This window comes from Paraburkholderia tropica (genome assembly GCF_914484835.1).
Classification (GTDB): Bacteria; Pseudomonadota; Gammaproteobacteria; order Burkholderiales; family Burkholderiaceae; genus Paraburkholderia; species Paraburkholderia tropica_A.
Window position 1 is genome coordinate 1 of record NZ_CAJZAR010000105.1, and the last position, 57,257, is coordinate 57,257.

Genomic DNA, 57,257 nt, shown 5'->3' on the forward strand with positions numbered 1-57,257 from the left:
CGGCGAAGCCGCGCTGCGCCTTGAAGCGCTGGCGCGTCCGTGCGCGCCGCTCGCGCGAGGCTGGCGCCTCGACGGCGGCGATCTCGATCTCCTGCCGCTCGCGCGCTGGCTTGCCGCGCAGCACGATGCGACGACCATCGCGAGCGCCTGGCACGCCACGCTCGGCCATGCGCTCGGCGCGTGGATCGCGCAGGCGGCGCGCGCGCAGGATCTGAACGTGGTCGCGCTCGGCGGCGGTTGCTGCGCGAACCGCGTGCTGATGCGCGCGCTCGCCGACGCGCTGCGCGCATCGAAGCTCACTGTACTCACCGCGCGTACGCTGCCCAGCGGCGACGACGCAATCAGCTACGGCCAGGCGTGGGCCGTCATTCAGCAACTCTCGTCGCCCGCATCCGTCACGCGGGCGACATCATAAGGAATCCGCATCATGTGTCTTGCGATGCCCGTCGAGGTCATCGAACTCCTGCCGGAACAGCGCGCGCGAGCGAGCGTCGATGGCGTCACGCGTGAGATCTCGCTCGCGCTCGTCGACGACGTCGTGCCCGGCGATTTCGTCCTCCTGCACGTGGGTTTCGCGATCGGCAAGCTCGACCGCGCCGCCGCCGAAGCCACGCTCGCCCAACTCGCCGAACTGGCGCGCACGCCCGACACGGGAGCCCCGTCATGAAATACGTCGACGACTTCCGCGACAGCGAACTCGCGCGCGGCATGGCGGCGCGCATCCATCGCGCCGTCGAGCGCCGCCGCCGCTACCGGCTCATGGAGTTTTGCGGCGGCCACACCCACGCCATCGCACGCTATGGACTCACCGCGCTGCTGCCGCCGCAGATCGAGCTGATTCACGGCCCGGGCTGCCCGGTCTGCGTGCTGCCGGTCGGACGCGTCGACAGCGCGATCGAACTCGCGCTCACGCACGGCGTCACGCTCTGCACTTACGGCGACACCTTGCGCGTGCCGGGCTCGAAGCAGATGAGCCTCTATAAGGCGCGCGCGGCGGGCGCCGATGTGCGCGTCGTTTATTCGGCATCCGAAGCATTGGCGCTCGCGAAGGCGCAGCCGCAGCGCGAGGTGGTGTTCTTCGGCATCGGCTTCGAGACCACCACGCCGCCCACGGCGCTCGCGCTCGCGCAGGCGCGCGACGCGGCGCTCGACAACTTCAGCGTGTTCTGCAACCACGTGCTGACGCCCGCCGCCATGCGTCATCTGCTGGCCGAGGACGCCGACCAGAGCGCGCGGCTCGACGGTTTCATCGGACCGTCGCACGTGAGCACGGTGATCGGCGTCGCGCCCTATCGCGCCATTTCGCGCGATTTCGTCAAACCCGTCGTGATCGCCGGATTCGAGCCGCTCGACGTGCTGCAGGCGGTGCTGATGCTCGTCGAGCAGATCAACGAGTGCCGCGCCGACACCGAAAACCAGTTCACGCGCGCCGTGAGCGAAGCGGGCAACACGCGCGCGCAGGCGCTCGTGCATGCGGCGTTCGAGCAGCGCGACAGTTTCGAATGGCGCGGCCTCGGCGCGGTGCCGCAAAGCGCGCTCGCGATTCGCCCCGAGTTCGCGCGCTGGGACGCGGAACGCCGCTACGCGCTCACGCCGCGCGTCGCCGCCGACGTCAAGACCTGCCAGTGCGGCTCGATCCTGCGCGGCTGCGCGAAGCCGAGCGACTGCAAGCTGTTCGCCACCGTCTGCACGCCCGCCACGCCGTTCGGCGCCTGCATGGTGTCGAGCGAAGGCGCGTGCGCCGCGCATTATCAGTACGGCCGCTTCGTCGCGCCCACCCTTTCCTCCGGCCGCGCTTTCAGCCGGCCGGACGCAGCGAGATCCGCATGACGTCCGCACTCAACGCTTCTCATCAAACGCCGTTCGGCCGCGCGCTCGACCTGAAACGCGGCCGCATCGACCTCACGCATGGCGCGGGCGGACGCGCGAGCGCGCAACTCGTCGCCGAACTTTTTGCGCCCGCGTTCGCCAACGAGTGGCTCGCGCAAGGCAACGACCAGGCGATCGTGCCGATGCCCACGGGCCGCCTCGCGCTCACCACCGACAGCCACGTGGTCGCGCCGCTGTTCTTTCCGGGCGGCGACATCGGCACGCTCGCCGTGAACGGTACCGTCAACGATCTCGCCGTGGGCGGCGCCACGCCGCTCTATCTGACCGCCGGTTTCATCCTCGAAGAAGGGCTCGCGCTCGCCGATCTCGCGCGCGTGGTGGCGTCGATGGCGCACGCCGCGCGCGCCGCGAACGTGCGCATCGTGGCGGGCGACACCAAAGTGGTCGAGCGCGGCAAGGCCGACGGCGTGTTCATCACCACGGCGGGCGTGGGCGTGGTGCCGGACGGCGTGCGGCTCGACGGCGCGCAGGCACGTCCCGGCGACGCGGTGCTGGTGTCCGGCATGCTCGCCGAACATGGCCTCGCGGTGCTGTCGCAGCGCGAGAATCTGGGCTTCGACAGCGGCATCGTCTCCGATTGCGCGGCGCTCAACGGGCTGACGGCGGCGATGCTCGCGGCGTGTCCGTCGCTGCGGCTGATGCGCGACCCCACGCGCGGCGGCCTCGGCAACACGCTCAACGAAATCTGCGCGCAGTCGGGCGTCGGCATGCGGCTCGACGAAACCGCGCTGCCGCTGCGCGCGCCCGTGCGGGCCGCGTGCGAGTTCTACGGGCTCGATCCGCTCTATATCGCGAACGAAGGCAAGCTGATCGCGGTTTGCGCCGATGAAGACGCCGACGCGCTGCTAGCGGTCATGCGTGCGCATCCGCTGGGCCGCGACGCGGCGCGCATCGGCGGCGTAGTCGAAGATGCGCATCGCTTCGTCCGCCTGACGACGTCGTTCGGCGGCGAGCGTCTGGTCGACTGGCTGCACGGCGAAATGCTGCCGCGTATTTGCTGAAAGTCGGCTGAAAATCTGCTGAAAATCGACCGAAGCCGGGTTCGACGCGCACCGCGCGTCCGCCTCATCGTGTGCGGACGCGCGGCGCAAACCGCGTCGTCAAATCGTCAATTGCTCTGCGGCGGCGTGTACTGCGCGGGCGCGCCGCCGCTCGAATCGGAATCGTCGGGCGTGGGCGTCGGCGCGAGCGAAGGCTCTTGCGGCGGATAAGGCGGCAATTGCTGCGACGCGCCCGACGGCCCGACGATCGGCGGCTCGTTCGACGACGTCGGCGTTTGCGGCGCGGTGCCGTTGAGAATCGCCGCCGCGCGCGCGGCATCCGATGCCGCCGCCGCCGAGGCCGGCGCGACCGCGGACGCCGACGAAACCGCCGCCACGCCGCTCGACGGCGGCACTTCGGCGGGCTCCGGCGCAGGCTCGGGCGCACGCTTGATCGGCGTGCTCGGGCGCGGCGCCTCGGCCTTCTCCTTCGACGCGAACAGCGTGTCCATCCACGCCTTGAGCTTGTCGCGGAACTGCTCGAACGCGCCCGGCGTGACTTCGGTGTCGAAGCGCGCGCGCGGATCGATGATGCGCGAGCGGAACGCACGCTGATAAAAGTCGCCGACGATCGGCAGCGCACTGCGCGCGCCCTGGCCCCAGTAGTCGCTGTTGAGCGTCACGCGGCCATCGTCGAAACCGACCCACGCGCCCGCCACCAGTTGCGGGTCCATCAGGATGAACCAGCCGTCCGCGTTGTCCTGCGTGGTGCCGGTCTTGCCCGCGACGTCGGCGCGGATGCCGAAGCGCGTGCGGATGCTCGAACCCGTGCCGCGATTCACGACGTCGCGCATCGTGTCGAGCAGCGTGCGGTCCGCCGACGCCGACAACGCGCGCTCGGGCGAGGCGCTGCCGAACTGCGCGAGCACCTCGCCCTTGCTGTCCTCGATGCTCGTGACCATGCGCGGCTCCAGATACTCGCCGTCGTTCGCGATGGTGCTGTACGCCGAGACCATTTCCTTGAGCGTGACCGGGCTCGTGCCGAGCGCGAGCGACGGCACCGCGTTGAGCTGGCTGTCGCGCACGCCCATCGCGCGCGCGAGACGCGCGACCTTCTCGGGGCCGACCGCCAGCATCACCTGCGCGGTGATGCGGTTGCGCGAGTACGCGAGCGCGTCGCGCAGCGTCATCGGCTTGTTGCTGGGCGGCACCTCGTCGTTCGGACGCCAGATCTCGCCGCCTTCGAGCGGCATTTCCACGGCCTGGTCGAGGATCGTGTCGGTCGGTTTCGCGCCGTTCGCGAAGGCCGCGCCGTACACGAAAGCCTTGAACGTCGAGCCCGGCTGACGGCGCGCCTGCTGCACGTGATCGAACGGCTCGTCCTGGAAGTCGCGGCTGCCCACCCACGCCTTGATCTGGCCGTCGCGCGGATCGATCGCGACGAAACCGGCCTGCACCTCGGTCTTGTCCTTGCAGAGCGTGCGCATGAACGTGCGGTTGGCCGCGAGCTGCTTGAGCGCGTCGTCGTCGTTGGCGCCGGCGTCGCGCGCGCTCTTGTAGTCGGGCGTTTCGCGCATGAAGGTCTTGAACAGATCGTTGCCCGCCGAGCAGCCGTTACGTCCGCTCCACGCGCCGTTCGCGATGCCTTGCAGCTGGTTCGCGTGCTGCTTGAGCGCGGCCGTCGCCATCGACTGGAGACGCGAATCGATCGTCGTGTGCACGACGAGACCATCGGAATAGATGTTGTAGTCGTTGCGGTCGGCCCACGCGATCAGCCATTTGCGCAGTTGCTGCGCGAAGTGCGGCGCGGGTCCGGGCGGCTCGGTCTGACGCTCGAAGTCGAGGCGCAGCGGCTGCTTTGAGAGCGTCGCGAACTGCGCGGGCGTGAGCTTGCCGTACTTCACCATCTGGCCGAGCACGGTGTTGCGGCGCGCGAGCGCGCGCTCGGGATTGATCACCGGGTTGTAGTAGGCGTTGCCCTTGAGCATGCCGGTGAGCGTCGCGGCCTGCAGGATCGTGAGCCGATCCGCCGACACGCCGAAGTACGTGCGCGCCGCCATCTCGATGCCGAACGCGTTGTACAGGAACGGCACCGTGTTCAGATAGGTTTCGAGAATCTGCGGCTTGCTGTAGACGGCCTCGATCTTGAAGGCCGTGATCGCTTCCTTGATCTTGCGCGTGAGCGTCGGCGCGCGGCCGATTTCGTCGGGATAGAGATTGCGCGCGAGCTGCTGCGTGATGGTCGAGCCGCCCTGGCGGTCGCCCGAGAACGTGTGCAGCGCCGCGCCCGCCGTGCGCTTGAAGTCGATGCCGTGATGCTCGTAGAAGCGGTGATCCTCGGTCGAGATCAGCGCGTCGACCATATGCGGCGAGATCTGCGCGAGCGGCACCCATTCGCGGTTCGACGGCTTGAATTCGGCGAGCACCTTGCCGTCCGCCGAGAGGATCTGCGCGGGCCGGTCGACGCGCGCCTTGCGGATGTCGCCGATGCTCGGCGTGAACGGAATCAGCACGATCACGTAGAGCAGCAGGGCCGCCGGCAGCGCGCCGACGGCGATCAGCACGCCGCGCCGCGTCGGATGGCGCAGGTGATGCAGCCCGCGCGCGAGCCGCGGACGCGCGAAAGCGCAGGCGCTCGCCAGGGCGGGCTGGAGACGGGAGGACAACTTCGCGACGAGATCGCGGATGAACGGCACGGAACGCTTCACGCGGGGCTTCGGGGTCGGCTGGCAAAGCGTGCATCGTACCAAAACTGCCGGACGCGGCTTTCATCGGGCCTGCGACCCCGGGCGGCGCGGCGGTGCGCGCGCGGCGTGCTCAGAGGATCAACGAGAGCGCGATGGCCATCCAGACCGCCAGCGCGCCCGCGAGAAAGACGCGGCGGGCCAGCAGAAAGCGCGATTCGTCGCCGGGGCGCGCGGGCGAGGTGGCGAGCCACGGCACGCTCGCGAGACAGGCGAAGCCCGCCAGCGCGATCACGACGACCACGCGGTCGGCGACGCGCCACGGCGACGGCTCGTGCAGGCCCCAATAACCGAGGAAGACGATGCCGATCGAGAACATCGTCGACGCCGCCGAACTCAGTGCGACGACCGATCCGGTCGGTGTTTGCATGGCAGGCCTCCCGCGCGCCGCGCGTTGGACGGTGCGGCCATTATCGATGCGGGCGGCGGCCGGGGCAATGCGCGACGGCTCACGCGTTCCGACGGCACGGCGGCCGGTGCCTGCGCGGCGGTCCGGCGGTCCGGCGGTCCGGCGGTCCGGCGGTCCGGCGATCCGGCCGTCCGGCAACGTGCTCAGGCCTTGGGCCGATACATCTGGAACATTTCGCCGATCTGCGCGTAGTCGGCGCGATAGCCTGCGCGCATGATCGGCTGCGCGGCGTGCGTGTCGAACAGGCCGTCCTTCAGGAAGCGCTGCTGGATGTGCACGCCGACCACCTGGCCGAGCGCGAGCCAGTTGTCCATCGGCGTGCCGTCGAGCGTGTGCAGGCGAATGACCTGCAAAAGTTTGCATTCGAGCGCTGCCGGCGCTTCGGCGACGTGCGGCACCGCCACGTTGCGGCCCGGCGCGGGCGTGAGACCCGAGAGCGCGAACTCGTCGACATCGGCGGAAACGGGCGCGGAGCTGCGGTTCATCTGCTCGGCCAGCGGGCGCGAAGCGAGATTCCAGACGAACTCGCCAGTCGCCTCGATATTGGCGATGCTGTCCTTGCGGCCCTCGCTGCTGAATCCGATGATCGACGGGAACGAGGAGAACGCGCCGAAGAAACTGTAGGGCGCGAGGTTGAGCACGCCCTCGGACGATTGGCTCGAGATCCAGCCGATCAGACGCGGCGCGACGATCGCCTTGAACGGATCGTGCGGCAGGCCGTGGCCCGCGGCGGGGTCGTAGAAGTAGGTTTCGGACATGGTCGTGTGGCGGGTTTGATGCGGACCACACTATGACATGTTGGGACTGGGTTTGCCGGGCGGGGCTCGGCGGGGTTTATCCACAGTTTTCGTTGACAGCCCTGTTGATAACGCAAGGGCAGATAGCGCAACGCTTTGCCGTCAAAGAGAAAACTCAACGTGCATCGCACCTGCGTCTGGCACTCGCGCCTCCCATGAGCCGCCCCCAATGCAAAAAGCCGGCTCTCTTTCGAGAGCCGGCTTTGTACGGCGTGTTCTGTGCAGATGAGGCGCGCCCTACGCGGCGCCTCGATTGCCTTCGGACCGTTCGACTTAGTCGCGCGGCAGGCCGAAAGGCGTGTACTGCGAGCGGCGGATGCGTTCGGCTTCGCGGTGACGCGCTGCGTACGAATAGTCAGCATCCATCGGCAGATACGGCGACGCGAAGAGGTCGCTCACCTTTTGGATCAGTGCGAGGATATAGCTCATGGCGACTCCCGGTTGGTTTGGCGTTAAGGGTTTTCCCTGACAGAAACGATTATAGGGTTTTCCCTATGCCAACGCTAGTGCGATGCAGCAAAAAAACTGCGGCAGCGCGTCGCATAGGCAATTTCGCATGCCTATGCGTTGCGTCAAGGCAACACATAGGCATCCTGTGATTTAGGGGTCGAAAAGAAAAGGCCGCGAGCGGGCCTAGCGCGCGGTCTGCTGGGAATGCGCGTGCGCTTTGGTCCGGCTCGTGGCGTGCGCGGCGGCGCGCTCGGCGGGCTTCGCCGCGCGCTTCACATGGCGCGGCTCGGCGGGTGCGGCCGGTTTGCTGACCGGCGCGGGTGCGGGCGGAGCGACCGCGGCGACCGGCGCGGCGGCAGCAGCCGCGAGTTGCGCCGACATGGCGTCTAGCGACGCCTGCTGCTTCTGCATCTGCACGTCGATGCGCTGCTGCTGCGCCAGGTTATCGGACGACAGCGTCGCGATCATCAGCGTCTGGGCGATCGCCACGACCACCGTGACGCCCAGCGCCGTCACCGCCGCGATGAGCATCCACTTCGTCCTACGCGCCTGTGCGGCGAGCGCCGCGACGGTGTCGGCGCGCCAGGCGGCCAGCGCGGGTTCGGGACTCGCGGCCGGTTTGAAATCCGCGGCGGAGTCGAAGCTCGCGGCGGCCGCAGCCGCGCCCGTTGCCGGGGCGAAGGGCACGAACGGCTCCCAGCCCGGCGCGGCCGGGTCGATCGGCGACGCGGTTTGAGCGGAAGCAACCGGCGGCGCGAAATCGAAGGGCTCGGCGCGCGCATCCACGGCGGGGGTGGCGGGAGGCGTCTGCGTTTCGCCAGCAGGCTCAGCCGCAGCAGAAACCGGCATGGGCGCCGGGGAAAGCACCGCCGCAAACACCGGCTCGACGCGCGGCGCGTCCACACCGAACGCGCCCGCTCCGGCCGTGCCGTTGCCTTCCGGCATCGGCGTCATCGGCGCTTTCGGACGCGCGGGCCGCCGCGCGGCAGGCGTGGGCGTGGATGAGGACGACGACGCGCTTGCAGGCGAAAGCCGCGGCGCGCGCAGGCTCACGGCCTCCGGCGACGCCGCCTCGGCACCGGCAGACGCCGTAGGATCCGCCGCGCCATCGTCCGGGCTATCGCCGAACAGGTCGAGCGTGCTCAATTCGCGCGCATCGGGCGTTTGCGGATCGGGGGATTCGAGGGATTGCGCCGGGCTGCGACGCCGGGAAGGTGCGCCGCGTGACGCGCGCTCGGGACTCGACAGTCCGTTGTCTGCTTGATTGACGGGTTCGGCCATGGATCAACGACAGGGCTTGCATCTTATTGACTTCGCGTCGCACGGCCGTCCCGCCTGGCCGCAGTGCGACAGCCGCGCTCGCTCCTCGGGCGCCCGTGGTCTCATCGGTCGCGCGCCCATGGGCAGCCATCTTATCCGCAAACGTTCGCCCTGTCCCCCTGGCCAATATGAAACATGCGTGACGCATGCGTTCGATCAGCTTTGCGGTCCGTCCTCGCGGAACTCTCTCACCACGGGCAGCTTCTTCAGCGCGTCGCAAATCGACAGGTATTCGGGCGACGAGACGCGGCTCAGCACGATCATCACCTCGTCGAGTTCGGGCGAGTCGTCGCTTTGCTGGACCACGAACTGCTTGACGCGCGGGCTGGAGACGCCGAGCGCGTCGTGCAGCGAATGGAACGTGAGCGCGCCGCGATCGACCAGCAGCGAGATGCGGCGGCGCTGCCGGAACGTGATGAAGCGCCGTTCAAGCGGCTTGAGGCCCGCGAGGATGATGAGGATGATCACGGTCGCCGCGATCGACGCCGTGTAGAGCCCGCCGCCCACCGCGAGGCCGATGGCCGCGACCGACCAGAGGCTCGCGGCGGTGGTCAGGCCGCGCACGATCTCGCCGCGTAACAGGATCGAGCCCGCGCCCAGGAAGCCGATGCCCGAGACCACCTGCGCCGCCATCCGCGACGGGTCGAGCACGACGTGCTCGCCGTTGATCACGTCCGCGAAGCCGAACGCCGAGACGATCATGATGAGCGCCGAGCCCACGCACACGAGCATGTGCGTGCGCAGCCCGGCCGCCCACGAGAGCCGCTCGCGCTCGAAGCCGATCACGCTGCCCAGCAGCGCGGCCATCACGAGGCGCGCGACGATTTCCCAGTTGTTGATCATGGTATTGCTCTCCGTTTTTATCGTGGGCGCGCTCCGCGGCTCGACCGTCTCGCATCGGGCGCGGGCTGCCCCGTCGTTAGAATTGCCGCGGCGCACCGCAGCCTGCTTCGCCCGCCCGGCCCGATCTTCGACCCGAAGGAGCCCAAGCGTACAATCGCGGACACTGTCCGGCTTCGCGCGCCCCCTGTCGCGCCTACACAATTCATGAACACCTCTACCGGCGCAGCCAGCCTGCGCGATCATTTCGACCGCATCGTGCTGCCCCTCTGGCGCGGCCCCGGCTTCAACACGGCGCTGCGTCTGCCGCACGAAGCGCTCGCCGTGCGCGACGGCCACGCCGCGCCGCTGCCCGACACGCGTTATCGCGCGATGGCCTGCGCCCGCCAGCTCTTCGTGTTCACGCAGGCCGGCGACGCCGCCCACGCGCACACGCTGTTCGATTCGCTGCGCCATGCCTTTCAGGACCGCACGCGCGGCGGTTGGTTCTATAGCGTCGATCCGCACGGCGCGCCGCTCGACACCACCAAGGACCTTTACACGCATGCGTTCGTGGTGTTCGCGTGTTCGGCGTACGGCCAGCGCTTCGGCGTGACGGAAGCGCTCGACACGGCGCGCGAAACCTCGTCGCTGATCGTCGACCGCTTCGCGGCCCACGACGGCCTGCTCAACGCGTCGCTCGACGCCGCGTTCGGCACGGTCACGGGCACGCCGGTGCAGAACCCGCTGATGCATCTGACTGAAGCCTGGCTCGTCGCGCGCGAAGCCACCGGCGACGCCGCGTTCGACACGGCCATCACGCGGCTCATCGAAGCCGTCGCGCGCGGCTTCCTGCACGCGCCCACGGGCTGCATCGCGGAGCTGCCGCTGGGCGCGGCGGACAATCGCCTGGAGCCCGGCCATCAGTTCGAGTGGTTCTGGCTCGCGGCGCAGGCCGGCGCGGCGCGGCTCGGCGATTCGGGGATGCAGGAAGCGCTCGTGCGCGCGTTCGCCTTTGCGGTGGAGCACGGCGTGGACCCGGTCACGGGCGCCGTGGCCGCCGCCACCGACGAACAAGGCCGCGTGAGCGACGCCACGCAGCGCATCTGGGCGCAGACGGAGTATCTGCGCGCGATCGCCACGCACGGCGATGCCGTTGTGCGCGCCACGCTCGACGCGCAGATCGGCAAGTTCGAGCAGCGCTTCATCACGCCGCACGGCTGGGTGGAATGCCGCGACGCGAGCGGCGCGGTTGCGCGCGCCGACATGCCGTCGACCACGCCGTACCACCTGCTGACGGCCTATCAGGCGCTGCCGCGCGACTAAACGACCAAGCGGCTGAGCGAGCCTGAAAACGACAACGGCGCGGGAATTCCGCGCCGTTGTGCTGACTTCGATACGCCGCCGCCCACAAAGGCGGCAGCCATCGCACCGTTTAATACGCCCCGGCCATCGCCGACCCGACCGACGGTTCCGCGCGCGAGGCCATCGGCGCGAGCGCACGGCCTTCGGCCAGCACCGCCGGCGAGATTTCGAAGGCCGCCACGGCTTCGGCGAGCTGACGCGTCTGCTGATGCAGCGACGAAGCCGCCGCCGCCGCTTCCTCGACCAGCGCCGCGTTCTGCTGCGTCATCTGGTCCATCTGCGAAACGGCCGTATTCACCTGATCGATGCCCGCGCTCTGTTCGAGCGACGAGGCGCTGATGCCCGCCATCATCTGCGTGGCGCGCGAAATCGACGCCGACACTTCGCGCATCGACTCGCCCGCGCGCTCGACCAGTTCCGCGCCGCCGCGAATCTGCGAAACCGACTCGCTGATCAGCGTCTTGATTTCCTTCGCCGACTGCGCGCTGCGTTGCGCGAGGCCGCGCACCTCGCCCGCCACGACCGCGAAGCCGCGGCCCTGCTCGCCCGCACGCGCCGCTTCGACGGCCGCGTTCAGCGCGAGGATGTTGGTCTGGAACGCGATGCCGTCGATCACGCCGATGATCTCGGCGATCTTGTCCGAGCTTTTCGCGATGCCATGCATGCGCTCGACCACTTCGCCGACGACGTTGCTGCCGCGCGAAGTGGCGTCGAGCGCCGCTTCGGCAAGCTGGTTCGCCTCGCGGGCGTTCTCGGCAGTGTTTCGCACCGTGCCGGTCAACTCCTCCATGCTGGCCGCCGTTTCTTCGAGCGACGCGGCCTGCGATTCCGTGCGCGCCGACAGGTCGGCGTTGCCGGTCGCGATTTCATCGGCGCCCACGTTGATCGAGCCCGCCGTCTCGCGCACCGTATGCACCGTGCGCGCGAGGCTCGCCTGCATCGTCGCGAGTCCGCGGAAGAGACGGCCGATTTCGTTGTCGCCGCGTGCCGCGATGACTTCGTCCAGATGGCCGCGCGCGATGCGGTCGAAGTGGCGGCCCGCTTCTTCGAGCGGCGCGACCACGCCACGGCGCAGCGCGTAATGCACGCCGGTCGCGAGCGCGATCAGCCCGAGCAGAATGATGATGCCGACGGTCTGGAACACGGCGAGGCGCGTGTCGATCGAGTCGAGCGACGCATGGCTCGCGGCGGCGGTGAAGCGCGTGAACGCCTGCAACTCGGCGAGGTAGGCATCCTGATACGACTGCGTCGGCTGGTCGAGGAAGGCCTGGATGTTATTCGCGTTGAGGTCGTCCACGAGTTCGGCGAGCGCCTTGTGATAGACCTGATAACGCTGGCCGAGCGCGGCCACGCGCGCGCGGTCCTCGTCGTTGATCGACTCGACGGCGGTCAACTGCGCGTACGACTGGTCGGCGGCCGAAAGCTGCTCGTTCGCATGGCCGATCATCTCGGTCGGCGCCGCGCCGCCGCGAATCAGGCGGGTGCCCGCGCGCGACAGGTTGATGCGCGCGTCCATCAAACGCTGGGTGATGTCGTTGGCGGCGCTCGCCTGGCGCAGCGCGACTTTGGAGAGGTCCTTCACGTCGTCGTGCGTGCGGGTCAGCGCCCAGAAACCGAGCCCCTCCGTCACGAGCTGGAGTACGCAGAACGCGACTAGAACACATAACAGGCCGGATGCGACCTTGATCTTGCTGAACATCTTGAACACCCTGGGATGGCAGTGAGTAGGTTCGGCGCTCGCATGTGATCGCTCGCGCCCGCACTGCGTTTACGGCCTGGCAAACGTTGTATTGAGGCCAGTTTCATGAAATTTCCGCGTCAAAATCGAAATTCAGCATTGCAGAAAAAATCGCCAGATCATTGACGCCGTTTTTCGCAACAATATCGGGGATGAATCTTCGATTGCCCCTTCGATTTACCTTGCGCCGCCGCAAGACGCTTCCTAGAGTGGTTAGGAAACCGAGGGGCGCGAGCCCAGGGGATGAGCGATGACAGATCTGGTGGATCGCGCGCGCGGCGCGCTGCACGCGCAGCCGTTCAGCGTGTTGCTGGGCACGGAACTGATGCACGTCGGCGCCGACGAGCTCACCCTGCGCCTGCTCGTGCGCGACGAACTCAAGCAGCAGCACGGCTTCGTGCACGGCGGAGTCATCAGCTATCTCGCCGACAACGCCCTCACGTTCGCGGGCGCGCTGGCGCTCGGGCCGCGCGTGGTGACGGGCGAATACAAGATCAACTATCTGCGGCCGGCGATCGGCGGCACGCTGATGGCGCGGGCGCGCGTGATCCACGCGGGGCGCCAGCAGGCCACCTGCCAGTGCAGCGTGTTCGTGATGGAGGATGGCGGCGAACGGCTCGTCGCGATCGCGCAAGGCACCATCAACCGCATGGTCGATAACGGCGACAACAACGGCCATTCGGCCTGAAGCCGACATGACGCCATGACGCCATGACACCATCGGCGCGGCATCCCTTACCGCGCTGAAAGACAAACGGCCGCGGATTGCCCGCGGCCGTTTCCTTATCGATCGCCTCGCAGGAGCGAGACGTTCGCCGTCATTCGGCGGCGCGCGTCTTCTGCGTCTGCTCGCCGAGCCCTTCGATGCCGAGGCGCACCGTCTGCCCCGCCTTCAGGTAAATCGCGTTCGGCTTCACGCCCATGCCCACGCCCGGCGGCGTGCCGGTGGAAATCACGTCGCCCGGCTGCAGGCTCATGCACTGCGAGAGATACGACACGAGCTTCGCGACCGTGAAGATCATCGTGCGCGTGTTGCCGTTCTGATAGCGATGGCCGTCCACTTCGAGCCACAGCGAAAGATTCTGCGGATCGGGCACCTCGTCGCGCGTGACGAGCCACGGGCCGGTCGGGCCGAACGTATCGAAACCCTTGCCCTTGTCCCACTGACCGCCGCGCTCGATCTGCCACTCGCGCTCCGACACGTCGTTGATCACGCAGTAGCCCGCCACGTGGTTCAGCGCCTCAGCCTCGCTCACGTTCTTCGTGGGCTTGCCGATCACCACGCCGAGTTCCACTTCCCAGTCGGTCTTGACCGAGCCGCGCGGAATTTCGATGTCGTCGTTCGGGCCGACGATCGCGCTCGTCCACTTGTTGAACACCACGGGCTCGGCCGGCACAGGCATGTTCGATTCGGCGGCGTGATCGGCATAGTTCAGACCGATACACACCATCTTGCCGATATGGCCCACGCACGGACCGAGACGCGGATTGCCTTCGACGAGCGGCAGCGTTTCGGGATCGATCGTGCGCAGCTGCGCGAGGCCCGCGTCGGAGAGCACGTCGCCGGCAATGTCGGCGACCGCGCCCGAAAGCGCGCGGATGCGGCCTTCGGCGTCGAGCAGGCCGGGCTTTTCGTGGCCCTTCGGGCCGTAGCGAAGCAGTTTCATCGTCTGTGTTCCTTGTCTCTTCGATGTCTCGTGCGCGACGCCTGCGCGCCGCGCGTGAATGTAGCGTGACCTGTCACGCGAGGGAGCGAACTAGTTCGACCACCCGCCGTCGATCACATGCGCCTGGCCGGTCGTGAAGCCCGACTCGTCCGAGGCCAGATAGAGCGCGAGCGCCGCGATTTCCTCGGGCTTGCCCACGCGGCCCATCGGCTGGCGCGCGACGAACGCGGCGCGCGCCGCGTCGACCGTGGTGCCCTGCGCCGCCGCCTGCGCCGCGATGCGCTCCTCCAGCGAGGGCGAGGCCACGGTGCCGGGGCAGATCGCGTTGCAGCGGATGCCGCGCGTCACGAAGTCGGCGGCCACGGCCTTCGTCAACCCTATCACAGCCGCCTTCGACGCGCCGTAGACGAAGCGGTTGGGCACGCCCTTCACGCTCGACGCCGCCGACGACATATTGATGATCGAACCGCCGCCCGCCTCCAGCATCGCGGGCAGAAACGCGCGGATCGTGTGGTACATGGCCTTGGCGTTCAGATCGAAGGCGAGGTCCCAGTCTTCCTCGCTCGCTTCGAGAATCGAGCCCGCGTGCACGAAGCCCGCGCAGTTGAACAGCACGTCGACCTTGCCGACTTCCGCGGCCAGCGCGCGGATCGCCGCGCCGTCGAGCACGTCGAGCTTGCGCGCCTCGACGGGCAGCGCCTTGAGCGCGTCGATGCGCAGGTCGGTCGCGATCACGCGTGCGCCTTCGCGCGCGAACAGTTCGGCGGCCGCGTAGCCGATGCCCTGGCCCGCCGCGGTGATCAAGGCCGTCTTGCCGGCCAGTCGTTGTCCCATCTGCCACTCCCAAAGAAAGCGCGATTGATGATGAAGCCTGGATGCCGATCGATGCGATGCCGCAAACGGCCATTATGGCCAGAGGCGCGCGCATCGTGCGGCTTGCGCGGATGTTTTCTAACCGGCTGGAACGGCGCGGCGCGTGAGACCGCTTCGCGACCGATTCGCGCCAGCTTGCCGTCATGTTCGAGCCAGATTCGCTGCCGCGTTCGAACCGGCTATCGAAGCGGCGACAAACGATAAAACGCCGCCGCGTTGCCGCCGAAGATCGCGGCGCGTTCGCCGTCGTTCCGATCCGCGAAAAGCTGCTGCGCGCAGTCGTGCCAGCGCGTGTAGTCGCCGTTGAGATTGAGCACGGGCCAGTCGCTGCCCCACATCAGGCGGCGAGCGCCGAAACATTCGAGCAGATGCGCGACCCACGGGCGCAGCGTCGCTGCACGCCAGCCCGGCGCGGCTTCCGTCGCGAGCCCGGACACCTTGCAGAACACTTGCGGAAAGCGCGCGAGCCGCGCGATGGCTTGCGACCACGCCGCGAAACCCGACGAGTCCACGCCGCCGTCGCGAATCGGCGGCTTCGCGCCATGATCGATCACCACGCGCAACGCCGGATGCCGCGTGAGAAAGGTTTCGAGCGCGCGCGCGTGGCGCGTGAAGATCAGCGCATCGAAGGCGAGGTCGTGCTCAATCAGCGCGTCGATGGCGCGTGCCGTCTGCGCATTCGCGATCCAGTCGTCGTCGGGCAGGTCTTGCAGCATCGGACGCACGGCGCACAGTTTCGGTTCGCGCGCGAGTTCGGCGATCAATTCGGGCGCGCGCGCATCGTCGAGCGGCACCCAGCCGACCACGCCCGCAATCGACGCGTCGTCACGCGCGAGATCGAGCAACCAGCGCGTTTCCTCGACGGTCTGCGCGGCCTGCACGAGCACCGTGCGCGCGACGCCGCACGCGGCGCGCAGCGGCGCGAGATCGGCGGGCAGAAACGGGCGATAAAGCGTGCTCAACTCAGGCGTGAGCCAGCCATAATCGCCGCGCGCCGGGTCCCAGTAATGCTGATGCGCGTCGATCGCTTCGAGCAAGACATCGTCGCTCATGATGCGGACTTTTTCGGCAACGGCGCACGCGCATCGACGAGCCCCTCATCGCGCAACGCCAGCCAAAGCTCCGCAGGCAAGGCCGTCTCGAACGACGCCACGTTCTCCTGCAATTCCGCCGCGCTGCGCGCGCCCGTGAGCACCGTCGCCACAGCCGGATGCGCGTACGGAAACTGCAAGGCCGCCGCCGCGAGCGGCGCGTCATATCGACGGCACACCGCTTCGAGCCGCGCCACGCGCTCCACCACTTCGGGCGGCGCGTCGCCGTAGTTGAACTTGCGATCGCCCGACACGCCGCGCGCGAGAATGCCCGAATTGAACGCGCCGCCGAGCAGGATGCTCACGCCGCGCTCCACGCACGCGGGCAGCAGATCGTCGAGCGGCTGCTGTTCGAGCAGCGTGTAGCGGCCCGCGAGCAGCGCGCAATCGATATCGAATTCGCGCATCGCGTCGCGTATCACTTCGCGCTCGTTCACGCCAAAACCAATCGCCTTCACCACGCCCGACGCGCGCAATTCATCGAGCGCGCGAAAGCCGCCGCCCTCGCTCAATTGCCGCCAGTAATGCGCGTTGCGATCGCCGTGCGTGAAGCGGCCGATGTCGTGCACAAGCAGCATGTCGATATCGACGAGTCCCAGACGCATCTGGCTGTCTTCGAACGAACGCAGAATGCCGTCGCGCGTGTAGTCGTAAATCGCCTCGAACGGCAGCGGGTTTTGCCAGCCTTCGCTGCCGTCATACGCGTGCGTGCGCGGCACGAAACGGCGGCCGACCTTGGTCGAGAGCACGTACTCATGACGCGGATAACGGCGCAGCGCATCGCCGAGACGATGCTCCGCCTTCGTGTGGCCGTAGTGCGGCGCGGTGTCGAAATAACGCACGCCCGCGGCCCACGCTGCATCGACGGTCGCGCGCGCTTCCTCGTCGCTGAGGTCGCGATACAGGCCGCCGAGCGGCGCCGTGCCGAGACCCAGCGCGCTCACTTCGAGCGCCGTGCGCCCGATGCGCCGACGCTGCGTCACCTGTGGATGAAATGCCTGCGCCATGCGGCTCGTCTCCAGTTTGATCGGCGATTCAATGCTCGACGGCCACATGCACGGGCACGCGCGCGTTCGCGGGCAAGCACGCGGGACCGACCGGCTCGAAGGTCTTATACGTGAGAATGAATTCCTGATGCCCGAGCGATTCCGACTTCGACCGTGCGCCTTGCGCGACCGCGAGCGTGACGTCGAACACTTCGCGGCCCACTTCGTCGAGCGTCGCGCGGCCTTCGAGAATGCGGCCCGCGTCGATATCCATGTCGCCCGCGAGATTGCGATACGTGAGCGGATTCGCGCACACCTTGATGACTGGCGAAAGCGCCGACCCCACCACCGAACCGCGCCCGGTCGTGAACAGAATCACATGCGCGCCGCAGGCGATCAGTTCGGCGATCTCCGCGTTGTCGCTGATATTCGGGAATCCGAAACGTGGCTCGCCGTCCGGCACCACATCGAGCAGATACAGGCCGCCCGTGGGCGGCACATCGCCCGGCTTCACGATGCCGACGATCGGCGAAGCGCCGCTTTTCGCATACGCGCCCAGCGACTTTTCCTCTTGCGTGGTGAGCCCGCCATCGGCGTTGCCGACCGCGAACGAACCGTGCCCGAGGATCGAGTAATAGCGCGCCGCCTTGGCCACGCATTCGACGATGGCGTCGCCGAGTTCGGGCCGCGCCGCGCGGCTTTTCATGTGATATTCGCAGCCCACCAGCTCGCCGGTTTCCTCGAAGATGCAGGCCGAACCCGCTTCGATCAGATGATCGAACGCACGCCCCACGGCCGGATTCGCCGTGATGCCGCTCGTGCCGTCCGAGCCGCCGCAGATCGTGCCGACCACGAGTTCGTCGAGCCGCATCGGCACCTTCTTTTGCTGCGCGAGTTGCGCGCGCGCGCCGCGCACCCAGTCGACGCCATATTGAATCGTGCTGCGCGTGCCGCCCTTTTCCTGAATCGTCAGCACTTCCACGGGGCGTCCGCTCGCGCGCACCTGCTCGACCAGATAGTGCTTGTTCATGCTCTCGCAGCCCAGCGAAACGAACAGCACCGCGCCCACGTTCGGATGCGTGGTGAGGCGCGTCATCATCTTCTCGGCATAGCTGTTCGGGTAGCAGCCCGGAAAGCCGATCAGATGCACGGGCGATTCGTTCGACACGCGCGCCGCGTCGAACGCGTGTTCGTCGTCGTAAAGCGGCTCGCGAAACTGCGCGACGATCTCGCGCGCCACGTGATGCGCGCACTCGACCAGATAAGCCACGGCGACCACGTTGCGGATGCCCTTGCGGCCGTCGCTGCGCGGCCAGCCTTCGAGCATCGGCGCATCGGCGCGCGCGGCTTCGGCGTTGGATGAAGTCATGGCAATGTCCCTTGCTTAGCGGTGCGGCACGAACTCGTGGCCCGCGTCGTGCGTGTACGTCGGCAAATAATCGCTTTCGAGGTTGTGCGTATGCAGATGCGCGCCGCGCGGCACGTCCGCCGTTACGTGGCCGATGCGCGCGCCGTAGCGCAGCACTTTTTCGTCTTTCGCGAGCGCGCGCCGCGCGATCTTGTGGCCCAGTTCGATGGTCTGCGCGAGCGTCACGCGCTCGCCTTCGATCTCCACCGTCTCGCCCGCCGCGAGACGCGCGGCGGCGATCAGGCAGTTATCGTCGGGCGCGAGCAGGATGAGGCGCGCATCGGTGTGTCCGGGGCTGCTGTTCAAGTTCTTTCTCCGCGTTCAGTTCTGGGCTTCGCCGCCCGCGAGCCGCGCCACCATCAGCGAGCCGAGGATGATCGCGCCGTAGATCGCCTGCACCCAGAACGACGGCACCTGGGCGAGCGTGAGCAGGTTCTGCACCACGCCGAGCAGCAGCACGCCCAGCAGCGCGCCGAACATCGTGCCCTTGCCGCCGTCGAGCGAAATGCCGCCGATCACCGCCGCCGCGAACACCGTGAAGATCATGCCGTTGCCCTGGTTCGCGTTGATCGCGCCCACGTAGCCCGTCACGATCAGCCCGCCGATCGCCGCGAGAATGCTGCCGAGCACGAACACGCCCCACGTGATGCGCTCGACGCGAATGCCCGCCGCGCGCGCCGCATCGGGATTGCCGCCGATCGCGTAGAGCGCGCGGCCCACTCGGTGATAGCGCAGCATGAAGGCCGCGACCGCGAACGCCGCCGCCGCGAGCCACACCGAAAGCGGCAGGCCGAGCACGATGGTGGTGGCGAGCGCGAAGAACGACGGCGGCATGTCGAACAGCGTGCCGCCCTTGGTCGCTCCGACCAGCATGCCGCGCAGCACGATCAGCATCGCGAGCGTGACGATGAACGCATTCAGGCGCAGCCGCACCACCAGAAAACCGTTGACGAATCCGATCAGCGCGCCCACCGCGACGATCGCGATCAGGCCCGCGAACGCGGGCCATTGCAGGCCGAAGCCCGCCGACGCAGCCGGCATCACGAGCATTGCGCCCACGGCGGGCGCAATGCCCACGGTCGATTCGAGCGAGAGATCGAACTTGCCGGTCAGCACGATCAGCGACTCGGCGAGCACGACGAGCGCGAGCGCCGCCGACGCGCCCAGTACGCTGATCAGATTCGCCTTCGTCAGAAAACTCGGGCTCACGAAGCCGCCGATCACCAGCAGCAACACGAGCGCGGGCAGCAGCGCGAGATCGCGCAGACGCGCGAACTCGATGCGCGGACGCGCGCGTTTGCCCGTGGCGGCGAGGTCGCCTTGCGCGGCCGCGAACGCGGGCGTCGAAACACTATTCTTCATGGAGATCGACTCCTTCGACCGATGCAATCAGTTCATGGTCCTGCCAGCCCGCCGCGAATTCCTGCGCCACGTTGCCGCGAAACATCACGAGCACACGGTCGCAGGTGCGCAGATCGTCGAGTTCGCTCGACACCACGAGCACGGCCTTGCCTTCGTCGCGCACGCGGTCGACGACCGAGAGCAGCGCTTCTTTCGATTTCACATCGACGCCCGCGGTGGGATCGATCAGCACGAGAACGTCAGGATTACTTGCCAATGCGCGCGCCATCACGACCTTCTGCTGATTGCCGCCCGAGAGCCCCGACACCACATGATCCGGTCCCTGCGCGACGATGCCGAGCGCCTCGATCATGCGTTTGCCCACCTGCTGCTTCTTCGCGGGCGGCGCAAAACCGAGGCGGCCGAGCAGGCCCGCAATCGTCATCGACGCGTTTTCGGCCACCGACTGCGTGAGCACGAGCCCTTCGTGATGGCGGTCCTTCGGCACGCAGCCCACGCCGCTCGCGAGCGCGTGCGGCACGTCGCCGGGCTTGAGCGCCGCGCCGTTCACGCGGATCTCGCCCGACTGCTGCGCCGTGAGCCCTGCAATCGCTTCGCCCACGCTCGTGCGTCCGCTGCTGGTCGCGCCCGTGAGACCCACGACTTCGCCGCGCCGGATCTGCAACGAGACGTTCGCGTAGTCGGCGCCCGTGATGTTGCGCACGTCGAGCGCGAGCGCGGCGTCGGCGGGCAAGGCCGCACGCGCGGCGGCATCGGCGACATTCAGGCCGCCGCGCTCGCCCGTCATCGCTTCGATCAGGCGTTCGCGCGGCAACTCGGCAACCGGCGCGCTGACGATATGGCGCGCATCGCGCAGCACCGTGACGGCCTGGCAAATCTCGTACACCTCCTGCAAGTGGTGCGAGATGAACAGGAACGTCACGCCCTCGCGCTGCAATTCGTCGATGCGGCGAAAGAGGCGTTTGATTTCCTCGCCGTCGAGCTGCGCGGTAGGTTCGTCGAGGATGATGAAACGCGCGCCGTATGAGAGCGCCCGCGCGATCTCGACAAGCTGGCGCGCCTCCACCGTGAGATCGCCCGCACGCGCGTCCTCGCGCACGTCGATGCGCCAGTGGTCGAGCAGCGCACGCGCGTCGCGGCGCATGCTCGTCCAGTCGATCACGCCGCGCTTCACCGGCTGGCGATTGATGAAAAGATTCTCCGCGACCGTGAGATCGCGGATGATCGTCGAGTGCTGATAGACGCAGGCCACGCGCTCGCGCCACGCATCGCGCTCGGCGATGGGCGGCGCGGGCTCGCCGTTGAAATGCACCGCGCCTTCGTCGGGCTTGCGCAGGCCCGTGAGGATCGACACGAGCGTGGACTTGCCCGCGCCGTTGCGCCCCACGAGCGCGTGCGACTCGCCCGCCGTCACGCGCAGGCTCACGTTCGACAGCGCCGCCGTGGAGCCGAAGCGCTTCGTCACGCCGCTCGCCTCGACCACCGGCGGCAGCGAGCGCGCCGCGCGCTCGCGTGACAGCGCGAGCGGCGCGGCTTCGGTTCGATCGCTGGTTCGATCGCTGGTTCGATCGCTCATTTGACGGCTCATTTGACCGTATTGCCCCAGAGGTTCTTGTCGTCGACGTTCTGCTTCGTCACGAGCGGCGCGGGCAACTGGTCTTCGAGCACGCCGGGCTGCAACTGCACGATGGTGCTGTCGTGATCGGTCTTGCCCGGCTTGAACGTCTTGCCCTCCAGCGCGGCCTTGATGTAATAGAGGCCGTATTTCGCGTAGAGATCGGCGGGCTGCGAAATCGTCGCGTCGATCTCGCCCTTGCGAATCGCTTCGTATTCCTGCGGAATGCCGTCATTCGAGACGATCACGATATGCTTCGCGTCGCCCGCCGGAAACAGCAGTTGCTTGCGGCGCAGCGTCTGCAGCGTGGGCGAGAGATAGACGCCGCCCGCCTGCATGTAGATCGCCTTGACGTCGGGGTTCGCGGTCAGCAGGCTGTCGAGCGCGCTCGCGGCCACATCGCCCTTCCAGGCCGCCGGAATCTCCAGCAGCGACAGCGACGGATAGTTCTTCAGGCAGGCGCGGAACGCCTCGGAGCGGTCGCGTCCGTTCACCGATGCGAGGTCGCCCATGATCTGCACGACCTTGCCCGACTTCACGTGCTCGCCGATGTACTTGCAGGCCTTTTCGCCATAAGCGTGGTTGTCGGCGCGCACGACCATCGCCACGTTGCCCTGGGTGGGCGCCACGTCCACGGCCACGACCTTGACGTTCTTTTGCGCGGCGTTATCGAGCGCGCGGCTGATGGCGGCCGAATCGATCGGCCCGACCACGATGCCCTTCGCGCCCAGATTCACCATGTTGTTCATGTCGGTGATCTGCTGCGCGGGGTCGTTGTTCGAGTTGACGGGCGCGAGAATGTCGATGCCCATCTGTTTCGCGTACACGCCGAGATAGTTGTTGTACGACTGCCAGAACGGCGACGTGAGCAGCGGCAGGCCGAGGCCGACCTTGCCCGCGTCCGCGGCCTGGGCCATCCCCGCTGCGCCGAACGCGGCCGCGCAGACGGCCGCCGTGCACAGGGTCTTCGCGGCGAGGCGCAGCGACGCGCGCGCCTTGCGCGTTTGAATCAAGCGGCAGGCCGCGTGCGGCCCGGTTGCGAACGCCATGTCAGTCTCCAAAGTTGTCGTTGTTGAACCTCATGTGCGCGTCGCGCCCGCATGAAAAAGCGAAGCGCGCCGGCGGCGCTGCGACTGCCCCTTCCACTTCTCTTTCCAATCCAGACGACACTGGCGTATGTTCACCAGTGAACCTATTATTCATATACGCACGATCCAAGGTCAAGGAATGTGCAGTGCAGCAAGGCTCGGGAATTTCCCTGGGGGCGTCAGGGTTTTGTCGGCGGTGGATCGGCAGGGCGCTTTGAAATAATCACGAGAGGCGCGCCGCCCGAGGCGGCGGCGCGCAGGCAACGCACAAGGACACGATGAAAGCGAACGCACGTACGCGGCGGCCCGCCGCGCCGCCCGAGGCTGTCGAGCCGGAAGCCGGCGATGCACACGAGGCGCACGAGGCACACGAAGAGAAAGACGACGGCGACCGCTATCGCGCGCCCGCGCTCGACAAGGGGCTCGACATCCTCGAACTGCTCGCCGAGCAGCGCGGCGGCCTCACGCGCGCGGAGATCACGAAGGCGCTCGGGCGCAACGCGAGCGAGATTTACCGGATGCTCGAACGACTGGTCGCGCGCCAGTACGTGATGCGCTCGGAGGCCGGCGACCGCTATGCGCTGAGCCTCAAGCTGTTCGCGCTCGCGCACCGCCATCCGCCGATGGAGCGCCTGATCGCCGAAGCGCTGCCGCTCATGCAGCGCTACGCCAACGACGCCGAGCAGTCCTGCCATCTCTCGGTCTACGACCGCGGCAACCTGCTCGTGATCGCGCAGGTGGACGGGCCGGGCACGTGGGGCATCGCGGTGCGACTCGGTTCGCGCGTGGGTCTCGTCGATACGAGTTCGGGGCGCACCATGCTCGCGTTCCAGTCGCCCGAGCAGCGCGCGCACATGCTCGCCGAACACACCAAGGTGAAAGGCGAAGTCGCGATCGATCACGCGGCGCTGGAAAGCGCGTGCGAGCAGATTCGCGCGGCGGGCGTTTCGCGCACGGACAGCCAGCAGATCTTCGGCGTGACCGATGTGACGTTCCCGGTGCTCGGGCCGTCGGGGCAGGCGATCGCGGCGCTCACGTGCCCGTTCCTCAAGCGCATCGACGACTACGTTGCGCCCTCGCTCGACGAAGCCACGCAGATGCTCGGCGCGACCGTGCAGGCGCTGTCGATGTTCCGCGAAGGCGACGTTTAGGCGTCGCGGGGATCGCTCAGTCTCGCTGGCCGCTCCGCGCATCCGGTGCTACGCTCGAAAGCCCTGCGTGAAATGCGTTTCAGCGAGGAGACAACGATGACCGATCTCGTGACATGCGTGTGGTTCGATCAAGGCCAGGCGCGCGAAGCGGCGCAGTTCTACGCCGCCACTTTCCCCGATAGCCACGTCGATGCGGGCCACGTCTCGCCGATTCCCGGCATCGGCGTGGGCGCGGAACTGCTGGTGGATTTCACGGTGCTGGGGCGGCGCTTCGTCGGTCTGAACGGCGGCCCGAACTTCAAGCCGAACGAGGCCGTGAGCTTCATGGTGCTCACCGACAGCCAGGAAGAAACCGACCGCTACTGGAACGCGATCCTCGACAACGGCGGCCAGGCGTCGGACTGCGGCTGGTGCAAGGACCGCTGGGGCTTTTCGTGGCAGATCACGCCGCGTCGTCTGCTCGAATTCGTCGGCGGCGCCGACCGCGAAGCCGGACGCCGCGCCATGGAAGCGATGATGACGATGCAGAAGATCGACATCGCCACCATCGAGCGCGCGGCGGCGGGGAAATAGCGGCTGATCAAACGCCGCCGCACCGCACGGTGCTCAATCAACGATCACGACGGGCGCGCGATCGCCCACGCTCTGCGTCTCACGCGCGGCGATCGCCACATACAGCCGCTCCAGGTCGCGCGTGAAGCGCGCGGTATCGAACAGGGGCGCGTTGCCGCGCGCCCGCGCGAGCCGCTCGCGCACCTTCGCATGCCACGCCGGATCGTTCGCGAGCGCGAGCGCGATCTGGAAATACGCGTCGAGATCGCGCGCAATCAAGTCCTCCAGCCCCACCGCGCGCAGCAGGCTCGCCCCCACGCGCCCCGCGAACAGCCGGCCCGGCGCGCTGACCATCGGCACGCCCGCCCATAGCGCGTCGCTGCCCGTGGTGTGCGAGCCGTACGGCAAGGTGTCGAGCGCGAGATCGGCGAGCGGCAGACGCGCGAGATGCTGCGACTGCGGCACGCGCGGCGCGAAAATCACACGTGCCGCCGCCACGCCGTGCTGCGCGAAGAACGCGTGCAGAGTAGCCCGCGCGCGCTCGTGGCCCGGATCGAGCAGCCAGAGCACGCTGCCCGGCGTGGCCGCGAGCAGGCGGCACCAGATCGACGCGATGCCCGCATTGAGCTTGAAGGTCTGATTGAGGCTGCAAAACACGAAGCCGCGCGCGGGCAGGCCCGCTTCGGCGCGCGTGGCACGCGTCGCGCTGGAGCGGCGATGATCGTTGGGCTGATAGCTGTGCGGCATCAGCGCGAGCGTCTCGCTGTAGTGCGACGCCGTGACGGGCGGTGTGGCCGTGGCGTCGCCGATCAGATAGTCGGCCAGACGCGGCGCGCCCAGCGAGCCCGGATAACCGAGCCAACTGACGATGACCGGCGCGGGCCGCAGCGCCGTGATGCCGAGCCGCGCACCGGTCGTATAGCCCTTCAGATCGACGAGCAGATGCACGCCGTCCTGCGCGATGCGCGCGGCCGCCTGCGCGTCGCTGAGCGTGTCGATTTCGTGGATCGTGACGGGCCACTGCGCGATGCGCTTGCGCCAGTCTGCATCGGGCGCGACGCCGCCATACGAATACAGATGGATGTCGAAGCGCGCCGCGTCGTGCAGTTCGAGCACGCCCGCCAGCAGGCGCAGCGTGGCGTGATCGTAAAAGTCCGCCGACAGATAGCCGATGCGCAAACGCCCGCCCGCTTCGAACGCCGCCAGCGCCTCGGCCAGCCCCGCGCCGCGCGCGACCATCGGCGCCGCCGCCAGTTCGCCGCGCCAGCGCGATTCGGCGAAACGCCTGCCCGCCTCGCGATGCCATTCGGGCGTGAGCGTGGGCATGCCGAGCAGGCTCCACGGCGTGAGATGCTCCGCCGCGCCGGACGCGATCATCGCCAGCGCGGCCTGATCGATCTCCTCCAGCCCGGTCCAGTGCGCGAGACGCCGCCGCACGTACTGCACCGCCTCCCAGCGTCCGCCGCGTGCATAGGCGGCGTCGGCTTCGTCGAGACGATGCTGGTGTTCGAGCATGGCGCCGTAGCATTGCCAGAGATTCGCGGCCTGCGGTTCGAGGTCGAGCGCGCGCCGGAAGCACGCCTCGGCTTCCTCGTCGCGGCCCGCTTCGCTGAGCAGCACCGCGAGATTGCCGATCGCGAACGCGTAGGCCGGATCGGTCTCGATGGCCGCGCGATAGGCCGCTTCGGCATCGGCGAGATCGTGGCGCTTTTTCAGCAGATTGCCGAGGTTGTTGAACAGACGCGCCTCGCGCACGCCCTGCAACACCGCCGACAGATAGGCCTCGACAGCCGCTTCGTCGCGGCCCTGCCAGAGCAGCGTCCACGCGAGATCGCGCCGGTACGTGCCGCTCTCGCTCAGCGCCAGCGCGCGGCGGATCGCCTGCTCGCCTTCGGCGTGGCGCTGCTGGCGCGCGAGCACGACGCCGAGCTGATGCCAGGCGTCGGCGTGACGCGGATCGGCGTCGACGGCCTCGCGCAAGAGCGCTTCGGCGTGCATGGTTTTATCGGCGTTCAGACGGTCGAGGCCGCGCTTGAACAGCGCGTCGGAACGGGCGGACGGAGTGGGGGCGGCAGGTTTCATCCCGCGAGCATAGGAAGCGCGCGCGGCCCCGAACATCAGAGGCGTCCTGGTTTCCTGCGCGACGTTCGGTCCCTTTGCGCGCACGCGGCGCAACTGGAACCGCGCCGCGCAAAACGGTTAGAATGGCGGCCCTCTCAAATTCCGTCCGGCGCACGATCGCGCCCCGGACGCGTACTCCGATCTCATGGCGAAACTTCTGACCGATCAAGAATTCCAGCGCTTTTCCGAGCTTCAGCAGAAACAGGCGAGCTTCACGATTTCGGCCGAGGAAGCCGACGAGCTGCGCGACATCGTGGCCCGCGCGCAGAAGAAGCGCGACGACCGCTCCGACGCGATGAAGACCGTCGAAACCGCGATCGCGCAATTCGAGATCACGCCCGACGAACTGTTCACGGCCGAGCAGATCGCCGAAGCCGCGCGCAATTTCGGCCTGATTCCGGCGACGCGCAAGGAGCGCGTGCTGCCGCCGTCGCTGACGTTCAACGGCAAGACGCACCAGTGGACCACGCGCGCGCTGCCCGACGAGATCCGCGTGCCGCTGTTCGAAGCGTTCCAGGGCGGCCAGTCGGTGAAGGCGTTCATCGCCACGCCGAAGGACGGCGCGCGCTGCGCGGCGACCATCGCGCGTCTGGAGAAGGAAACCGGCGCGCAGTACGCCGAGGCCTGGCTCGAGGAGCTGTCGGTCACGCGCGCTCAGGTGGACGAGGCGATCGCGAAGATCGCGGGCTGATCTCCGGCGCGGCGTGCCACGGCGCGCGCGCAGACAGCATGAAAAACGGCCGCTTCGAGCGGCCGCTTTCGTTTCCACCTGCGATTTTCCCTGCGATTTCCCCTTCCCTCAGGCGCCTGAGCCGCGTCAAGCGTCAGTCAGCCCTCAGTCGAGCGGCATCCTGAAGCCCACCACGCCCGGATCTTCAGTGGGCGTGACCGTGAAGCCCATCGCGCGTGCGAGGCCGATCATCGGCGCATTCTCGCGCAGCGCCTCGCCCAACAGCCAATGCGTGCCGCGCGAGCGCACGTAGGCAATGATGCGCTCCATCAGCAGCCGCCCGAGCCCGCGCCCCTTCAGCGTGGACAGCACCGTCACCGCGAACTCGGCGGTCTCGTTGTCCGGGTCGGCGACCGCGCGCACCACGCCCAGCGTATGCGGACGGCCGTCCTCGCCCGGCACGCTCGCAACCAGCGCCATCTCGCGGTCGTAATCGATCTGCGTCATGCGCGCGAGCTGCGTGTGATCGAAGCTGCGCACCGCCGAAAAGAACCGCAGACGCAGGTCGTCCGGCGTCATCGACTCGACGAAGGCGCGGTGCATTTCCTCGTCCTCGGGGCGGATCGGGCGGATCGTGAGGCGCTCGCCGTGCCAGTCGATGGTCTCTTCGAGGCGGCGCGGGTACGGCATGATCGCGAACCGGCTGCGCTTCTCCGCCAGCTCGATGCGCGGCGCGACCACCACGGCGGCGTCGGGCAGCGCGCGCAGCGTGAGCCGCATGCCGACGATCTCGCGCACCTCGCAGACCGCCTGCGACAGCTCCGTGAGCGCCGCGAGCGTGGGCGCGGGCGCGGCCCGGCGCGCATACGGCGATTGCGTGACGATGTCGCGCGAGAGCACCGGGTTCAGCGGCGGCAGGCTGTAGACGCGCATCGGCGGCGAAAAACCGTCGGGCGACGGCGCCTCGAAATGGAACACGGGGCCGAAGTTCTCGTCGTCGCGAAACGTCACGATCACGTCGACGACCGCGTTCGGATGCGCTTGCGGCTCGGCCGTTTCCAGCCCGAATGCGCCCAGCAGTTGCGCCGCTTCCGCGCCTTCGAGCACCGTGCGCCCGGCCGCCAGCGCGCCGCGCGCGATACCGAGCGCCACGTCGACGGCCGCCACGCCTTGCGCGGGCAGGCTCTCGGGCGTCTGCATCAGCAACTCGCGCCCGAGCCGGTAATCGACGAGACGCGCGAACGCGCGCGCCAGCCGCCGCGGCGTGGTGTGCACCGGAATGCCGTGCGCGTGCAGCGCGTCGCGCGTGGCTTCGTCCACGCCGCCGAAAAAGCACGCCAGCATGCCGCGATACGCGAAGCGCTGATGCTCGATGAGCGTGCGCGCCACCTGCTCGACCGGCGCGCTGTGAGTGGGCGCGTGCACGACGAACGCCGTGCCGGTGCTGCGCTGCGAGGCCAGCGTTTGCAGCGCGAGGCCGAAGTGCTCGGGCCTGGCCGTGTCGCCGAGCACGAGCGGATTGCCGGCCTGCGCGTGCGGCAGCGCCGCCGCCAGGGCCGCGCGCGCCTCGTCACTCCAGACGGCGAGCGTGTCGCCGGCCTTGTTGAAGGCGTCGCGCGCGAGCGTGGCCACGCCGCGGTCGCTCGTGATGAGCGTGGCCGAGTCGCTCGCGGCCACGCGGCCCACGCCGAGCGTTTCGATTTCGTCGAGCAGGTCGTCGAGGGTATCGACGCGCACGAGGCCCGCGCGCCGGAACGCCGCCGAATAGAGCGCGTCGCCCGGATCGTCGCGGCCGCTGCGCAGCGCGAGCACCGGCTTGTTGCGCGCCGCCGCGCGCGCCGCCGACATGAATTTGCGGGCCGCGCTGATGCCGTCCACTTCGAGCAGGATCGCGCGCGTGGTGGGGTCGCTCGCGAGATAGTCGAGCACGTCGCCGACATCGACATCGGCTTCGTCGCCGAGCGCGATCACATGCGAAAAGCCGAGTCCGCGCGCGCCGGCCCAGCGCAGCACGGCGTTGGTCAGCGCGTTGGACTGCGAGACCCACGCCACGCCGCCCTTGCGCGCGACCGTGGCAGCCGCACCGAGCTGCGCGTTGAGCGCGGGCGTGAGCGCGCCGAGACTGCCCGGCCCGACGATGCGCAACAGATGCGGGCGCGCCGCCGCGAGCGCGTGGCGCAGGTCGACACGGTCTTCTTCGCTTTTCACCTCGCCGAGAATGATGGCCGCGCGCGTGCCCATGCCGCCGAGCCGATGCACGAGCGCGGGCCACGTGGACGGCCGCGTGCAGATCAGCGCGACGGTGGGCGCTTCGGGCAGATCGCCCGCGTCGGCGACCACGGGACGGCCGTCGAACTGCCCGGCGTCGCCTGCGTGACGCGGATTGACCGCGAACAGCGGGCCGCTGAAGCCGCCTTCGATCAGACGCTGCCACACCATGTTGCCGATGCTGCCGGGCCGCTGCGAAGCGCCGATCACAGCCACCGATTTCGGCTGGAACACGGCGTCGAGATTGCGTACGGTCACTGCTCCTCCTGTTGTGCGAAGGCGCGCGCCGCGTGCGCGGGCGGCCGGAAATCTCTACCGATCGTCACGAACCAGAATAGGCGAATCGGCCTGGCGCTGCGCGCATTTCGCCCGCCGCGCTTGCGTTCGCGCGGCGGCGACACGGCGTCGCAGACCGCCAGGCGCGGCGCTGAACCGAACGCGCGTCGATCGCAAGCCGATCCGGGCGCGTTGCTGGGTATTTTTTGGGCACGTTATTCGCGCGCAATCGGCCTTCTCGCCGCGCTTCGCATCGTCCGCCACAAGAAAAATGACACGTCATCGTCTGGCCGTCATTTCGTCGTAAAATGCCCCACGCCGCCGTGAAGTCCCGGCGTAGCACCTTTACGCCCCCCCGATGCACGTCGATCTATTCACCCTCTACCTCCTGGCTATAGGAACACTTTTCGCCAGCGCCGGCATGACGCTCTGGGAGCATCGCACGCATCCCGGGCGCAGCAGGGAACTGAAAATCCTGGCCGCCGGCTATGCCACGCTCGGCGTCGGCGTCGGGGCCGCGATCTGGCGCAGCGCGCTGCCCGGCGTCTGGGGCGCGGCACTGAGCAACCTGGTCATCATGACCGGCTATCTGCTGATCGCGCACGGCCTCGCCGTCATGAACGGACGCCAGAACCGCGTCGCGTCGGCCGTCATCATGGGTGTGCTCGCCATCGCCTGGATCATCGCGGGCACGCGCGGCGAGACCGTCATGTGGCTCTACCTCACGGCGATTCCGATCTCGCTCGCCTCCGCAATGGCCATGCGCGAGCTGCTGCGCAATCACAGCCTCAAGTGGTCGCAGGCGCATCGCATCGCCGTGATCGCCACGGGTGTCCACACCTTCGTTTATGCGTTCCGGGCAGCGGTGCTGCCGTGGCTCGCGACGCACTACGGCCAGTCGCTGCTGCCGATCGTCAGCAAGGTGACGATGTATGAGGGCGTGCTCTATTCGGTCGTGCTGCCGATGACGCTGCTGCGCCTCGTGCGCGACGAAACGCACGGCCAGCTTTTGCAGGAATCCCAAACGGATTATCTGACCCGGCTCGGCAATCGCCGCTGGTTCTTCGAGGAAGGCGCGCGCGTGCTGAGCCGCGCGGGCACGCGCGAGCGCGTGGCGCTGCTGGCGTTCGACCTCGACCAGTTCAAGGCGATCAACGACCGCTACGGCCACCAGACCGGCGACGACGTGCTCAAGACTTTCGCCAGCATCGCCCGCGCGGCGCTCGGCCAGGAGACGCTGCTTGCGCGTATCGGCGGCGAAGAATTTGCCGCGCTGATCGCGGGGCGCGACGAGGCCGAGGTGCAGGCGCTCGGCGAAACCATCGCGGCCCGCTTCGCGAGCGCCGCGCAGCCCGCCGATGCCGCGGGCCTGCGCACGACGGTCAGCATCGGCCTCGCGCTCACGCACGGCGCGCAGGCTCACGCCGAAGCGGCCACGCTCACCGACCTGCTCGCCGCCGCCGACTCGGCGCTGTACCGCGCGAAATCGCTGGGCGGCAACCGGCTCGAACTGGCGCAGGGAATCGAGCGGTCGTCGCGGGTGTGAATCGCGGATTTACATCGCGGATTTAAATCGCAGGTGTAAATCGCGCGTACACATCGCGCGCATCGCGAAAAGCGCATAAAAAAGGGCCGCTCGAAGCGGCCCTTGGCTTTTGTGGCGGCGAGCCGGATGGCCCGCGCGCCGCGCATTACATCGACTTGCGGAACGGCGCGCCCGAATGCTCGCGCAGCTCGTTGAACACGATCTTCGGCCACGCCTTCTGCGCGACTTCGATTTCCGACACGTGCGAGGCCAGATAGGTCGGCGCATTCGACGCGTCGTAAGCCATACGCGCTTCGTACGAGTCGGTGAAGCGGCGCAGCTCGGCGGGATCGTCGCAGGTGACCCAGCGCGAAAGGCGATAGCGCGCGGGCATCAGGCGCACGGCCACCTTGTATTCGGCCGACAGGCGATGCGAGACCACTTCGAACTGCAGTTGGCCGACCGCGCCCAGAATCGTCGCGCCGCCGTGGATCGGGCGGAACACCTGGATCGCGCCTTCTTCGCCGAGCTGCTTGAGCGCTTCGCCCAGTTGCTTCGCGCGCATCGGATCGACGACTTCGACGGTCTGGAAAATTTCCGGCGCGAAGAACGGCAGACCCGTGAATTGCAGGTCTTCGCCTTCGGTCAGCGTATCGCCGAGACTCAGCGTACCATGATTAGGAATACCGATGATGTCGCCAGGGTACGCCTCGGCCACGGTTTCGCGGCGCTGCGAGAGGAAGCTCACCACGTTGTTGGCGCGGAAGGTCTTGTTGTTGCGCGTGACCTTCAGCTGCATGCCGCGCTCGAAATGGCCCGAGCACACGCGGATGAACGCCACGCGGTCGCGGTGCGCGAGGTCCATGTTGGCCTGCACCTTGAACACGACGCCCGTGAACTTCGCTTCGTCCGGCGAGACCGCGCGCTGCACGGCCATGCGCGGCGACGGCGGCGGCGCGAGATCGACGAGCGCGTCGAGAATTTCCTTCACGCCGAAGTTGTTGATCGCCGAGCCGAACAGCACCGGCGACTGCTCGCCGGCCAGGAAGGCGTCGCGATCGAACGTGGGCGTCGCGCCCGTGATCAGCTCGACTTCTTCCTTGGTGCGCTTCCAGTGATAGCCGAAGCGCGCTTCACCATCGGCGTCGCTGATGTTCTGCAGCGTTTCCACCGCGCCGCCGAGCGACTCCTGGCCCGCGCGGAACACGCGCACCTGATCGCGCTGGATGTCGTAGACGCCCTGGAATTCCTTGCCCATGCCGATCGGCCAGGTGAACGGCACCGCCGCCACGCCGAGGTGCTGCTCGATTTCGTCGAGCAGGTCGAGCGGCTCGCGCACTTCGCGGTCGAGCTTGTTGATGAAGGTGAGAATCGGCGTCTTGCGGCTGCGGCAGACTTCGAGCAGCTTGAGCGTCTGCGCTTCCACGCCGTTCGCGCCGTCGATCACCATGACGGCCGCGTCCACGGCGGTCAGCACGCGGTACGTGTCTTCCGAGAAGTCCTCGTGGCCCGGCGTGTCGAGCAGGTTGATGACGGCGTCGCCGTACTCGAACTGCATGACCGAGCTCGCGACCGAAATGCCGCGCTGCTTTTCGATCTCCATCCAGTCGGAGGTCGCGAAGCGGCCGCTTTTCTTGCCCTTCACGGTACCGGCGATCTGAATCGCGCCCGAGAACAGCAGCAGCTTTTCGGTGAGCGTGGTCTTGCCCGCGTCCGGGTGAGAGATGACCGCGAACGTGCGGCGGCGTCTGAGTTCAGCAACTGACATGGATGGAGCGGGTATCACGGATGAATTCGGGCAACCTGCCGCACGGCGGGGGTTGCGGGGGCGGCCTGCGCGCCGGGTCAGGCGGGCCTGACCGGCAAATAGCACGAGCGGTCGATAAAACCGGGGCCGGCGTGCGCGCGGAAATGCGCCAGGGGACGAATGATACACGTCATTACCGCCCCCGACTAAAAGTTCGACGAACGCGGCGGCGCAATCCAGCGCGCAATCCAGCATGGATGACTGCGCGGATTTCCGCAGGGATTCGCCACGCACTGCGGCGACGGCCCGCCGGGCGCGCTGAGGTGAGCTTTTACGGGAGAGTCGAGGACGCTCGCGAACGCCGCCCGCGAACGATCAAGCGACGGCGCAATGCCGGATCAGGCGGCTCCATTCGAGCCGGAATCCCGCAGCAACAGCGCAGCAGCAACTGCGCGGGATGGACCCTGACGGCGGCGGCTTGCGCGCGCGACGGCCGGCGCGCGGCGCGCCACGGGTGAGCTTTTACGGGAAGCGCGGGCCACGTTACACGACCGGCTTCCCGCGCCCGCTCATTCCTTGATGAGGAAACGATCGCGGTTCTTCAGGCCGGACAGCCAGGCGGGCGCGCGGCCTCGGCCGCTCCAGGTCTCACCGGTCTTGGGATTCTGATAACGCGCCGGCAGCGGCTTCTTGCGCGCCGCGGGCGCGCGCTTCGCGCTGAAACCCAGTTCTTCGGGCGTGATGTCGTATTCGGCGATCTTTTGTTTGATCTCCTCGATGGCCAGCTCGATTTCCTTTTCGCGAGCCGCCGCAACTTCCTTATGGAGTTTTTCGAGTTGCGCGGTCAATTGCTTGTAGCTCGGCATAAAAAATGATCTCCAGTTCGGTCACACATCGCCATTGTGACCGTTCCGGCGCCAAAGAGTGCTGCTTATCGCGCATTTTTCTCGCACATCTCCGTTTTTCATTGCGATTTATTACATAAACGCCCAAAAACCGTGCGAAGACTAACGCGCCGATTCGTGTGAAGAACACCCCTTGGCGCGGCGCTCCAACGCACACAGCGCTTCGGAAAGGCGCTTGACGCGCTGCATTTGCGAAGGCACCAGACTGGACACCTGCACCGAATCGAGACGGCCGCGCCAATAAGAAAGTGGAATGCGGTCCTGGCCTGAAAGCCTTGCAATCACATGTTCGAGATGCTCTAAATCCTTTTCAAGTTGATGGTGATTCATTACTGCCCCCGGCTGATCTGCCTTTATGGACGACGCCCATTCAAAACGTGTCCGCGCATTCGATGATTTACTGCCCGATTTCGATTAATATTTACTCGCCGCCTTAATCTCATGCCGTGTTGCCGCTATCTGTCCAGGATAGTGAACATTCAAATCGCATCGCTTATCAAGAATAAAGTCGGGGCGCCCGCCAATCCGTTGCCTGGCGCACGGAACTTCATGCACGGGGCACTCAGGATAATGACCGTCCGGTCAACTTTAAGGATCGAAGATTAGCGGCGGCTATTCGTCCTGTATATTCCTCAATTGTGGAAGAAATATGCATTGCGCATTTTCCACGACCGGCAGGCCGCACCGGGCATCAGAATGAGAACGGTGTGAAATCGAACGAATTGCAATACGACCGGCTGCTGCACACGATTTACGAAACAATCGAGCGGCCTTCCGCCTGGAAGGATTTTTGCGCGGAATTGAGGAAATCGACGGGGGCCGCGTCGGTGCACCTTTGCGCATTCGAGCGGCAGCGCGAATTGTTTTCCTGGGCCGACGGCTTCAGCCTGCTCGAAACGGAGCCGCTAGAACGGATCCGTCCGCTTTATCGCGACGATCCGCGGCTCGACTGGCTGCGCCGCGCGCCGCCTGGCGCGTGGCGGCACTGCGGCCCGCAACCGTCCCCGCATGAAGCGCCCGACGACACAAACCGTCATCCGCCCGACGCGCGCGCGCCGGCGCCGGAGACTTGCCTGCTCGCCGCGGGTCCGCGCTACGTCTCGCTGTGCAAGCTGATCGACAGCGGCACGCTCACGGCGCTGCTCGCCTTGCGCGGCGACGCGCAAAACGGCCCGTTTCCCGAACCGGCGCGCGCGCTGCTCGAACGCCTGACGCCGCATCTGATGCGCGCGGCGCGTGTGACGGCGCGCCGCCACGTGCCGGACGCCGACGCGCTCGCGAGCCGCGCCCGCGCGCCCGCCATGCTGGTGAACGCGGGCGGCGAAGTGCTCGACAGCAACGACGCCGCGCAGCGCCTGCTGCGCGCGACTTCGCTCGTGCGCGTGCGCGGTCGCCGGCTCGCGCTGGCCGCGCCGCATCAGGCGCGTTTTCTGGAGGACGTGGCGATCAGCGAGGCGCGCCTGAAGAACCGCGTGAGCGGCGCGCGCGCGGCGGCGGCGCGGCTGCGCGCGCTGCGCATCGTCGCGGGCGAAGGGCTCGAAGGCGTCGCGCAGGACATCGACACGGCGTTGCTCGTACCGGGCGCACCGGGCCTATCCGGCGCGAGCGGACCCGAAGTGCTCTACGCGTTCTACAACGTGCTGACGCCCGGCGATGCGTCCGCCGCCGAGCCGCATGCCGTCGCGGCGCTGATGTTCTATCACCCGCGCTCGGCGCCCGCCGTGGACGAGCAGGTGCTCGCCGAAGCGTTCGACCTCTCGCCGGCCGAATGCCGGATCGTGCATCTACTCGTGGAGGGGCACACGCAGAAGGAGATCGCCGCGCGCGTGGGCGTGCAGCACGACACGGTGCGCAAGCAACTACAGTCGATCTTTCAAAAGACCGCGACGCGCCGCCAGCCCGACCTGCTGCGTTTGCTGATGAACCTGCCGGCCTTCGTGCCGCCTGGCGACTGAAGGCCGGACCTGGAGACCGGCGCCCGGACGTCGCGCATCTCGACGAACGCTCCGGGCGCGGACGAGACGCCGCGCTTACTTCGTCGCGCGGCAGGCGAACACGAGCGTGTACGTGTCGCCGTTGACCGAACTGTTGACGGTGTCGTAGGTGCCGCCGCAGTGCGCGCGGGCCTGCTGCACGCAGGAGTCGCGGTCGCCGGCAGCCGGACACTGGACCTGGACCGTCGGGCGGCCATCGGAGAGAAACAGCGGCGGGCCGCTGCTGCATGCGGACAGCGCCGCGAGCAGCGCGCAGGCTCCCGCCGCGAACGGCAACCTGCGAAGACGGAACAACGACGAACCGAAACGAGTCATGGAGTACCCCGGGGGCTTTCTAGTTTTTCGACGATGCGATTGTGCCATGCCGCGTCGCGCCTGCGCGGCATCCGGGACGCATCGGCACGGCGATGATGAGCGGGCTCAGTGTGCCCGCTGCGCTCGATGTGCCCGGTGGCTTCGATGGGTTCAGTGCGCCGGGGCGGGCGCGGATGGCGTCGTCAGCGTCTTGTAGGGCAGCGGCGCGCGCGGATCGGGCGCGAGGCGCACGAATACCTGCTCGACGTCGGCGATTGCGGCCAGACGCCGCTCCAGTGCCGCGCGGTCGAACGCGGCGGGCGCGCAGCCTTCCGCGTAGACGAAGCGCCGCTGCACCGTGATCCAGATGCTCGTGCCCGCGAGCGTGGCGTCGTCGGTGAACGCGGCGCGGATTGCGTTCGCGATTTCGGCGTCATAGAGATACGAGTTCGGCTTCGTGCACTTGTGCGCAAGCCAGCAGGTCGTGCCGCGCTCGACGCGATAGTGGGCGTCGTCGTCGGCTTCGGCTTTGGTCATGCGCGGACCGAGCGGCTGCGGGCACGCGCCCGACGCCGTCGACAGCGCGAAGAACGGATCGTTGTACCAGTTGCGGATTTCACCGGGATCGACGGCCAGCGTCGACGCCGCGCTCGCGCCGTCCTGGGCCCACGCTGCCAGCGATATCGACATCGATGCGGACACAATCGCAGACACGATCGCAGACACGATCGTTGACACGCGCGCGGACACAATCGTGACGCGAACCGCGCCGCGAAACATCTTCCGCAGCGCACCTTGATGCGCACCCCAATTTCCGCCTCGGCGGGCCGCGCAATCTCCCTCGCGGCGGCGAGCCGATTCGGTACAATCGCTGCGGCGCACCATGAACAATCGGTGCCGCCAAAAACATGCAATAGAAGTGCATCGACGAAGTGCAACACGCATTGCAGGAGACTCCATGTCGTTCATTATCGTTCTCGCCGCCCTGGCATTTCTGATGCTTGCGGCTTATCGCGGTTACAGCGTGATTCTGTTTGCGCCCGTCGCCGCCCTCGCCGCTGTTCTGCTCACCGATCCCGCGGCCGTCGCGCCCGTGTTCTCCGGCATTTTCATGGAGAAAATGGTGGGCTTCGTGAAGCTCTATTTCCCCGTGTTCCTGCTCGGCGCCGTGTTCGGCAAGGTCATCGAGCTGTCCGGGTATTCGGAAGCGATCGTCGCGGCCGCCATCCGCTATATCGGCCGCTCGCGCGCCAACGCGGTGATCGTGGCCGTTTGCGCGCTGCTCACTTACGGCGGCGTTTCGCTGTTCGTGGTGGTGTTCGCGGTCTACCCGTTCGCCGCCGAACTGTATCGCCAGAGCGGCATTCCCAAGCGCCTGATGCCGGGCGCCATCGCTCTCGGCGCGTTCTCGTTCACGATGGATTCGCTGCCCGGCACGCCGCAGATCCAGAACATCATTCCGACCACGTTCTTCAAGACGACCGCATGGGCCGCGCCCGCGCTCGGCGTGATCGGCTCGCTGTTCATCATCGTGGTGGGGCTCACCTACCTCGAATGGCGCCGCCGCAGCGCGATGGCCAAGGGCGAAGGCTACGGCACCTCGCTCGTGAACGAGCCCGAGCACGTGCAGACCGAGCATCTGCCGAATCCGCTGCTGGCGATCACGCCGCTCGTGCTGGTGGGCGTCGCGAACTTCTTCCTGACGCGCTGGATTCCGCAATGGTACGGCGACACGTACACCATCGCGCCCGACGTGCTGCCCGGCATTCACGCGCCCGTGACCACCACGGTCAAGCAGGTCGTGGCGATCTGGTCGGTGGAAGGCGCGCTGCTGCTCGGCATCGTGTTCGTGGTCCTGACCGCGTTCTCGCGCGTGAAGGAACGCTTCGCGATCGGCACGAAAGCGGCCGTCGCAGGCGCGCTGCTGGCCTCGCTCAATACCGCTTCGGAATACGGCTTCGGCGGCGTGATCGCGGCGCTGCCCGGCTTTATCGTGGTGAGCGACGCGCTCAAGAGCATTCCGAATCCGCTCGTGAACGCCGCGGTCTCGGTGAGCGCGCTCGCGGGCATCACGGGGTCGGCGTCGGGCGGCATGAGCATCGCGCTCGCGGCGATGTCCGATCTGTTCATCAAGAGCGCGCAGGCCGCGAATATTCCGCTCGACGTGCTGCATCGCGTGGTGGCGATGGCCAGCGGCGGCATGGATACGCTGCCGCATAACGGCGCGGTCATCACGCTGCTCGCGGTGACGGGACTCACGCACCGCGAGTCGTACCGCGATATTTTCGCGGTCACGGTGATTAAAACGCTCGCGGTGTTTTTCGTGATCGCGGTGTTTTATACGACGGGGATTGTTTAACGTGTTCGCCGCGTTCGCGCCTGCTCATTCAGCAAGCGCGAACGCACGCCTTCACTTCCCCACATGCGGCCGCAACGCCGCCAGCCAGCACACCACCGCCACCGCGCCCGCATCGGGCGATCCCACGGCGCGCTCGCCCAGATAACTCGCCCGCCCCACGCGCGGATGCATATGCGCCGTGGCCTGCGCGCCATGCTCCGCCGCCGTCACCGCTTCGGCCCATGCGCGCCGCGCGTCGAGCCCTTGTTTCAGGGCCGATTCGAATGCATCGCTCGCAGGAATCAGCGCGTCCAACATCGTTCGGTCTCCTGCCTTTGCGCCGCCGAGTTCGCTGATCGCGTCGATTGCGCCACGCAGCGCCTGCGCCCACTCTTGCGGCGCGGGCTGCGCCGAGCCCTGCAGATGACGCGACGCGCGCAGCAACGCCGTCGCGTAGAACGGCCCCGAACTGCCCGCGATGGCCTTGTGCAAACTCACGCCCAGCGACGACAACGCATCGGGCGCCGTGGCGAGCGCATGCATCGGCGCGGCGCTCATCGCTTCGGCGGCGCGACGCATGCTCGCGCCGAGATCGCCGTCGCCGGCTTGCGCGTCGAGATCGGCGAGACGCGTCTCGTTGTCGGTCAACGCCTGCGCCACCGCATCGAGTGCGGCCTTGATGCGCTTCGCCCGTTCGGTGCCCGCCGCATCGAGCACCGGCGCGGCGTGATCTTCGCGATGCACGCCGGACGTATCGAGACGTATCGTGCGATTCAGACAGCCCTTGCCGGGCCACGCATGCGCTTCCGTCACAGCGTCGAGCAGCGCGAGCTTGCCGTCGTCGACGCGCATCAGCGAAATCGAGCAGCCCGGCATGTTCAGCGCCGATAAAAACGTGCCCGCCCACGCGCGCTCCACGCGCAACTCGCGGCGCGCGAGGCTCGCGCAGGCCGCGCGCAAGACAATGGCGAGTTCCATTTGCGGCGTCGCGCCCAGACCGTTGACGAGCACGGCGACACGTTCGCCGCGCGTGATCGCGAGTTCGTCGAGGATGTTGACGAGCAGCGCTTCGGTCAATTCGTTCGCGGGCAAGGGCGCGCTGCGCTCGACGCCTTTTTCGCCGTGGATGCCGAGGCCGAGTTCGATCTCGTCGTCGGCGAGCGTGAAGCTCGATTGCGCGACGCCCGGCAGCGTGCAGCCGTCGAGCGCCACGCCCATCGTGCCGAGATTGGCGACCGCGTCGCGCGCCACGGCGGCCACCACTTCGAGCGTCGCGCCGCGCGCCGCCGCTGCGCCCGCGATCTTGTGGATCAGCACCGTGCCCGCGATGCCGCGCCGCTGGCTGCGCTCGGCATGGCCGCGCAGCGCCACGTCGTCGGCGACGGTCACGACTTCGACGGGGATGCCTTCGGCGCGCGCCAGTTCCGCCGCGAGGCCGAAGTTGAGGCGGTCGCCCGTGTAGTTCTTGACGATCAGCAGCGCGCCTTTCGGGCCTGCCGTCGCGCGAATCGCGGCCAGCACGGCGCTGGCGGGCGGCGACGTGAAGACCTCGCCGCAGACGGCCGCGCTCAGCATGCCCGCGCCCACATAGCCCGCGTGAGCGGGCTCGTGGCCGCTGCCGCCGCCCGAGATCAGCGCGACGGGCCGCGTGGCCGGTTCGGGAATGTCCCTGCGGATCAGCACGTTTTCGCCGCCGAGGATGACGACGTTGGGCGCCAGCAACGCGATGCCTTCGAGCATTTCGTGCACGACGTCGGACGGGTGATTGACCAGTTTCTTCATGACGACCCTGTGGAAAGCGGTTGGACGTCCCGGGCGCCATGCAGCACGCATCGCGCGCCGCCGGGTTCAGCCAGTGTACGCCGCTCGGGGCGGAGGTGGGCATGCGTGGCGCCAAATGCAAAACGGCGCGCTCCAGGCCGAAGCCCGAAGCGCGCCGTTCTGGCGTGACGTCAACGCCACGCCCTGGCACGAATTCAATGCGCGAGGAAGTCCACCACCATGCGATTGAACGCGTCCGCGTGCTCCCATTGCGCCCAGTGGCCGCAACGATTGAAGACGTGCAGTTGCGCGTTCTGCATGCCCGCGAGCAGGCGCAGGCCCGTGTCCATCGGCACGAAGCGGTCGTCGCGGCCCCAGATCACGAGCGTGGGCGCGGCGATCTCGCCGAGGCGCGGGCCGTAGTCGGTGAACTGCTTCGGATTCGCGGCGAGGCTCTTGACGAAATTCTCAAGGTGATCGCGGCGCGCGAGCATGTTGTCCAGACGCGCCTGCATCAGCTCCTCGGTCAGCGCGCTCGCGTCGTAGACGAACACGTTCATCATGCGCTTGAGGTTCTCGATGGTCGGCTCGCGATAGAGCCCCTGCAGCAGCTTGATGCCTTCGGTGGGCATCGGCGCGAAGCTGCTCGGACCGGCGGTGCCGCCGCCCATCAGCACGAGTTTGCCCACGCGCTGCGGATTGCCAAGCGCGAACGCCACGGCGCTGTGGCCGCCCATCGAATTGCCGAGAATATGCACGCGCTCGATATCGAGTTCGTCGAGCAGGCCCTTGAGGATGCGGCCGTTCAGTTCCGAACGCGAACTCGTGCAGACGATCGGATCGCTCTTGCTCCAGCCGGGGCAATCCATCAGGATCACGCGATAGCCTTCCGCCACGAGCGGCTCGACGTTGCGGTTGAAGTTCGCCCAACCGCTCGCGCCGGGGCCCGAGCCGTGCAGCATCACGACGGTTTCGCCGTTCGCGTTCGCAGCGGGCGCGCCCGTGTCGTTATAGTGAATCCGCAGCGTGTGCTCGCCGTCCTTCACGCTCGCGAAGCGGCTCGTCGAGGCTTCCGTAATCGCTGATGCAGTCGCAGTCATGATGATGTCCTTGCTGTAAAACTCTCGTCATGGAGAAAGCCGCGCCTTCTCCGCCAATTAGTTAGATACCCTGAATTTCAGGCGATTCCTTTTACGCCGGATTTTCCGCCGACTGTTCCATTGACTCACGCCGTGCGAAGCCGCCCACGACCGTCAAGGCCGCGAGCGCCGCGATCACGACGAGCGGAATGCTCGACGCCACCAGCATCGACGGGCTCTGTCCAATCGCGAACAATTGCCCTGCCACGAGCGGCCCGAGAATCGAGCCGAGCCGCCCCACGGCCACCGCCGCGCCCACGCCCGTGCCGCGCACTTCCGTGGGATACGCGTGGCCCGCAAGCGCGTAGAGCACCGACTGGCCGCCGACGAGGAACAGGCCGCACAGCAGCCCGCCGCACGCCATCGCCGTCGCGCCGCCTGCGCTCGCGAGGGCCGCCAGAGCGACGGCGATCCCCACGTACATGCCGATCACCGTGCGCCGACGCCCGAAGCGGTCCATCACCGTGGCGATCGTCACCGCGCCAATGCCGCCGCCGATGTTGAACATCATCAGCACGATGTTCGATTGCACACGCGTGAGGCCGCGCGCGAGCACCATCGAAGGCAGCCAGTTCATCAGGAAATACAGCACGATCAGCGTGCCGAGATAGCTGATCCACAATGCGAGCGTCGTGCGCGCGCGGCCCGCGCGCCAGAGCGCTTCGGCCACGCCGGGTACGTCGTCGCGCGACGCGTGCGCCACGCGCGAGGCGCGCGCCGCCACGAACTGCTGCGACTCGTGAAGGAACGCGGCGAGCAGCGGCAGCATCACGATAGGCCCGATGCCGCCGACGTAAAACACATCGCGCCAGCTAGTAGGACTCGCACCGAGCATGCCGATGAGCGCCGCGATCGCCGCGCCAAACGGCATGCCGCAGTACATCGCGCCGACCGCCGTGCTGCGTTGGCGCGGACCCGCGGCTTCCGAGCACAGCGCGATCAGGTTCGGCATGGCCGCGCCGAGTCCGAGGCCCGTCAACAGACGCGCGATCAGCAGGCTTTCGAAGTTCCAGACCAGCGTGGTTGCGAGCGAGAACACGCCGAACAGCGCGACCGACACCATCAGCACGCGCTTGCGGCCGAAGCGGTCGGCGAGCCGTCCGCCGCACGCCGCGCCCGGCAGCAGGCCGATCGCGCCCGCGCTGAACGCCCAGCCCATCTGCGCGACGGTTAGCGCGAACTCCTTCGCGATGCGCGGCCCGGCCACGCCCGCCGATTGCAGATCGAGTCCTTCGAGCAGCGCAATCGCGAGACACAGGCCGATCGTGACCTTGTTGCTCGCCGAGCGCGTATTACCGCCTCCATCACCACTGATTCGCGACGTCATGTGAAAAGTCTCCAGAATTGTGATTCAGCCGATCTTTTGTTCGCTCGGCTGTTATTCGATAATTACTTCGTACTTCGTAACAACGCCGCGCATCATTCGATGACGATACGCGGCGCTGTTTTACTGCTGATGCGCGGCGGCGCGCTGTTTCAAATCGAGCGCGACATCCACGATCATGTCTTCCTGGCCGCCCACCATGCGGCGCTTGCCCAGTTCGACGAGAATATCCACGGCTTTCAGGCCATACTTCTTCGCCGCCACTTCCGAATGGCGCAGGAAGCTCGAATACACGCCCGCATAACCGAGCGCGAGCGTTTCGCGGTCCACGCGCACCGGACGGTCCTGCAACGGGCGCACGATATCGTCGGCGGCGTCCATCAGCGTGTAGAGATCGGTGCCGTGATGCCAGCCCATACGCTCGGCTGCTGCAATAAAGACTTCGAGCGGCGCATTGCCCGCGCCCGCGCCCATGCCCGCGAGCGAGGCGTCGATGCGATCGCAGCCCTCTTCCACCGCGACGATCGAATTCGCCACGCCCAGCGAGAGATTGTGATGCGCGTGCATGCCCGTTTGCGTTTCGGGTTTCAGCACCTGTTTGACGGCACGAAAACGATCGCGCACATCGTTCATCGTGAGCGCGCCGCCCGAATCGACCACATAAATACAGGTCGCGCCGTAGCTTTCCATCTTCTTCGCTTCGACGGCGAGATTCGCGGGCGCGGTCATATGGCTCATCATCAGAAAGCCGACCGTGTCCATGCCGAGTTCGCGCGCGTATTCGATGTGCTGCTTCGAAATATCGGCTTCCGTGCAATGCGTGGCCACGCGCACGACGCGCGCGCCCGCCTGGTAGGCGGCCTTCAGATCGTGAATCGTGCCGATGCCGGGCAACAGCAGCGTGGCGATCTTCGCGTGCTTCACCACGTCCGCGACGGCTTCGATCCATTCGAGATCGCTATGCGCGCCAAAGCCGTAATTGAAGCTTGAACCTTGCAGACCGTCGCCGTGCGCGACTTCGATCGAATCGACTTTCGCCTGATCGAGCGCGCGCGCGATGTCCTGCACGTTCTGAATCGAATATTGATGGCGAATCGCGTGGCTGCCGTCGCGCAGCGTCACATCGGAGATATAGAGTTTCTTGCTCATTGCCTGTGCTCCTTATGCGCCTTAAGCGCCTTGCACGCTCAGCAGCGTCTGCGCCATGCGCTCGGCGGTCGCGAGCGCGGCGGACGTCATGATGTCGAGATTGCCTGCGTATGCGGGCAGATAATGCGCGGCGCCTTCCACTTCGAGAAACACCGAGGTTTTCAGGCCGCTGAATTTGCCGAGACCGGGAATATTCAAAGGCGCGTTCGCCGGAATTTCATCGAACTGGACTTGTTGTTTGAGGCGATAACCGGGCACGTAGGCATTCACTTTCGCCACCGTTTCTTCAATCGATTTTTCAATCGCGTCTTGATCGGCGAGTTCTGAAAGCGTGTAGACGGTATCGCGCATCATCACCGGCGGCTCGGCCGGATTCAGCACGATGATCGCCTTGCCTTTCGCCGCGCCGCCGACGACTTCAATCGCCTTCGAGGTGGTTTCGGTGAATTCGTCGATATTCGCGCGCGTGCCCGGACCCGCCGATTTGCTGCTGATCGACGCGACGATTTCCGCGTAATGCACCTTCGCCACGCGCGACACCGCCGCGACGATGGGAATGGTCGCCTGGCCGCCGCACGTGACCATATTCACGTTGGGCGCGTCGATCTGCGCATCGAGATTCACGACCGGCACGCAATACGGGCCGATGGCAGCGGGCGTCAAATCGATCACGCGAATCGACGGTTTCAGCTTGCGCAGTAGCGCATCGTTCTTGATATGCGCGCCCGCTGAAGTCGCATCGAACACGAAGTCGATCTCGTTGAACACGGGCAGACGCGTGAGTCCTTCCGCGCCTTCGTGCGTGGTCGCCACGCCGAGCCGCGCGGCGCGCGCGAGACCATCGGAGTTCGGATCGATGCCGACCATCGCCGCCATTTCCAGATGCTGGCTGTTGCGCATGATCTTGATCATCAGGTCCGTGCCGATATTGCCGGAGCCGATAATCGCCGCCTTGAGTTTTTCAGAAGCCATGGTCATTCCTGTTTCGGCCTGTCAATCAGGCAGTGAAAGTCGCGCGAACGCTGCCGAGGCCTTCGATCTGCGCGGTATAGGTGCCGGGTTCCTTCACGGCGACCATCGGGCCGAGCGCGCCCGTGAGCACCACGTCGCCGGCGCGCAACGGCGTGCCGAGTTGCACCATGCGGTCGGCGAGCCACACGGCCGCGTTGAGCGGATTGCCGAGACACGCCGCGCCGTTGCCGCGCGACAGCACTTCGCCGTCGCGCGACAACTCCATTGCGCAAGCGGTCAAATCGATTTGCGCGAGCGGAACGGGGCGGCTGCCCACCACGAAACGCGCGCTCGATGCGTTGTCGGCGACCGTATCGACGAAGCGAATATCCCAGTTCTGAATCCGGCTATCGACGATTTCGATCGCCGCGAGTGCATACGCACTCGCATTCAGAATATCGACGAACGTGTGTTTCTCGTGCGTGAGATCGCGGGCGAGCACGAGCGCAATTTCGGCTTCCACTTTCGGCTGGATCAGTTGTGCCAACGAAATTGGCTCGCTATCGCCGTGCGCCATGCTCGCGAACAGCGCGCCGAAATCGGGCTGATCCACGCCCAGTTGCTTTTGCACCGCGAGCGACGTGAGGCCGATCTTGCGGCCCACGATGCGCTCGCCGTTTTTCACGCGCAGATCCACGTTCGCTTGCTGCACGGCGTAGGCCGTAGTGATGTCGTCGAGCGCGATTTCGCCGCGCACGGGCTCGATGACATTGCGCGTGTGTTCCGCTTCGCGCAAACGCGCGGCTAATGCCGCGATGCGATTTTCACTGCGATGTTGATCGGTCATGCAAACTCTCCTTGTTGCTGTCGATCGTTGTCGATCGTTGTCGATCTGTGTCGATCAAGCCGCCGCCGCGAACTTCGCATCCGCGGGCGAGGCATGCATGGTGGCGAAGCCCGCGATCCACTCGGGAATCTCGCGGTAGTAATCGAGCGACGCGCGATAGTCGCCATACGCGGCGAGCGTGCCGAACGCGGCCACCCAGGTGCGAATCTCGTGCGCCGACTTGCCGCCGTCGCGCGTGATGGCCGCGTTGGTCATGCCGTCCACGGCGGTCAGTTCGCCCGAGGCGAGCTGCGCGAGAAACGCGCGGTCCCATTCGGGATTGAGCGGATGCAGCGGGCTGTCGCCTTGCGAAAACGCCCGCGCCGCCGCCACCGTGCGCGCCTGGCGCGCCTCGCGCGACTCGGCCGTGGGATTGCGGCCCGCGATCAGACGCTCGGCGACTTCGGGCGTCGCGCCGATCAGTTCGGGCACCGGCGGTTCGTGCGAGATGCCGCCCGAGCCGACCACCAGCACGCGCCGGTTCGTGCGCGCCAGAAAGCGCCCAATCGCATCGCCGAGCAGACGCGCGCGGCGCAGCGTCGCCATCGGCGGCGCGACCGAGTTGATGAACACCGGAATCACCGGATAGCGATCGAGATCGCCCGTGAGCACTTCGAGCGCCTGCGCGCAGCCGTGATCGACCTGCATGCGATACGAGAGCGCCACGTCGATATCGGCGGCGAGCACCTGCTCCGCGAGTTCATGCGCGAGCGCAGACGGCACCGGCAAATCGCCGGCCAGGCTCTTGAAGTCGCCGATCGCCTGCGCTTTCGCGCCGATGCAGAACGGCGGCATCATGTCGTAGAAAAAGCCGTTGAAATGATCAGGCGCGAACACGACGATCAGATCGGGATTGAAGGCGTCGACGCGCGCACGCGCCGCGCGGCCCACGCGCTCGACTTCCTCGACCACGTCGGGACGCGGATCGAAATAGCCGTGCAAGGGCGTGTGCGAAAGACATTCGAGGTGAATGGGCATGTCGTGTGGCTCCTGCTCAGGCTTCGGCGGCGCGCGCGACGGCGACGTCGGCAAGCGCGGGGCGGCGTGTCGGGGCAACGGCGGCTTTCACACCGACATCGGTCATGCCGAGCTTGCCCGCGAGTTCGACGATCGCGTCCGAGACCTGCTGCGGCGTGCATACGCCCGCGACGAAGCGGTCCGGGCGCAGCAGCACAACCGACTCCGGCAGGCGGCTGAACCAGTCCTTGAGGCTGCCTTGCACGTCGCCGACCGCGAGCACGTCGGCGGGCACGTCGTCGCCGTAATCGAGTTGCACGTCCGGCTTCGCGACCACGAAGCGCGCGCCCAGGCGTTCCCACAGCGCGCGCGCTTGCGGCGTGAGCCCGAAGGTCGGGTCCGCGCCCCAGGCGAGCAGCGCGAAGCCGTTGCCGATCGCATCGTCCAGACGCACGACGCGGCCATCGGCGAGACGCACGCGCGGCTGCACGAACATGCGGCCCACCGGCGACGCGGCGAGCGGATCGCGGCCATACGCGAGACGGCCGAGCAGCGAATCGCGTTTCTGGCTCATCAGCCCGAGCAGGCGGCCGATCGGCCCGCTGCCCGCGCCTTCGAGCACGCGCGCGAGCCAGCCGCCCTTCGCTTGCGGCGGCGGCAGCAGCACGACGCCCGCTTCGTAACGCGGCATCGGCTTGAAACGCATTTCGACGAAATAGCGCTTCACGGAAGGGAAAACGTTCATCGACTTCACGAACGCATCGCGAAAGCGCGCGCCGAAACGCGTGGTCGGCGCGAAGATATCGCCCGCGACTTCCGAGAGGTGAATCATCGAGCGCGCATGCGCGCGGCGCTCGACCGTATAGGTGTCGAGCAGACGGCCATCGGCGAGACCCTTCGCGACCATCGCGAGTTTCCAGCCGAGATTGTTCGCGTCGCGAATGCCGCTGTTATAGCCCTGTCCTTGCCACACCGGCATGATGTGCGCGGCGTCGCCCGCGAGCAGCACGCGGTCCACGCGGAACGTTTCGGCCAGCCGCGCGTTGTGCGTATAGACGCGCTTGCGGATGTAATCGACCTTGTCCGGGTCCGCGACCACCTTGCGGATCAGCGCGGCCATGTTCTCGGGCTTCGAGAGTTCTTCCTCGGTCTCGCCCGGCATCACCATGAATTCGAAGCGGCGAATGCCGTGCGGCAGCGCCGCCGACACATAAGGCCGCGTGTGATCGCAATGCATGTAGATGTGCGGCGAGCCGATCGGGTCGTTGCGCACGTCCACGACGATCCATTGATTCGGCTTCGTGCGGCCTTCGAACGGCACGTTCAGCGCGCGACGCACGAAACTATTGCCGCCGTCCGCGCCCACCATGTACGCGGCGCGAATCACGCGGCGCTCGCCGTTGGCGTCGCTTACGTCGATCGATACGCCGTGCGCGTCCTGCACGAATCCGTTCACGTCGTGACCGAACAACACGTCGACATGCTCGAAGCGCGCGAGGCCTTCGTAAAGCACGCGATCCGCGAGCGGCTGAATAAAGGCATTACGGCGCGGCCAGCCGAATTCGTCGGTGCGCGGTTCGAGCGACGCGAAACAGTGACCGTCCTTCGTCACGAAGCGCATCCAGTGATCGGGCGTGGTGTGCGGCACGAGCGCATCGGCGAGACCGATCGACTGGAACACGCGCAATGCTTCGTCATCCAAACCAATTGCGCGCGGATAGTCGATAATCTGGTCGAGCTTTTCGATGAGCGTGACGCGCACGCCTTGCAGACCGAGAATGTTGGCGATCGTGAGGCCGACCGGACCCGCTCCGATGATGGCGACGTCGGTGACGTGCTGGCGAGGGCGGACGGAATCCGCCTGATGAGGCGTGGTGTGCATGTTGTCTCCTGTTTGGACCGCCCAGGCGCTCGTGCGCCGCGTGCGGTCCCATGCAGAACTGTCGCGCGGCTCGGCGGCCGCTGCGGGTGCTGACAGGTCTTGCCTGGAACGAATCACCGGCTCGGGCGTTTTGCCGCAGACCGGTGAATGAAAGCGAGTCTAGGGGCGTGCCCACGCCCGCTCAACAATTTCGAAGAAATGTGCATAGAATGCACATGATTGATTTAAAAGAGATTTTTAATGACAAAGTATGCAAACGTGCGCGGTCTCGCACGCGGCCTGCAGGTGCTCCGGGCGCTCAACGCGATGGAGAACGGGCGCGCGACGAGCCAGCAACTGAGCGAGGCCACGGGCCTGCATCGCACCACCGTGCGGCGTTTGCTGGAGACGCTCGTCGAAGAGAATCTCGTGCGGCGTAGTGCCTCCGACGACAGCTTTCGCCTCACGCTCAACGTGCGCGAACTGAGCGAAGGCTTCACCGACGACGAGCTGATCGCCACCGTCGCGCCGCCGATCATGGCGCAGATGATGCAACGGATCGTGTGGCCCTCCGACCTCACGACGCCCGACGGCGACGCGATGATCGTGCGCGAAACCACGCACCGTTTCAGCCCGCTCTCGTTTCACCGCTCGATGGTCGGGCGGCGTTTGCCGCTATTGCTCACGTCGGCGGGCCGCGTCTATTTGGCGATGTGCCCCGAGGCTGAACGCGAGGACATGCTCGATCTGCTGCGCGCAGGCGCGGGCGGCGAGCAGCAGCAGAAGCTCGCATCGGACCCGGCGTTCATCCGCAATCTCGTGCGGCAGACGCGCGCCGACGGCTTCGGCTCGAATCACGGTGACTGGGCCGACCAGCGCAAGATCGGCGCGCTCGCGGTCGCCATCGAAGCGCATGGCCGCGTGCTCGCGAGCCTCAACGTGATCTATCTGGAGCAGGCCATGCCGCCGCAGGAAGCGGTGCGCCGGTTCGTGCCGGAATTGCAGCGCGCGGCGAAGGAAATGGTGGAGGCGATGGAGCGGCAGGAAGGCGAAGCGTGAGCCTGTTGGCCCACGCCCTTTCCAGCAATTCACGCAATTTTCAAAAAGGGGCTTGCGCACCTGCGGGAGTGTCTCTATAATTCGCGCTCTCAACAGGCTCGTAGCTCAGTTGGTTAGAGCACCACCTTGACATGGTGGGGGTCGTTGGTTCGAATCCAATCGAGCCTACCAACGAATATAGCGGTATCGCGTAGCGGCTTTATCATGCTTACGCAGTGAATATGGCGCATTCCTTCACGGGTCTGCGCCATTTTCTTTTTGCGCGTTCAGCGTGCGTGAATAACATCACGCAACATCGCGCGACATCACGCGCGCGCCAATCGCCACGCCAAATTACCGAATCAATCGAGCGCCTTGTCGTTCGGATGCGCGAACAACTCCTTCATCTGCTGCGAAAGCGGATAGTCGAGATTCATGCCATTGGGCGGAATCGGCTGCGTGAACCATTTCGTATAGAGCTTCGCCATCTCGCCCGAGGTCTGCATCTTCGCGACGGTTTCATCGACGAGCGCCTTGAATTGCGGATCGTCGCGACGCAGCATGCACGCGTAGTTTTCCGATACCGGCGGCGTGCCCGCCACGACATAATCCTGCGGATTCTTCGTCTTCGCGCGCTCGCCATAGAGCAGCGGCTCATCCATCACGAAGGCCACCGCGCGGCCCGTCGTCACATTGAGGAACGACTCGGCGTGGTCCTTCGCGCTGATGATCGTCATGTTCATGCGCTTCTCTTCGTTCATCTTGCGCAGCATGCGTTCGTCGGACGTGCCCGCCGTGGTCGCGACCGTCTTGCCCGCGAGATCCGCGAAATCCTTCACGCCCGAATCCTTGCGCGTGATAAAGCGAATGCCGTAAAGAAAAATGCTATTCGAAAACGCGGCCTGATTCTGACGCTCGAACGTATTCGTGGTCGAACCGCATTCGAGGTCGATCGTGCCGTTCTGCACCAGCGGAATACGGTTTTGCGACGTGATGGGAATCGTGCGCACCTTGAGGTTCGGCGTATCGGTTTTCTGCTTGATCGCATCGACGATCTTCAGCGCGATTTCCTGCGAATAGCCAATCACGTTCTGATTCTGGTCGTAATACGAAAACGGAATCGACGACTCGCGCGTGCCGAGCACGATCACGCCGCTGTCGTGCACTTTCTTGAGCGTGCCCGTGAGTTCTTCCGCCTGCGCCGCGCTCGCGAACATCGTCGCCGCCAATGCGCTTGCCCCGATCACGCCCATCACGCCGATTTTTCTCATGCCGATCATCGTCCTGTTCTCCCGACTGGTGTAGTGAAAATATGCAATCAACGTCTTCGTTCAATGCGCTCATCGGCCAGGCGCGAAGGCCGCGCCGTCGAGCGGCAGGGTGCGGTTCGCAAGCCGGTCCGCCAGCAGTTGCGCGCTGCCGCACGCGAGCGTGAAGCCCAGCGCGCCATGCCCCGTGTTCAGCCACAGATTGCGAAACTGCGTGGCGCCGATCAGCGGCTTGCTGTCCGGCGTGGCGGGCCGCATGCCCGTCCAGGTTTGAATCGCGCCGTAGTCGCCCGCCTCCGGGAAGGTCTCGCGCGCCTGACGCGTGAGCAGCGCGATGCGCTCGCGATCGGCGTGCGCGCTCATGCCCGTGAGATCGACCATGCCCGCAATGCGCAAGCGCTCGCCGAGCGGCGCGTAGACCACCTTGTGATGCGCGTCCGTGACCGACACACGCGGCGCGCCGTGTTCGCGCGCGTCGGGCAGCGTGAGGCTGTAACCCTTGAGCGGATACACCGGCACGCTCACGCCGAGCGAGGCCAGCATCGGCTGACTCTGAAAACCGAGGCACACCACGAAGGCATCGGCCTCGATCTCGCCTTGCGACGTGATCGCTGCCTGCACTACCGATCCATTCGTACGGAGTCCAGATAATTCCGCGCCGAGCTGCAACTGCACGCCGTCGCGCTGCGCGGCACGCGCGAGATGGCGCGTGAAGCGGTCGCAATCGCCGGCCTCCTCGCCGGGCGTATGGATGCCGCCGACGATTTCTCTGCCGATATGCGCGAGCGCCGGTTCGAGCGCAACGCAGGCCGCACCGTCGAGCGCATGCTGCTCGCAGCCGAATTGCGCCTGATAATCCGCCTGGCGACGCGCGCCCTCGAAGCCTTCACGGTCGCGATACACGACGAGCTTGCCGTTGCACACGTAATCGAAATCGAGCGCCTCGCGCGCAACGATCTCATGCATCAAACGCTGGCTCAGCAAGCCGAGCCCGAGCAATTCCGCCGTGGTCTGCCGGCTGCGCGCACGCGTGCAGGCACGCAGAAACGCCAGACACCAGCGCCACTGATGCGGATCGAGACGCGGCACGAAACGCAGCGCGGCATCGCGCGACAACAGCCAGTGCGGCAGCTTCGGCAACACCGAGGGATCGGCGAGCGGCGCCACGTATTGATAGCTCAGCTGGCCGCCGTTGGCGTGGCTGGTCTCCTGCGCCACGTCCGCGTGACGCTCGACGAGCGTCACCTGATGTCCATCGCGAGCGAGAAAATACGCGGTCGTCACACCGATGACGCCGCCGCCCAACACGCAAATTCGCATAGCCCGTTCGTTCCTGCCTGGTTCTCGTCTGGTGCTCGTTTAGCATCCACGGCACCAGTCTTACCAGGCAAAAAACGGAACTCAATTGCGATTTGCGCGGGGGATATAACCTCAGGTTAAGTCCTGTGGACGGGCAACGCGGCGCGCACTCACGCGAGCGCCGGCTCCGCGCCCGCGCGCAGCGCGCCGTCGGCGGCCTGTGCGTCCTGCGCGATGCGGCGCGCGCCGTGGCCCTGCGCACCGCCGAGATTGAACACGGCCACCGCCTCGCGCAGCGTGTTGGCCTGCGCTTCGAGCGACTGCGCCGCGGCCGCCGCTTCTTCCACGAGCGCCGCGTTGCGCTGCGTGACCTCGTCGATCTGCGCGACGGCGCGGTTCACCTGCTCGATGCCGTCGCTCTGCTCGTGCGTCGCGGCCTCGATCTCGCTCATGATGCTGCTCACGCGCGCAACGGCGTCGCGCGCCGCGCCCATCGTGTGACGCGCCTCGTCGACGAGACGCGCACCCGCGCCCACCGTCGCGACCGACGCCGTGATCAGCTCCTTGATCTCCTTGGCCGCCGTGCCCGAGCGCTGCGCAAGGCTGCGCACTTCGGCGGCCACCACCGCGAAGCCTCGCCCTTCCTCGCCCGCGCGCGCGGCCTCGACCGCCGCGTTCAGCGCAAGGATGTTGGTCTGGAACGCGATGCCTTCGATGATGCCGGTGATCTCCTCGACCTTGCGCGACGACGACGAGATATCGTTCATCGTCTCGTTCACGCGCGCGACCACGTCGGCGCCGCGCGACACGGTGTCGAGCGCGCCTTGCGCGAGCCCGCTCGCCTCCTTGGCCGCCGTGGTGTTCTGGCGCACCGCCGACGACAATTCCTCCAGGCTCGCCGCCGTCTCCTCCAGCGCGGCCGCTTGCTGCGAAGTGCGGCTCGACAGATCGGCGTTGCCCGAAGCGATCTGGTCCGCGCCCAGCGTGATTTCGTGCGTGCTGCCGCGCACCCGCGCGACCGTGCCGATCAAACCTTCGCGCATCTGCGCGAGCGCGCCGAGCAACTGGCCCATTTCGTTGCTGGAGCGCACGCGCACGTCCACGGTCAGGTCGCCCGCCGCGATGCGCTGAAAGTGGCGAATCGCCTGATCGACGGGCTTCACGACGGCCGCCGCGAGCCCCTTGCGCGCGACGAGACCAAGCACGATGCCGATCACGCCGATCGCACCGAACACGATGATCGACATCTGAAAGCGCGTGGCGGCGACTTCGCCGTCGCGCTGCTCGCGAGCGGTCTGCCATTGTTCGAGCGCGTCGATGGCCTTCGCGTAGATGGCGTAATAACGGTCAGCGGTCTCGCCCTGAATCGTGCGGAAGGTGTTGAAGTCGTTATCGACGAGCGCCTTGTATTCGGGTTCGAGCGCCTGCTCGACGAGCGCCGCGCGCGCCTGCGCGACGGCCTTGGCGAGCCGCGCTTCTTCATCGTCGGTGAAGGGACCGGCGCTGTAGCTCGCGAAATCCTTGCTCGAATCGACGAGCACCTTGTGCGCCTGTTCGAGCAGCCCTTCCGTGGATTTGCCGACGCTGAACAGCGTCTCGTAGCCGCCGAGCGCGAGCCGCACCTGCAAAAGCCGCTCGGAACTCGTCTTGAGCGCGGCGAGCGACTGGGCGCTGCGCTGCGTATCGACGAGGCTCTCGTTGGTCAGCTTGAGCGCCCCGTACGCCACGCCGATCACTACCAGCAGAAAGGCAACGAATAGGCTGATGACGAGGGTAAGCCCTCCGCGAATCGTGATATTCCTGAGCATCTGGTCGGTCTCCTGGATTTTTTATCGCGGCATGCAGCCGCCCGCGCAATCTCGCGCTTCGCAGGGACTAACGGCAGACTCAGCGCGACGGCGCATAGGGGATATCCATGAGATCGCCCTCAATGTGTCGCGCTATTTGGGATTGATTGTGCTTTTCGCTTTTTATTTATTCTCGAAGCATCGCAGCCGATAATGCGGGCAATACTTGAGTCGCGGCACGGTATTCATTTTCATTCCCACATTGCCTTTTACCGCACCGGCTTTTTGCACACGTCTTCAACTCCCCGGATCCAGCAAATTCGACGAGAAGTCGCACGACTGCGCCGCCAGCCGCGCCACGGCGGCGCTCAGTGAATGCGACTGCTCCGCGCGATGCATGGCGACGTATTTCACCGGCGGCAATGCCGGCCGCGTCGGCACCACCACAAGCGCGCGCCGCTTGAGCATGCGCGCGAGACACGCCTCAGGCAGATAACTCACCCCGAGCCCCGAAAGTGTGAGGCCGACTTGCGCAATGAGGCTATTGCTCGCCAGCACTTTCTGCAAGACCACGCCTTGCTCCGCCAGAAATCGGCTGTACACATAGCCGGTCCCCGACAATCCGCCTTGCAGAATTAGCGGAAACTTCGCGATGTCCGCAAGCGGAATGGCGCGCTTGCCCGGCGCGAGACTCGCCGCGCACATCCACGCGTTCTGCACCTGCCCCACGAGCGTCGACGCATACGGCTCGACCTCGTGCGTCTGCGGCACGATGATGACGTCCACCGTCGCCGCCGCCAGCCGCTCGCGCAATGTCGCGTTGAGATCGACCTCCGCTTCGACCTGCACCTTCGGGTATTCGGCCTGAATCGCCGCGATCAAGCGCGGTAGCCAGGTCAGCGCCGTGAGTTCCGTCACGCCGATGCGAATCTGCCGAACCAGCGTCTCCTTCGAACTCATGCGCTCGACGAGCTGATCGCGCCGCTCCAGCAATTCCCTCGCGTGCTCGAAGAATTCCGTGCCCTTTTCCGTGAGACGCGCGCTACGGTTCGCGCGGTCGAAGACCGCCACATCGAATGCGCGCTCCAGTTCCTGCACGCGTTTCGATATCGCCGATTGCGTGGTGTTCAGCCGCGTGGCCGCAGCCTCGAACGAGCCGAGCTGAACGATCCAGTACAAGGCTTCCATCTGTTTGAACGTCAGCATGGCCCGAATTTCACATCACTAAAAGCGATAGTTTCTCATAGAAAAAAATCGCTTTTTTAGTTCATTTTGGCTGGTTACTTTTCCCTCAACGAGTCCCGAACGAGGCTCGGTTTATCCCTATCCATCGATACGTGTCTGGAGAACGCATGGAATCCGTCATGGAAGCACCCCAAGCCGAGCGCGCGGCGCGCAAGCCGCGCGTCGGACTCGCGTGGCAAATCGTTATCGGGCTCGTTATCGGCATCGCGGTGGGGCTCGTGCTCAACCGTTTTCCCGAATCGCGCGAATCCGTCATCAACGGCTTTCTGCAACCGGCCGGCGATATCTTTATCCGTCTGATCAAAATGGTCGTGGTGCCGATCGTCTTCACGAGCATGGTGATGGGCATTGCGGGCGTGGGCGACGGGCGCTCGCTCGGTCGTATCGGCTTCAAAACGCTGCTCTATTTCGAAATCGTCACGACTATCGCGATCGTGATGGGCCTCGTGCTCGGCAACGTGCTGCATCCGGGTCTCGGCACCGATCTTTCGCAGCTCGGCCACACCGATATCTCGCGCTATCAGCAGACCACGCAGCAAACCCAGGGCCATCACGGCTTCATGGCGCTGTTGCTGAGTATCATTCCCGACAACATCGTCATGGCGATGGGACGCGGCGATCTGCTGCCGGTGATTTTCTTTTCCGTGCTGTTCGGTCTCGGCCTGCAATCCGTACCCGCCGAATATCGCCAGCCCGTGCTCGCGACCTTCAAAGGCATCAGCGATGCGATGTTCAAGGTCACCGGCATGGTGATGCGTTACGCGCCGTTCGGCGTGTGCGCGTTGATTGCCGTAACGGTCGCGAGTTTCGGTTTCGGTTCACTGTTGCCGCTCATTAAACTCGTCGCGGTGACTTATCTCGCGATCATTCTGTTTGCGGTGTTCGTGCTCGGCATTGCGGCGCGGCTGTTTGGCTTCAATATCTTCACGCTGCTGCGTGTCATCAAGGACGAATTGATCATTGCATTTTCCACCTGCAGTTCGGCGACGGTCCTGCCGCAACTGATGAAAAAGATGGAGGACTTCGGCGTGCCGAAAAGCATCACGACGTTCGTGGTGCCCACGGGTTACACGTTCAATCTCGATGGCGCCTCGATTTATCTCGGCATCGGCACGCTATTCGTCGCGCAGCTTTATGGCGTGCATCTCGGCCTTCAAGAACAGATCGTGCTCGTGCTGACGATGGTGATCACATCGAAAGGCGCGGCAGGCGTGCCCGGCTTCATGTTCGTGATCTTGCTGACGACGCTTGCGAGCGCCGGACTGCCGCTCGAAGGGCTCGCGTTTATTGCGGGCGTCGACCGGATCATGGATATGGGACGCACGGCGCTGAACGTGGTCGGCAATGCGCTCGCTCCGCTCATCATCGCCAAATGGGAAGGCCAGTACGACGCGGAAAAGGGCAAGGCCTATATCGCGTCGCTGGACGCGTGAAATTCGAAATAGCAGATTAGTCAGGAACAGCAATCATGGAACGAGGAGCAAATGAGATGAGCCGTATTCGCGGGCAGTTGTTTTCCGATTCGATCATGGAGGAAATCAAGCGCCGCTTTCATTTTGTCGATCACGATATCGACGGCCGTGCGCGTCTCTTCTTCGATAATGCCGGCGGTTCATTCCGTTTGAAATCGGCGCTGGAAGCCTTCGCCCAGGTCGATGCATTGCCCGATTGTCCCGAGCGCATTCACGAACGCGCGCTCGTGTTGCAGGACATTCAAACGCGCGGTGAAGACGACGTGCGCCGTATTCTTAACGCACGCAACGGCAGCGTGTATCTTTCGCTGACCGCATCGGTGGCGATGTTCGAGATGGTGCGCGCCGTCATGGAGAACGTGCCGGGCACGAACGCCGTGACGACCATACTCGAACATCCGTCGTCCTTCGATGCGATGACGATGTACTGCGAGCGCACCGGCAAAACGCTGCGCGTCGCGCCCAGCAATGCCGAAACCGGCGGCGTCGATGTCGATGCCATCGTCTCGCTCATCGACGACGATACCGCGCTACTGAGCGTGATGTATGCCTCGAATATTTCGGGCGCGAAGCTGGATATCGCCGCGATCGTCGAACGTGCGCGTGCGCGCAAGCCCGATCTCTTCATCATCGTCGACGCGGTTCAGCATGCGCCGCACGCGGTCATCGACCTGCAA

The 57,257-nt window shown here is 66.5% G+C and carries 50 protein-coding genes and 1 tRNA gene (1 of these 51 running past the window's edge); 16 read left to right on the plus strand and 35 right to left on the minus strand.

What is annotated here, in order from left to right; genetic code table 11:
* The 4 genes from LDO54_RS37450 to hypE all read left to right on the plus strand — a co-directional run.
* On the plus strand, positions 1–415 hold a 415-nt coding region (locus tag LDO54_RS37450; protein ID WP_436975775.1), incomplete at its 5' end, for a Kae1-like domain-containing protein.
* A gap of 12 nt (positions 416–427) precedes the next feature.
* The gene (locus LDO54_RS37455) at positions 428–667 is read left to right on the plus strand and encodes a HypC/HybG/HupF family hydrogenase formation chaperone (RefSeq protein WP_224018009.1); all 240 of its coding nucleotides are present in this window, start codon (positions 428–430) and stop codon (positions 665–667) included.
* Complete coding sequence (gene hypD / locus LDO54_RS37460; protein WP_224018011.1) at positions 664–1,830, plus strand: hydrogenase formation protein HypD; 1,167 nt, start codon at positions 664–666, stop codon at positions 1,828–1,830. Before LDO54_RS37455 ends, hypD begins: the two co-directional genes overlap by 4 nt.
* Positions 1,827–2,891 (plus strand): hydrogenase expression/formation protein HypE, encoded by a 1,065-nt coding sequence (gene hypE / locus LDO54_RS37465; RefSeq protein ID WP_224018013.1) that lies wholly within the window; start codon positions 1,827–1,829, stop codon positions 2,889–2,891. The genes hypD and hypE overlap by 4 nt, the downstream gene beginning before the upstream one ends.
* Positions 2,892–2,998: 107 nt before the next feature.
* Here hypE and LDO54_RS37470 read toward each other — a convergent pair whose 3' ends face one another.
* The 6 genes from LDO54_RS37470 to LDO54_RS37495 all read right to left on the minus strand — a co-directional run bounded on the left by LDO54_RS37470 (position 2,999) and on the right by LDO54_RS37495 (position 9,433).
* The gene (locus LDO54_RS37470) at positions 2,999–5,578 is read right to left on the minus strand and encodes a penicillin-binding protein 1A (RefSeq protein ID WP_436975776.1); all 2,580 of its coding nucleotides are present in this window, start codon (positions 5,576–5,578) and stop codon (positions 2,999–3,001) included.
* A gap of 109 nt (positions 5,579–5,687) precedes the next feature.
* Positions 5,688–5,984 (minus strand): hypothetical protein, encoded by a 297-nt coding sequence (locus LDO54_RS37475; RefSeq protein ID WP_224018015.1) that lies wholly within the window; start codon positions 5,982–5,984, stop codon positions 5,688–5,690.
* A gap of 182 nt (positions 5,985–6,166) precedes the next feature.
* Positions 6,167–6,781 carry a flavin reductase family protein gene (locus LDO54_RS37480; protein WP_224018016.1) on the minus strand — a complete coding sequence of 205 codons (615 nt, stop codon included), beginning with the start codon at positions 6,779–6,781 and terminating at the stop codon, positions 6,167–6,169.
* A gap of 312 nt (positions 6,782–7,093) precedes the next feature.
* On the minus strand, positions 7,094–7,249 hold the full coding sequence (locus LDO54_RS37485) for a hypothetical protein (protein WP_167371389.1): 156 nt from the start codon (positions 7,247–7,249) through the stop codon (positions 7,094–7,096).
* Between the two features lie 204 nt (positions 7,250–7,453).
* Positions 7,454–8,551, minus strand: coding sequence for a hypothetical protein (locus LDO54_RS37490; protein ID WP_224018018.1), 1,098 nt, complete (start codon positions 8,549–8,551; stop codon positions 7,454–7,456).
* Positions 8,552–8,746: 195 nt separating this feature from the next.
* Positions 8,747–9,433 (minus strand): MgtC/SapB family protein, encoded by a 687-nt coding sequence (locus LDO54_RS37495; RefSeq protein WP_224018020.1) that lies wholly within the window; start codon positions 9,431–9,433, stop codon positions 8,747–8,749.
* 204 nt (positions 9,434–9,637) lie between these two features.
* On the opposite strand from LDO54_RS37495, the gene LDO54_RS37500 reads away from it, so the two are divergent.
* Entirely contained in the window at positions 9,638–10,735 is a 1,098-nt protein-coding gene (locus LDO54_RS37500; protein WP_224018022.1) for an AGE family epimerase/isomerase, read from the plus strand.
* Positions 10,736–10,844: 109 nt separating this feature from the next.
* Here LDO54_RS37500 and LDO54_RS37505 read toward each other — a convergent pair whose 3' ends face one another.
* Entirely contained in the window at positions 10,845–12,473 is a 1,629-nt protein-coding gene (locus LDO54_RS37505; RefSeq protein ID WP_224018024.1) for a methyl-accepting chemotaxis protein, read from the minus strand.
* Positions 12,474–12,762: 289 nt separating this feature from the next.
* Between LDO54_RS37505 and LDO54_RS37510 the strand changes: the two genes are divergently transcribed.
* Positions 12,763–13,200 carry a PaaI family thioesterase gene (locus LDO54_RS37510; protein ID WP_224018025.1) on the plus strand — a complete coding sequence of 146 codons (438 nt, stop codon included), beginning with the start codon at positions 12,763–12,765 and terminating at the stop codon, positions 13,198–13,200.
* Between the two features lie 130 nt (positions 13,201–13,330).
* On the opposite strand, the gene LDO54_RS37515 is transcribed toward LDO54_RS37510, so the two are convergent.
* The 9 genes from LDO54_RS37515 to LDO54_RS37555 all read right to left on the minus strand — a co-directional run bounded on the left by LDO54_RS37515 (position 13,331) and on the right by LDO54_RS37555 (position 22,431).
* Positions 13,331–14,179: an ureidoglycolate lyase gene (locus LDO54_RS37515; protein WP_224018027.1), complete on the minus strand. Its 849-nt coding sequence runs from the start codon at positions 14,177–14,179 to the stop codon at positions 13,331–13,333.
* Between the two features lie 90 nt (positions 14,180–14,269).
* Positions 14,270–15,013 carry an SDR family oxidoreductase gene (locus tag LDO54_RS37520; protein WP_224018029.1) on the minus strand — a complete coding sequence of 248 codons (744 nt, stop codon included), beginning with the start codon at positions 15,011–15,013 and terminating at the stop codon, positions 14,270–14,272.
* 218 nt (positions 15,014–15,231) lie between these two features.
* Positions 15,232–16,104, minus strand: coding sequence for an amidohydrolase family protein (locus LDO54_RS37525; RefSeq protein WP_224018031.1), 873 nt, complete (start codon positions 16,102–16,104; stop codon positions 15,232–15,234).
* Positions 16,101–17,150, minus strand: a complete 1,050-nt coding sequence (locus LDO54_RS37530) for an aldo/keto reductase (RefSeq protein WP_224018033.1) — start codon at positions 17,148–17,150, stop codon at positions 16,101–16,103. The genes LDO54_RS37525 and LDO54_RS37530 overlap by 4 nt, the downstream gene beginning before the upstream one ends.
* A 28-nt stretch (positions 17,151–17,178) precedes the next feature.
* Entirely contained in the window at positions 17,179–18,498 is a 1,320-nt protein-coding gene (locus LDO54_RS37535; RefSeq protein ID WP_224018035.1) for a UxaA family hydrolase, read from the minus strand.
* Between the two features lie 15 nt (positions 18,499–18,513).
* Entirely contained in the window at positions 18,514–18,843 is a 330-nt protein-coding gene (locus LDO54_RS37540; protein WP_224018036.1) for a UxaA family hydrolase, read from the minus strand.
* Between the two features lie 15 nt (positions 18,844–18,858).
* Complete coding sequence (locus LDO54_RS37545; protein WP_224018038.1) at positions 18,859–19,899, minus strand: ABC transporter permease; 1,041 nt, start codon at positions 19,897–19,899, stop codon at positions 18,859–18,861.
* On the minus strand, positions 19,889–21,475 hold the full coding sequence (locus tag LDO54_RS37550; RefSeq protein WP_224018040.1) for a sugar ABC transporter ATP-binding protein: 1,587 nt from the start codon (positions 21,473–21,475) through the stop codon (positions 19,889–19,891). Before LDO54_RS37550 ends, LDO54_RS37545 begins: the two co-directional genes overlap by 11 nt.
* An 8-nt stretch (positions 21,476–21,483) precedes the next feature.
* Positions 21,484–22,431, minus strand: coding sequence for a sugar ABC transporter substrate-binding protein (locus tag LDO54_RS37555; RefSeq protein ID WP_224018127.1), 948 nt, complete (start codon positions 22,429–22,431; stop codon positions 21,484–21,486).
* Positions 22,432–22,880: 449 nt separating this feature from the next.
* Between LDO54_RS37555 and LDO54_RS37560 the strand changes: the two genes are divergently transcribed.
* Together LDO54_RS37560 and LDO54_RS37565 are read left to right on the plus strand one after the other, a co-directional pair.
* Entirely contained in the window at positions 22,881–23,753 is an 873-nt protein-coding gene (locus tag LDO54_RS37560) for an IclR family transcriptional regulator (protein ID WP_224018042.1), read from the plus strand.
* A 96-nt stretch (positions 23,754–23,849) separates the two neighbouring features.
* A complete protein-coding gene (locus LDO54_RS37565; protein ID WP_224018044.1) occupies positions 23,850–24,326 on the plus strand; it encodes a VOC family protein in 477 nt (158 codons plus the stop codon).
* Between the two features lie 33 nt (positions 24,327–24,359).
* On the opposite strand, the gene LDO54_RS37570 is transcribed toward LDO54_RS37565, so the two are convergent.
* Complete coding sequence (locus LDO54_RS37570; protein WP_224018046.1) at positions 24,360–26,387, minus strand: O-linked N-acetylglucosamine transferase family protein; 2,028 nt, start codon at positions 26,385–26,387, stop codon at positions 24,360–24,362.
* Positions 26,388–26,571: 184 nt separating this feature from the next.
* On the opposite strand from LDO54_RS37570, the gene LDO54_RS37575 reads away from it, so the two are divergent.
* Positions 26,572–27,117 carry a hypothetical protein gene (locus LDO54_RS37575; protein WP_224018048.1) on the plus strand — a complete coding sequence of 182 codons (546 nt, stop codon included), beginning with the start codon at positions 26,572–26,574 and terminating at the stop codon, positions 27,115–27,117.
* Positions 27,118–27,261: 144 nt separating this feature from the next.
* Here the strand turns inward: LDO54_RS37575 and LDO54_RS37580 are convergent, their stop codons facing one another.
* On the minus strand, positions 27,262–29,622 hold the full coding sequence (locus LDO54_RS37580) for a bifunctional acetate--CoA ligase family protein/GNAT family N-acetyltransferase (protein WP_224018050.1): 2,361 nt from the start codon (positions 29,620–29,622) through the stop codon (positions 27,262–27,264).
* 376 nt (positions 29,623–29,998) lie between these two features.
* Here LDO54_RS37580 and LDO54_RS37585 point away from each other — a divergent pair, with 376 nt between their 5' ends.
* Positions 29,999–31,186, plus strand: a complete 1,188-nt coding sequence (locus tag LDO54_RS37585) for a GGDEF domain-containing protein (RefSeq protein ID WP_224018052.1) — start codon at positions 29,999–30,001, stop codon at positions 31,184–31,186.
* 145 nt (positions 31,187–31,331) lie between these two features.
* On the opposite strand, the gene LDO54_RS37590 is transcribed toward LDO54_RS37585, so the two are convergent.
* From LDO54_RS37590 to LDO54_RS37600, 3 genes are all read right to left on the minus strand, one after another.
* On the minus strand, positions 31,332–32,933 hold the full coding sequence (locus LDO54_RS37590) for a peptide chain release factor 3 (protein WP_224018054.1): 1,602 nt from the start codon (positions 32,931–32,933) through the stop codon (positions 31,332–31,334).
* A 548-nt stretch (positions 32,934–33,481) separates the two neighbouring features.
* Positions 33,482–33,778, minus strand: a complete 297-nt coding sequence (locus LDO54_RS37595) for an H-NS histone family protein (RefSeq protein WP_224018056.1) — start codon at positions 33,776–33,778, stop codon at positions 33,482–33,484.
* 141 nt (positions 33,779–33,919) lie between these two features.
* On the minus strand, positions 33,920–34,147 hold the full coding sequence (locus tag LDO54_RS37600) for a hypothetical protein (RefSeq protein WP_224018058.1): 228 nt from the start codon (positions 34,145–34,147) through the stop codon (positions 33,920–33,922).
* Between the two features lie 377 nt (positions 34,148–34,524).
* Here LDO54_RS37600 and LDO54_RS37605 point away from each other — a divergent pair, with 377 nt between their 5' ends.
* Positions 34,525–35,772, plus strand: coding sequence for a helix-turn-helix transcriptional regulator (locus tag LDO54_RS37605; RefSeq protein WP_224018060.1), 1,248 nt, complete (start codon positions 34,525–34,527; stop codon positions 35,770–35,772).
* A gap of 75 nt (positions 35,773–35,847) precedes the next feature.
* Here LDO54_RS37605 and LDO54_RS37610 read toward each other — a convergent pair whose 3' ends face one another.
* The gene (locus LDO54_RS37610) at positions 35,848–36,126 is read right to left on the minus strand and encodes a hypothetical protein (protein WP_224018062.1); all 279 of its coding nucleotides are present in this window, start codon (positions 36,124–36,126) and stop codon (positions 35,848–35,850) included.
* 150 nt (positions 36,127–36,276) lie between these two features.
* The gene (locus LDO54_RS37615) at positions 36,277–36,795 is read right to left on the minus strand and encodes a BON domain-containing protein (RefSeq protein WP_224018064.1); all 519 of its coding nucleotides are present in this window, start codon (positions 36,793–36,795) and stop codon (positions 36,277–36,279) included.
* A 268-nt stretch (positions 36,796–37,063) separates the two neighbouring features.
* Between LDO54_RS37615 and LDO54_RS37620 the strand changes: the two genes are divergently transcribed.
* Positions 37,064–38,464: a GntP family permease gene (locus LDO54_RS37620; RefSeq protein WP_224018066.1), complete on the plus strand. Its 1,401-nt coding sequence runs from the start codon at positions 37,064–37,066 to the stop codon at positions 38,462–38,464.
* 51 nt (positions 38,465–38,515) lie between these two features.
* Here the strand turns inward: LDO54_RS37620 and LDO54_RS37625 are convergent, their stop codons facing one another.
* The 8 genes from LDO54_RS37625 to LDO54_RS37660 form a co-directional block, all read right to left on the minus strand.
* Positions 38,516–40,225: a dihydroxyacetone kinase family protein gene (locus LDO54_RS37625; RefSeq protein WP_224018068.1), complete on the minus strand. Its 1,710-nt coding sequence runs from the start codon at positions 40,223–40,225 to the stop codon at positions 38,516–38,518.
* A gap of 194 nt (positions 40,226–40,419) precedes the next feature.
* Positions 40,420–41,304 (minus strand): alpha/beta fold hydrolase, encoded by an 885-nt coding sequence (locus LDO54_RS37630; protein WP_224018070.1) that lies wholly within the window; start codon positions 41,302–41,304, stop codon positions 40,420–40,422.
* Between the two features lie 91 nt (positions 41,305–41,395).
* Entirely contained in the window at positions 41,396–42,670 is a 1,275-nt protein-coding gene (mhpT, locus tag LDO54_RS37635; protein WP_224018071.1) for a 3-(3-hydroxy-phenyl)propionate transporter MhpT, read from the minus strand.
* A 120-nt stretch (positions 42,671–42,790) separates the two neighbouring features.
* Entirely contained in the window at positions 42,791–43,816 is a 1,026-nt protein-coding gene (gene dmpG, locus LDO54_RS37640; protein ID WP_224018073.1) for a 4-hydroxy-2-oxovalerate aldolase, read from the minus strand.
* A gap of 21 nt (positions 43,817–43,837) precedes the next feature.
* Positions 43,838–44,788, minus strand: a complete 951-nt coding sequence (locus LDO54_RS37645; protein WP_224018075.1) for an acetaldehyde dehydrogenase (acetylating) — start codon at positions 44,786–44,788, stop codon at positions 43,838–43,840.
* Between the two features lie 25 nt (positions 44,789–44,813).
* A complete protein-coding gene (gene mhpD, locus LDO54_RS37650; protein ID WP_224018077.1) occupies positions 44,814–45,614 on the minus strand; it encodes a 2-keto-4-pentenoate hydratase in 801 nt (266 codons plus the stop codon).
* Between the two features lie 54 nt (positions 45,615–45,668).
* Positions 45,669–46,631, minus strand: coding sequence for a 3-carboxyethylcatechol 2,3-dioxygenase (locus LDO54_RS37655; RefSeq protein ID WP_224018079.1), 963 nt, complete (start codon positions 46,629–46,631; stop codon positions 45,669–45,671).
* Positions 46,632–46,647: 16 nt separating this feature from the next.
* Positions 46,648–48,492: a bifunctional 3-(3-hydroxy-phenyl)propionate/3-hydroxycinnamic acid hydroxylase gene (locus LDO54_RS37660; protein ID WP_224018081.1), complete on the minus strand. Its 1,845-nt coding sequence runs from the start codon at positions 48,490–48,492 to the stop codon at positions 46,648–46,650.
* A gap of 240 nt (positions 48,493–48,732) precedes the next feature.
* Between LDO54_RS37660 and LDO54_RS37665 the strand changes: the two genes are divergently transcribed.
* A complete protein-coding gene (locus LDO54_RS37665; RefSeq protein ID WP_224018083.1) occupies positions 48,733–49,530 on the plus strand; it encodes a DNA-binding transcriptional regulator in 798 nt (265 codons plus the stop codon).
* A 94-nt stretch (positions 49,531–49,624) separates the two neighbouring features.
* Positions 49,625–49,701: transfer RNA gene (locus LDO54_RS37670), tRNA-Val, on the plus strand.
* Between the two features lie 170 nt (positions 49,702–49,871).
* Here LDO54_RS37670 and LDO54_RS37675 read toward each other — a convergent pair.
* The 4 genes from LDO54_RS37675 to LDO54_RS37690 all read right to left on the minus strand — a co-directional run bounded on the left by LDO54_RS37675 (position 49,872) and on the right by LDO54_RS37690 (position 55,069).
* A complete protein-coding gene (locus LDO54_RS37675; protein ID WP_436975777.1) occupies positions 49,872–50,780 on the minus strand; it encodes a glutamate/aspartate ABC transporter substrate-binding protein in 909 nt (302 codons plus the stop codon).
* 69 nt (positions 50,781–50,849) lie between these two features.
* Entirely contained in the window at positions 50,850–52,097 is a 1,248-nt protein-coding gene (locus tag LDO54_RS37680) for a D-amino acid dehydrogenase (RefSeq protein WP_224018085.1), read from the minus strand.
* Between the two features lie 149 nt (positions 52,098–52,246).
* A complete protein-coding gene (locus LDO54_RS37685; RefSeq protein ID WP_224018087.1) occupies positions 52,247–53,884 on the minus strand; it encodes a methyl-accepting chemotaxis protein in 1,638 nt (545 codons plus the stop codon).
* 276 nt (positions 53,885–54,160) lie between these two features.
* Positions 54,161–55,069: a LysR family transcriptional regulator gene (locus LDO54_RS37690; RefSeq protein WP_224018089.1), complete on the minus strand. Its 909-nt coding sequence runs from the start codon at positions 55,067–55,069 to the stop codon at positions 54,161–54,163.
* 146 nt (positions 55,070–55,215) lie between these two features.
* Here LDO54_RS37690 and gltP point away from each other — a divergent pair, with 146 nt between their 5' ends.
* Positions 55,216–56,541 (plus strand): glutamate/aspartate:proton symporter GltP, encoded by a 1,326-nt coding sequence (gene gltP, locus LDO54_RS37695; RefSeq protein ID WP_356792836.1) that lies wholly within the window; start codon positions 55,216–55,218, stop codon positions 56,539–56,541.
* Between the two features lie 56 nt (positions 56,542–56,597).
* On the plus strand, positions 56,598–57,257 hold the 5' portion of the coding sequence (locus tag LDO54_RS37700; RefSeq protein WP_224018093.1) for an aminotransferase class V-fold PLP-dependent enzyme. It continues 630 nt past the right edge of the window; the window shows 660 of its 1,290 coding nt (coding positions 1–660); the start codon lies at positions 56,598–56,600; its stop codon lies off the right edge, out of view.

Excerpts from the sequence above, each read along its gene's own strand:
- LDO54_RS37500 (WP_224018022.1), top strand. The coding sequence starts at position 9,638 with ATGAACACCTCTACCGGCGCAGCCAGCCTGCGCGATCATTTCGACCGC.
- LDO54_RS37675 (WP_436975777.1), bottom strand. The coding sequence starts at position 50,780 with ATGAGAAAAATCGGCGTGATGGGCGTGATCGGGGCAAGCGCATTGGCG.
- LDO54_RS37545 (WP_224018038.1), bottom strand. The coding sequence starts at position 19,899 with ATGAAGAATAGTGTTTCGACGCCCGCGTTCGCGGCCGCGCAAGGCGAC.
- LDO54_RS37490 (WP_224018018.1), bottom strand. The coding sequence starts at position 8,551 with ATGGCCGAACCCGTCAATCAAGCAGACAACGGACTGTCGAGTCCCGAG.
- LDO54_RS37595 (WP_224018056.1), bottom strand. The coding sequence starts at position 33,778 with ATGCCGAGCTACAAGCAATTGACCGCGCAACTCGAAAAACTCCATAAG.
- gltP (WP_356792836.1), top strand. The coding sequence starts at position 55,216 with ATGGAATCCGTCATGGAAGCACCCCAAGCCGAGCGCGCGGCGCGCAAG.
- mhpD (WP_224018077.1), bottom strand. The coding sequence starts at position 45,614 with ATGACCGATCAACATCGCAGTGAAAATCGCATCGCGGCATTAGCCGCG.
- LDO54_RS37600 (WP_224018058.1), bottom strand. The coding sequence starts at position 34,147 with ATGAATCACCATCAACTTGAAAAGGATTTAGAGCATCTCGAACATGTG.
- LDO54_RS37475 (WP_224018015.1), bottom strand. The coding sequence starts at position 5,984 with ATGCAAACACCGACCGGATCGGTCGTCGCACTGAGTTCGGCGGCGTCG.
- LDO54_RS37585 (WP_224018052.1), top strand. The coding sequence starts at position 29,999 with ATGCACGTCGATCTATTCACCCTCTACCTCCTGGCTATAGGAACACTT.
- LDO54_RS37630 (WP_224018070.1), bottom strand. The coding sequence starts at position 41,304 with ATGACTGCGACTGCATCAGCGATTACGGAAGCCTCGACGAGCCGCTTC.
- LDO54_RS37575 (WP_224018048.1), top strand. The coding sequence starts at position 26,572 with ATGGCGAAACTTCTGACCGATCAAGAATTCCAGCGCTTTTCCGAGCTT.
- LDO54_RS37555 (WP_224018127.1), bottom strand. The coding sequence starts at position 22,431 with ATGGCCCAGGCCGCGGACGCGGGCAAGGTCGGCCTCGGCCTGCCGCTG.
- dmpG (WP_224018073.1), bottom strand. The coding sequence starts at position 43,816 with ATGAGCAAGAAACTCTATATCTCCGATGTGACGCTGCGCGACGGCAGC.
- LDO54_RS37485 (WP_167371389.1), bottom strand. The coding sequence starts at position 7,249 with ATGAGCTATATCCTCGCACTGATCCAAAAGGTGAGCGACCTCTTCGCG.
- LDO54_RS37530 (WP_224018033.1), bottom strand. The coding sequence starts at position 17,150 with ATGGCGCAGGCATTTCATCCACAGGTGACGCAGCGTCGGCGCATCGGG.
- LDO54_RS37645 (WP_224018075.1), bottom strand. The coding sequence starts at position 44,788 with ATGGCTTCTGAAAAACTCAAGGCGGCGATTATCGGCTCCGGCAATATC.
- LDO54_RS37610 (WP_224018062.1), bottom strand. The coding sequence starts at position 36,126 with ATGACTCGTTTCGGTTCGTCGTTGTTCCGTCTTCGCAGGTTGCCGTTC.
- LDO54_RS37550 (WP_224018040.1), bottom strand. The coding sequence starts at position 21,475 with ATGAGCGATCGAACCAGCGATCGAACCAGCGATCGAACCGAAGCCGCG.
- LDO54_RS37455 (WP_224018009.1), top strand. The coding sequence starts at position 428 with ATGTGTCTTGCGATGCCCGTCGAGGTCATCGAACTCCTGCCGGAACAG.
- LDO54_RS37625 (WP_224018068.1), bottom strand. The coding sequence starts at position 40,225 with ATGAAGAAACTGGTCAATCACCCGTCCGACGTCGTGCACGAAATGCTC.
- LDO54_RS37660 (WP_224018081.1), bottom strand. The coding sequence starts at position 48,492 with ATGCACACCACGCCTCATCAGGCGGATTCCGTCCGCCCTCGCCAGCAC.
- LDO54_RS37590 (WP_224018054.1), bottom strand. The coding sequence starts at position 32,933 with ATGTCAGTTGCTGAACTCAGACGCCGCCGCACGTTCGCGGTCATCTCT.
- LDO54_RS37665 (WP_224018083.1), top strand. The coding sequence starts at position 48,733 with ATGACAAAGTATGCAAACGTGCGCGGTCTCGCACGCGGCCTGCAGGTG.
- LDO54_RS37515 (WP_224018027.1), bottom strand. The coding sequence starts at position 14,179 with ATGAAACTGCTTCGCTACGGCCCGAAGGGCCACGAAAAGCCCGGCCTG.
- LDO54_RS37565 (WP_224018044.1), top strand. The coding sequence starts at position 23,850 with ATGACCGATCTCGTGACATGCGTGTGGTTCGATCAAGGCCAGGCGCGC.
- LDO54_RS37520 (WP_224018029.1), bottom strand. The coding sequence starts at position 15,013 with ATGGGACAACGACTGGCCGGCAAGACGGCCTTGATCACCGCGGCGGGC.
- LDO54_RS37480 (WP_224018016.1), bottom strand. The coding sequence starts at position 6,781 with ATGTCCGAAACCTACTTCTACGACCCCGCCGCGGGCCACGGCCTGCCG.
- LDO54_RS37620 (WP_224018066.1), top strand. The coding sequence starts at position 37,064 with ATGTCGTTCATTATCGTTCTCGCCGCCCTGGCATTTCTGATGCTTGCG.
- LDO54_RS37525 (WP_224018031.1), bottom strand. The coding sequence starts at position 16,104 with ATGAGCGACGATGTCTTGCTCGAAGCGATCGACGCGCATCAGCATTAC.
- mhpT (WP_224018071.1), bottom strand. The coding sequence starts at position 42,670 with ATGACGTCGCGAATCAGTGGTGATGGAGGCGGTAATACGCGCTCGGCG.
- LDO54_RS37535 (WP_224018035.1), bottom strand. The coding sequence starts at position 18,498 with ATGACTTCATCCAACGCCGAAGCCGCGCGCGCCGATGCGCCGATGCTC.
- LDO54_RS37690 (WP_224018089.1), bottom strand. The coding sequence starts at position 55,069 with ATGCTGACGTTCAAACAGATGGAAGCCTTGTACTGGATCGTTCAGCTC.
- LDO54_RS37685 (WP_224018087.1), bottom strand. The coding sequence starts at position 53,884 with ATGCTCAGGAATATCACGATTCGCGGAGGGCTTACCCTCGTCATCAGC.
- LDO54_RS37560 (WP_224018042.1), top strand. The coding sequence starts at position 22,881 with ATGAAAGCGAACGCACGTACGCGGCGGCCCGCCGCGCCGCCCGAGGCT.
- LDO54_RS37510 (WP_224018025.1), top strand. The coding sequence starts at position 12,763 with ATGACAGATCTGGTGGATCGCGCGCGCGGCGCGCTGCACGCGCAGCCG.
- LDO54_RS37655 (WP_224018079.1), bottom strand. The coding sequence starts at position 46,631 with ATGCCCATTCACCTCGAATGTCTTTCGCACACGCCCTTGCACGGCTAT.
- hypE (WP_224018013.1), top strand. The coding sequence starts at position 1,827 with ATGACGTCCGCACTCAACGCTTCTCATCAAACGCCGTTCGGCCGCGCG.
- LDO54_RS37505 (WP_224018024.1), bottom strand. The coding sequence starts at position 12,473 with ATGTTCAGCAAGATCAAGGTCGCATCCGGCCTGTTATGTGTTCTAGTC.
- LDO54_RS37615 (WP_224018064.1), bottom strand. The coding sequence starts at position 36,795 with ATGTCGATATCGCTGGCAGCGTGGGCCCAGGACGGCGCGAGCGCGGCG.
- hypD (WP_224018011.1), top strand. The coding sequence starts at position 664 with ATGAAATACGTCGACGACTTCCGCGACAGCGAACTCGCGCGCGGCATG.
- LDO54_RS37680 (WP_224018085.1), bottom strand. The coding sequence starts at position 52,097 with ATGCGAATTTGCGTGTTGGGCGGCGGCGTCATCGGTGTGACGACCGCG.
- LDO54_RS37495 (WP_224018020.1), bottom strand. The coding sequence starts at position 9,433 with ATGATCAACAACTGGGAAATCGTCGCGCGCCTCGTGATGGCCGCGCTG.
- LDO54_RS37570 (WP_224018046.1), bottom strand. The coding sequence starts at position 26,387 with ATGAAACCTGCCGCCCCCACTCCGTCCGCCCGTTCCGACGCGCTGTTC.